54 protein-coding genes and 1 pseudogene (1 of these 55 running past the window's edge) are annotated in these 57,671 nt (G+C 40.7%); 35 read left to right on the top strand and 20 right to left on the bottom strand.

Annotation, left to right across the window (positions count from 1 at the left end):
• Nucleotides 1-155 precede the first annotated feature (155 nt).
• The 3 genes from N5J47_RS03845 to N5J47_RS03855 all read left to right on the top strand — a co-directional run bounded on the left by N5J47_RS03845 (nucleotide 156) and on the right by N5J47_RS03855 (nucleotide 2,240).
• Entirely contained in the window at nucleotides 156-752 is a 597-nt protein-coding gene (locus tag N5J47_RS03845) for a nitroreductase family protein (RefSeq protein ID WP_279959160.1), read from the top strand.
• Between the two features lie 221 nt (nucleotides 753-973).
• Complete coding sequence (locus tag N5J47_RS03850) at nucleotides 974-1,651, top strand: DUF2057 family protein (protein ID WP_279959159.1); 678 nt, start codon at nucleotides 974-976, stop codon at nucleotides 1,649-1,651.
• A 64-nt stretch (nucleotides 1,652-1,715) separates the two neighbouring features.
• Entirely contained in the window at nucleotides 1,716-2,240 is a 525-nt protein-coding gene (locus N5J47_RS03855; RefSeq protein WP_279959158.1) for a GNAT family N-acetyltransferase, read from the top strand.
• Nucleotides 2,241-2,292: 52 nt separating this feature from the next.
• On the opposite strand, the gene N5J47_RS03860 is transcribed toward N5J47_RS03855, so the two are convergent.
• Genes N5J47_RS03860 through N5J47_RS03870 form a run of 3 tightly spaced genes read right to left on the bottom strand, consistent with a single transcriptional unit; the run spans nucleotide 2,293 to nucleotide 4,497 of the window.
• Nucleotides 2,293-3,948 carry a PepSY-associated TM helix domain-containing protein gene (locus tag N5J47_RS03860; RefSeq protein ID WP_279959157.1) on the bottom strand — a complete coding sequence of 552 codons (1,656 nt, stop codon included), beginning with the start codon at nucleotides 3,946-3,948 and terminating at the stop codon, nucleotides 2,293-2,295.
• A 1-nt stretch (nucleotide 3,949) separates the two neighbouring features.
• Complete coding sequence (locus N5J47_RS03865) at nucleotides 3,950-4,237, bottom strand: hypothetical protein (protein ID WP_279959155.1); 288 nt, start codon at nucleotides 4,235-4,237, stop codon at nucleotides 3,950-3,952.
• Nucleotides 4,234-4,497: a hypothetical protein gene (locus tag N5J47_RS03870; RefSeq protein WP_279959154.1), complete on the bottom strand. Its 264-nt coding sequence runs from the start codon at nucleotides 4,495-4,497 to the stop codon at nucleotides 4,234-4,236. Before N5J47_RS03870 ends, N5J47_RS03865 begins: the two co-directional genes overlap by 4 nt.
• Nucleotides 4,498-4,706: 209 nt before the next feature.
• Between N5J47_RS03870 and N5J47_RS03875 the strand changes: the two genes are divergently transcribed.
• A complete protein-coding gene (locus N5J47_RS03875; RefSeq protein WP_279959153.1) occupies nucleotides 4,707-6,854 on the top strand; it encodes a TonB-dependent siderophore receptor in 2,148 nt (715 codons plus the stop codon).
• Nucleotides 6,855-6,917: 63 nt separating this feature from the next.
• Here the strand turns inward: N5J47_RS03875 and N5J47_RS03880 are convergent, their stop codons facing one another.
• From N5J47_RS03880 to N5J47_RS03915, 8 genes are all read right to left on the bottom strand, one after another.
• Nucleotides 6,918-7,214, bottom strand: coding sequence for a cyd operon YbgE family protein (locus N5J47_RS03880; RefSeq protein ID WP_279959152.1), 297 nt, complete (start codon nucleotides 7,212-7,214; stop codon nucleotides 6,918-6,920).
• Between the two features lie 4 nt (nucleotides 7,215-7,218).
• Nucleotides 7,219-7,320: a cytochrome bd-I oxidase subunit CydX gene (cydX, locus tag N5J47_RS03885; RefSeq protein ID WP_002120988.1), complete on the bottom strand. Its 102-nt coding sequence runs from the start codon at nucleotides 7,318-7,320 to the stop codon at nucleotides 7,219-7,221.
• A gap of 14 nt (nucleotides 7,321-7,334) precedes the next feature.
• Nucleotides 7,335-8,480, bottom strand: coding sequence for a cytochrome d ubiquinol oxidase subunit II (cydB, locus tag N5J47_RS03890; RefSeq protein ID WP_279959150.1), 1,146 nt, complete (start codon nucleotides 8,478-8,480; stop codon nucleotides 7,335-7,337).
• Nucleotides 8,477-10,054: a cytochrome ubiquinol oxidase subunit I gene (locus N5J47_RS03895; protein WP_267979298.1), complete on the bottom strand. Its 1,578-nt coding sequence runs from the start codon at nucleotides 10,052-10,054 to the stop codon at nucleotides 8,477-8,479. The genes cydB and N5J47_RS03895 overlap by 4 nt, the downstream gene beginning before the upstream one ends.
• A complete protein-coding gene (gene cydP / locus N5J47_RS03900) occupies nucleotides 10,054-10,245 on the bottom strand; it encodes a cytochrome oxidase putative small subunit CydP (RefSeq protein ID WP_004799125.1) in 192 nt (63 codons plus the stop codon). The genes N5J47_RS03895 and cydP overlap by 1 nt, the downstream gene beginning before the upstream one ends.
• 573 nt (nucleotides 10,246-10,818) lie before the next feature.
• Complete coding sequence (locus tag N5J47_RS03905; protein WP_279959149.1) at nucleotides 10,819-11,430, bottom strand: OB-fold-containig protein; 612 nt, start codon at nucleotides 11,428-11,430, stop codon at nucleotides 10,819-10,821.
• A gap of 22 nt (nucleotides 11,431-11,452) precedes the next feature.
• Entirely contained in the window at nucleotides 11,453-11,758 is a 306-nt protein-coding gene (locus N5J47_RS03910) for a Rieske (2Fe-2S) protein (protein ID WP_267979300.1), read from the bottom strand.
• A gap of 16 nt (nucleotides 11,759-11,774) precedes the next feature.
• The gene (locus N5J47_RS03915; RefSeq protein ID WP_279959148.1) at nucleotides 11,775-12,788 is read right to left on the bottom strand and encodes an adenosine kinase; all 1,014 of its coding nucleotides are present in this window, start codon (nucleotides 12,786-12,788) and stop codon (nucleotides 11,775-11,777) included.
• Between the two features lie 115 nt (nucleotides 12,789-12,903).
• On the opposite strand from N5J47_RS03915, the gene N5J47_RS03920 reads away from it, so the two are divergent.
• From N5J47_RS03920 to N5J47_RS03935, 4 genes are all read left to right on the top strand, one after another.
• Nucleotides 12,904-13,356 (top strand): GNAT family N-acetyltransferase, encoded by a 453-nt coding sequence (locus tag N5J47_RS03920; protein ID WP_279959147.1) that lies wholly within the window; start codon nucleotides 12,904-12,906, stop codon nucleotides 13,354-13,356.
• 129 nt (nucleotides 13,357-13,485) lie between these two features.
• Nucleotides 13,486-16,425 (top strand): insulinase family protein, encoded by a 2,940-nt coding sequence (locus tag N5J47_RS03925; protein WP_279959146.1) that lies wholly within the window; start codon nucleotides 13,486-13,488, stop codon nucleotides 16,423-16,425.
• Between the two features lie 20 nt (nucleotides 16,426-16,445).
• Nucleotides 16,446-17,615 carry a phospholipase A gene (locus N5J47_RS03930; RefSeq protein ID WP_279959145.1) on the top strand — a complete coding sequence of 390 codons (1,170 nt, stop codon included), beginning with the start codon at nucleotides 16,446-16,448 and terminating at the stop codon, nucleotides 17,613-17,615.
• Nucleotides 17,616-18,140, top strand: coding sequence for a cysteine peptidase family C39 domain-containing protein (locus tag N5J47_RS03935; protein ID WP_279959144.1), 525 nt, complete (start codon nucleotides 17,616-17,618; stop codon nucleotides 18,138-18,140).
• A 22-nt stretch (nucleotides 18,141-18,162) separates the two neighbouring features.
• Here N5J47_RS03935 and N5J47_RS03940 read toward each other — a convergent pair whose 3' ends face one another.
• The 3 genes from N5J47_RS03940 to ilvA all read right to left on the bottom strand — a co-directional run bounded on the left by N5J47_RS03940 (nucleotide 18,163) and on the right by ilvA (nucleotide 21,923).
• Nucleotides 18,163-19,500 (bottom strand): TrkH family potassium uptake protein, encoded by a 1,338-nt coding sequence (locus N5J47_RS03940; RefSeq protein ID WP_279959142.1) that lies wholly within the window; start codon nucleotides 19,498-19,500, stop codon nucleotides 18,163-18,165.
• A complete protein-coding gene (locus tag N5J47_RS03945) occupies nucleotides 19,501-20,151 on the bottom strand; it encodes a TrkA family potassium uptake protein (protein WP_267979308.1) in 651 nt (216 codons plus the stop codon).
• A 227-nt stretch (nucleotides 20,152-20,378) separates the two neighbouring features.
• Nucleotides 20,379-21,923: a threonine ammonia-lyase, biosynthetic gene (gene ilvA, locus N5J47_RS03950; RefSeq protein WP_279959140.1), complete on the bottom strand. Its 1,545-nt coding sequence runs from the start codon at nucleotides 21,921-21,923 to the stop codon at nucleotides 20,379-20,381.
• A 98-nt stretch (nucleotides 21,924-22,021) separates the two neighbouring features.
• On the opposite strand from ilvA, the gene rpiA reads away from it, so the two are divergent.
• Together rpiA and N5J47_RS03960 are read left to right on the top strand one after the other, a co-directional pair.
• Nucleotides 22,022-22,693, top strand: coding sequence for a ribose-5-phosphate isomerase RpiA (rpiA, locus tag N5J47_RS03955; RefSeq protein ID WP_279959139.1), 672 nt, complete (start codon nucleotides 22,022-22,024; stop codon nucleotides 22,691-22,693).
• Nucleotides 22,693-23,382, top strand: a complete 690-nt coding sequence (locus N5J47_RS03960; protein WP_279959138.1) for a SprT family zinc-dependent metalloprotease — start codon at nucleotides 22,693-22,695, stop codon at nucleotides 23,380-23,382. The genes rpiA and N5J47_RS03960 overlap by 1 nt, the downstream gene beginning before the upstream one ends.
• Here the strand turns inward: N5J47_RS03960 and N5J47_RS03965 are convergent.
• Nucleotides 23,379-24,914 carry a hypothetical protein gene (locus tag N5J47_RS03965; RefSeq protein WP_279959137.1) on the bottom strand — a complete coding sequence of 512 codons (1,536 nt, stop codon included), beginning with the start codon at nucleotides 24,912-24,914 and terminating at the stop codon, nucleotides 23,379-23,381. The genes N5J47_RS03960 and N5J47_RS03965 overlap by 4 nt on opposite strands.
• 333 nt (nucleotides 24,915-25,247) lie before the next feature.
• Between N5J47_RS03965 and argC the strand changes: the two genes are divergently transcribed.
• The 5 genes from argC (at nucleotide 25,248) to N5J47_RS03990 (ending at nucleotide 30,816) form a co-directional block, all read left to right on the top strand.
• On the top strand, nucleotides 25,248-26,297 hold the full coding sequence (gene argC, locus N5J47_RS03970) for an N-acetyl-gamma-glutamyl-phosphate reductase (RefSeq protein WP_279959136.1): 1,050 nt from the start codon (nucleotides 25,248-25,250) through the stop codon (nucleotides 26,295-26,297).
• 75 nt (nucleotides 26,298-26,372) lie between these two features.
• Nucleotides 26,373-27,128, top strand: a complete 756-nt coding sequence (locus tag N5J47_RS03975) for a DUF6776 family protein (protein ID WP_267979314.1) — start codon at nucleotides 26,373-26,375, stop codon at nucleotides 27,126-27,128.
• Nucleotides 27,129-27,150: 22 nt separating this feature from the next.
• On the top strand, nucleotides 27,151-27,564 hold the full coding sequence (clpS, locus tag N5J47_RS03980) for an ATP-dependent Clp protease adapter ClpS (RefSeq protein ID WP_279959135.1): 414 nt from the start codon (nucleotides 27,151-27,153) through the stop codon (nucleotides 27,562-27,564).
• A gap of 512 nt (nucleotides 27,565-28,076) precedes the next feature.
• A complete protein-coding gene (gene clpA / locus N5J47_RS03985) occupies nucleotides 28,077-30,362 on the top strand; it encodes an ATP-dependent Clp protease ATP-binding subunit ClpA (RefSeq protein WP_267979317.1) in 2,286 nt (761 codons plus the stop codon).
• 91 nt (nucleotides 30,363-30,453) lie between these two features.
• Nucleotides 30,454-30,816: a YnfA family protein gene (locus N5J47_RS03990; protein ID WP_279959134.1), complete on the top strand. Its 363-nt coding sequence runs from the start codon at nucleotides 30,454-30,456 to the stop codon at nucleotides 30,814-30,816.
• A 56-nt stretch (nucleotides 30,817-30,872) separates the two neighbouring features.
• Here the strand turns inward: N5J47_RS03990 and N5J47_RS03995 are convergent, their stop codons facing one another.
• Nucleotides 30,873-32,447 carry an ATP-binding cassette domain-containing protein gene (locus tag N5J47_RS03995; RefSeq protein ID WP_279959133.1) on the bottom strand — a complete coding sequence of 525 codons (1,575 nt, stop codon included), beginning with the start codon at nucleotides 32,445-32,447 and terminating at the stop codon, nucleotides 30,873-30,875.
• Nucleotides 32,448-33,051: 604 nt separating this feature from the next.
• On the opposite strand from N5J47_RS03995, the gene N5J47_RS04000 reads away from it, so the two are divergent.
• Entirely contained in the window at nucleotides 33,052-34,092 is a 1,041-nt protein-coding gene (locus tag N5J47_RS04000; RefSeq protein WP_279959131.1) for a 3-deoxy-7-phosphoheptulonate synthase, read from the top strand.
• Between the two features lie 100 nt (nucleotides 34,093-34,192).
• Here N5J47_RS04000 and N5J47_RS04005 read toward each other — a convergent pair whose 3' ends face one another.
• Together N5J47_RS04005 and N5J47_RS04010 are read right to left on the bottom strand one after the other, a co-directional pair.
• Entirely contained in the window at nucleotides 34,193-35,095 is a 903-nt protein-coding gene (locus N5J47_RS04005; protein ID WP_279959129.1) for an alpha/beta hydrolase, read from the bottom strand.
• A gap of 2 nt (nucleotides 35,096-35,097) precedes the next feature.
• Nucleotides 35,098-35,655, bottom strand: coding sequence for a PadR family transcriptional regulator (locus tag N5J47_RS04010; RefSeq protein ID WP_279959128.1), 558 nt, complete (start codon nucleotides 35,653-35,655; stop codon nucleotides 35,098-35,100).
• A gap of 124 nt (nucleotides 35,656-35,779) precedes the next feature.
• On the opposite strand from N5J47_RS04010, the gene N5J47_RS04015 reads away from it, so the two are divergent.
• The 4 genes from N5J47_RS04015 to N5J47_RS04030 all read left to right on the top strand — a co-directional run bounded on the left by N5J47_RS04015 (nucleotide 35,780) and on the right by N5J47_RS04030 (nucleotide 40,467).
• Nucleotides 35,780-37,804, top strand: a complete 2,025-nt coding sequence (locus N5J47_RS04015) for an NADPH-dependent 2,4-dienoyl-CoA reductase (protein ID WP_279959127.1) — start codon at nucleotides 35,780-35,782, stop codon at nucleotides 37,802-37,804.
• Between the two features lie 72 nt (nucleotides 37,805-37,876).
• Nucleotides 37,877-38,284, top strand: coding sequence for a nuclear transport factor 2 family protein (locus N5J47_RS04020; protein ID WP_279959125.1), 408 nt, complete (start codon nucleotides 37,877-37,879; stop codon nucleotides 38,282-38,284).
• Between the two features lie 358 nt (nucleotides 38,285-38,642).
• The gene (locus N5J47_RS04025) at nucleotides 38,643-39,359 is read left to right on the top strand and encodes an SGNH/GDSL hydrolase family protein (RefSeq protein ID WP_279959124.1); all 717 of its coding nucleotides are present in this window, start codon (nucleotides 38,643-38,645) and stop codon (nucleotides 39,357-39,359) included.
• 19 nt (nucleotides 39,360-39,378) lie between these two features.
• On the top strand, nucleotides 39,379-40,467 hold the full coding sequence (locus tag N5J47_RS04030; protein ID WP_279959123.1) for an alpha/beta fold hydrolase: 1,089 nt from the start codon (nucleotides 39,379-39,381) through the stop codon (nucleotides 40,465-40,467).
• Nucleotides 40,468-40,520: 53 nt separating this feature from the next.
• Here N5J47_RS04030 and N5J47_RS04035 read toward each other — a convergent pair whose 3' ends face one another.
• On the bottom strand, nucleotides 40,521-40,997 hold the full coding sequence (locus tag N5J47_RS04035) for an internalin (RefSeq protein ID WP_279959122.1): 477 nt from the start codon (nucleotides 40,995-40,997) through the stop codon (nucleotides 40,521-40,523).
• Between the two features lie 368 nt (nucleotides 40,998-41,365).
• Here N5J47_RS04035 and N5J47_RS04040 point away from each other — a divergent pair, with 368 nt between their 5' ends.
• The 10 genes and pseudogenes from N5J47_RS04040 (at nucleotide 41,366) to N5J47_RS04085 (ending at nucleotide 49,524) form a co-directional block, all read left to right on the top strand.
• The gene (locus tag N5J47_RS04040; RefSeq protein ID WP_004682036.1) at nucleotides 41,366-43,003 is read left to right on the top strand and encodes a CTP synthase; all 1,638 of its coding nucleotides are present in this window, start codon (nucleotides 41,366-41,368) and stop codon (nucleotides 43,001-43,003) included.
• A 30-nt stretch (nucleotides 43,004-43,033) separates the two neighbouring features.
• Nucleotides 43,034-43,891: a 3-deoxy-8-phosphooctulonate synthase gene (gene kdsA / locus N5J47_RS04045; RefSeq protein ID WP_004677343.1), complete on the top strand. Its 858-nt coding sequence runs from the start codon at nucleotides 43,034-43,036 to the stop codon at nucleotides 43,889-43,891.
• A gap of 45 nt (nucleotides 43,892-43,936) precedes the next feature.
• Nucleotides 43,937-45,226: a phosphopyruvate hydratase gene (eno, locus tag N5J47_RS04050; protein ID WP_267979340.1), complete on the top strand. Its 1,290-nt coding sequence runs from the start codon at nucleotides 43,937-43,939 to the stop codon at nucleotides 45,224-45,226.
• A 128-nt stretch (nucleotides 45,227-45,354) separates the two neighbouring features.
• Nucleotides 45,355-45,726, top strand: a complete 372-nt coding sequence (gene ftsB, locus N5J47_RS04055; protein WP_267979341.1) for a cell division protein FtsB — start codon at nucleotides 45,355-45,357, stop codon at nucleotides 45,724-45,726.
• On the top strand, nucleotides 45,710-46,414 hold the full coding sequence (ispD, locus tag N5J47_RS04060; protein ID WP_279959175.1) for a 2-C-methyl-D-erythritol 4-phosphate cytidylyltransferase: 705 nt from the start codon (nucleotides 45,710-45,712) through the stop codon (nucleotides 46,412-46,414). The genes ftsB and ispD overlap by 17 nt, the downstream gene beginning before the upstream one ends.
• A gap of 144 nt (nucleotides 46,415-46,558) precedes the next feature.
• Nucleotides 46,559-47,035: a DUF6438 domain-containing protein gene (locus N5J47_RS04065; RefSeq protein ID WP_267979342.1), complete on the top strand. Its 477-nt coding sequence runs from the start codon at nucleotides 46,559-46,561 to the stop codon at nucleotides 47,033-47,035.
• A 77-nt stretch (nucleotides 47,036-47,112) separates the two neighbouring features.
• Nucleotides 47,113-47,349, top strand: a pseudogene (locus N5J47_RS04070) (hypothetical protein); the annotation flags it as partial.
• A 465-nt stretch (nucleotides 47,350-47,814) separates the two neighbouring features.
• Complete coding sequence (locus N5J47_RS04075) at nucleotides 47,815-48,234, top strand: YeeE/YedE family protein (protein WP_279959120.1); 420 nt, start codon at nucleotides 47,815-47,817, stop codon at nucleotides 48,232-48,234.
• Complete coding sequence (locus tag N5J47_RS04080; protein ID WP_279959119.1) at nucleotides 48,231-48,641, top strand: DUF6691 family protein; 411 nt, start codon at nucleotides 48,231-48,233, stop codon at nucleotides 48,639-48,641. The genes N5J47_RS04075 and N5J47_RS04080 overlap by 4 nt, the downstream gene beginning before the upstream one ends.
• A gap of 10 nt (nucleotides 48,642-48,651) precedes the next feature.
• Entirely contained in the window at nucleotides 48,652-49,524 is an 873-nt protein-coding gene (locus N5J47_RS04085; RefSeq protein ID WP_279959118.1) for an MBL fold metallo-hydrolase, read from the top strand.
• A 206-nt stretch (nucleotides 49,525-49,730) separates the two neighbouring features.
• On the opposite strand, the gene N5J47_RS04090 is transcribed toward N5J47_RS04085, so the two are convergent.
• Nucleotides 49,731-50,603 carry a bile acid:sodium symporter family protein gene (locus N5J47_RS04090; protein ID WP_279959117.1) on the bottom strand — a complete coding sequence of 291 codons (873 nt, stop codon included), beginning with the start codon at nucleotides 50,601-50,603 and terminating at the stop codon, nucleotides 49,731-49,733.
• Nucleotides 50,604-51,316: 713 nt separating this feature from the next.
• On the opposite strand from N5J47_RS04090, the gene N5J47_RS04095 reads away from it, so the two are divergent.
• The 5 genes from N5J47_RS04095 to N5J47_RS04115 all read left to right on the top strand — a co-directional run.
• Nucleotides 51,317-52,378, top strand: a complete 1,062-nt coding sequence (locus tag N5J47_RS04095) for an HlyD family secretion protein (RefSeq protein WP_279959116.1) — start codon at nucleotides 51,317-51,319, stop codon at nucleotides 52,376-52,378.
• Nucleotides 52,379-52,405: 27 nt separating this feature from the next.
• Nucleotides 52,406-53,953 carry a DHA2 family efflux MFS transporter permease subunit gene (locus N5J47_RS04100; protein WP_279959115.1) on the top strand — a complete coding sequence of 516 codons (1,548 nt, stop codon included), beginning with the start codon at nucleotides 52,406-52,408 and terminating at the stop codon, nucleotides 53,951-53,953.
• A 187-nt stretch (nucleotides 53,954-54,140) separates the two neighbouring features.
• The gene (locus tag N5J47_RS04105; protein WP_279959173.1) at nucleotides 54,141-54,929 is read left to right on the top strand and encodes a hypothetical protein; all 789 of its coding nucleotides are present in this window, start codon (nucleotides 54,141-54,143) and stop codon (nucleotides 54,927-54,929) included.
• Entirely contained in the window at nucleotides 54,926-56,515 is a 1,590-nt protein-coding gene (locus tag N5J47_RS04110; RefSeq protein WP_279959114.1) for a GH3 auxin-responsive promoter family protein, read from the top strand. The genes N5J47_RS04105 and N5J47_RS04110 overlap by 4 nt, the downstream gene beginning before the upstream one ends.
• Nucleotides 56,512-57,671, top strand: partial view of a TolC family protein gene (locus N5J47_RS04115; protein ID WP_279959113.1) — the 5' portion only. 181 nt of this gene lie beyond the right edge of the window; 1,160 of the gene's 1,341 nt are visible here — the first part of the coding sequence; its start codon is at nucleotides 56,512-56,514; its stop codon lies off the right edge, out of view. Before N5J47_RS04110 ends, N5J47_RS04115 begins: the two co-directional genes overlap by 4 nt.

The following is a 57,671-nucleotide window of genomic DNA, read 5'->3' on the forward strand; positions in this document are numbered from 1 at the left end:
AATGTGGAGTTTTTTTATTTCGAATAAAAAATAAGATTGTTTCAAAAATAAAACGATCTGTCATGTTTTTTAGACTATTCCTAAAAAATGCGTCGTTATACACTACATTCAATCCAAGATAACGCTCCAAAGGGCACAAAGGTAGGAATAACAACATGAGCAACTTCTTAAATAGTATTAAATCACGCCGTACCATTTATGCGATTGGTAAAAACCTTACAGTTGACCAGGCAGCAATTGAAGAAACCATTCGTGAAGCTGTAAAACACAGCCCATCATCATTTAACTCACAAACATCACGTGTTGTGACTTTATATGGTGAGTCTCATACAAAGTTCTGGGAAATCGTACGTGAAACTTTACGTAAAATGGTGCCAGCAGAAGCTTTTGCTAATACAAGTGCAAAAATTGATAGCTTTGCAGCAGGTTTTGGTACAGCACTATTCTATGAAGATCAGGATGTTGTAAAAGGCCTACAAGAGCAATTTGCATTGTATGCTGATAATTTTCCAGTGTGGTCAGAACATTCAAGTGCAATCGCTCAGTTTGCAACTTGGACTGCATTGTCTGAAATCGGTGTAGGAGCTTCATTACAACACTACAATCCAATCATTGATGCTGAAGTGGCTGAAACTTTTGATACTCCAGCAAACTGGAAATTACGTGCCCAGCTTGTATTTGGTTCCATTGAAGCGCCAGCAGGTGAAAAAACTTATATGGACGATGCAGCACGTTTTAAAACGTTTAATTAAGTTGATTGTGGAAAAGATTAGAGCACTTTGAAAGTGCTCTTTTTTTATTTGAATAAAATATTCGCCAAAAGAAGTATGGTTCTTAGCACAAGAAATGATGTATATATCTTAAAAAAGCCAAATTGATGGAATAGACAGTTTGGTTTTATGTCATAAAATGGTCACAATCGCATAGCATAGTGCATACGGTTTCATAAGTTATTTATATCGAGAAGAGTCTAATGTCTTTAAGAGTTGGTGTTGCTGCTTTTGGGTTATTGTTAAGTAGTTCAGTTTTTTCGGCAGTTACTATCACTGCACCTGAGGAAATTGTGATTCTTGCGGTGAATGGTCAGGAAGTCAATAATGGCTTGATTCCATCCAGCAAAAATAACTATCAGGTCGATCCAGGTAATTTGACACTGAATGTACGTTACCGTGAGTATTTTGAACATTTAAATGGCGAACATGACATTGTTAAATCAGGTGTTGTCACCATTCAGGCATCTGATCTACAAGACAACCAGTCTTATACTTTGGGACTGGTAAATGCGCCTAAAAACTTTGATGCCGCAAAAAAATATGCTGAACAGCCTACGGTAGCCATCTATGATCAAAACAAAAAGTTAATTGTTCAGCAAACAGGCGCAAACAATGAAGCACAGCCTTGGTTTTCAAGTAATAGCTTATTAGGGCGTACTTTAGACCTGACTCAAAAGAATAAAAACAATACGGTAAACCAACCCGCGCCTGTATATGCTGCAACCACAACCCCTGCGACTGTAGCAGCACCCGTAGCCATAACGACGACAACTGGAACAGCCAAAACCACAGACCAGCAGTTGGCTGAGTTATGGCAGAAAGCTTCCAAAGCTGAACGTCAAAAGTTTATGGCGTGGTTAGCAGGTCAAACTAACTGATTCAGTCATTGATTTGATAAAGACCGATGTTATCATCGGTTTTTTATTCACTTTATGAAATAGAATGTCTTTAAATATTAGAAAAGTAGAAAATGATGATCTGGAACAGCTTGTTGAATTAATCAATGCTGCTTACCGAACACAGTCGGGACGAAGTTGGACAACTGAACAGGCATTTGTGGCAGGCGATCGAATCAATAAAACCCAGTTAATCAACCAACTTGGTCAAATCAATTTTGAGTTATTCATTGGTGAAACAGAGTCAAAGCAACTGGTTGCCTGTATCGGGCTAAGTCATCAACACGATAGTGTTGAAATCGGTACGTTTGCCATTGATCCCTCTATTCAAAACTCAGGTTTTGGCAAAGAGATACTTGCCTATGCTGAACAGTTTGTTATGCAAAACCATCCATCAATTACGCATTTCCTCATGTATGTACTGGATGTGAGAACTGAACTGATGGCTTATTATCAACGTCGGGGCTACCAGCTTACAGGAAAAACAGAAGCTTATCCTGTTACGGCCAATGTAGGGCAGCCTTTAGTGCCTATTCAACTGGTTGAAATGAAGAAAGACATTTTAAGATAGCAATAAAAAATGTCACAACTAAATCAGTCATGGCATTTTCGTTCAAACTAAATTAAGCCTGATTTTCAGTCATTGAGACTGTTTCAACAGATTTTTGTATTGACCAGATTGAACCAATCGGTGCGGTTTGAGCACGATCATTGGCTTGTTGATAGAAACGCAGAAATACTAGAGCAAGACCAATCGCAATAATATCAATCCAGATCAGGTGACCCGTTGAGTACCAAAGTCCTTGAATCGGGAAGATATAAGCAACAATGGATGTGGCTGGAATTAATAACAGTACAATTGCAATCACAAGGAAGAACTGTGGTAATGCGCGGGCTGCACCAATGACAAAGCTATAAGTTAAACTTGAGATAAACACCAGATAATAGCTATACATGAATACATGGTTATGGCTTTGTAATTGTAGTGTAATGACATATCCCCAGCGTCCTACCAGCATACTGCTAAACACGGCCAACATGCAGCCTAAACATGCACCGATAGTTAAGTTTGCAATAAACATCACATCTTTACGTTGTTGCGGTGGTGGTAAATTGGGGTTCTTCTGTTTACGCAAACGCGTCTCGATCCAAAGAATATTGCCTGAATAGAACAAATAGGCTCCACCCAACCCAAAAAATACATAAATCCAGCGAATCGAGTCACCACCATAATTACCAAAATGCAAGGCAAACATGGAACGGATCAATGAAGATGCATTACTTTCTTCTGTCGACAATGTCTCTGTTGAATAAGGCTTGGTTTGGTAGGGGTTAAAGCTCATGTAATCAAAATTGTCTCCCCGCATCATACGGTCAGGATGATACAACGCCACAAAAGCCGAGGCCCGTTCAGGATTGTCCAGATTGCCAAAACGTATGGCATCAATACGATATTCAGGTGCTGCCTTTTGAACCTTGGCAAAAATCTGTTCTACATTCAGCTCGGGCCGAGGTTCGGCAATTTGTGTAGGTGCAGGACGTTCAAAAATCGGTTTTTGAATCACCTTAGCCAGTGTACCGTATAAAATATCGTGGAATGCAAATACCACCACAGTCACACTGATAATGATATGAAATGGCAAGCTGGTAATTCCAATCACATTATGAGTATCCAGCCAGAAACGCTTTTTATTTTTCCCTTTACGGACAGCAAAATAATCACTTACCAGTGTTGGCAGCAACACAATCAGACCTGACATGATTGCAAGAAAATACAGGACCGCAACGACACCCATCACCATCACACCCGCAGTATGATGACCAATCATGCCAGGGATGCCTGCTGTTTCATGCAGTTGCTCAATTAGCCAGCCAAGTTTGGAGACATTCTGTTCTTTCGCAATGAGTTGACCATTCTGATCCAGCGTTGCCATCATACTGGTCTGGGCAATATCCAGATGATGGTCATCTTCCTCTTCATTATGTGCCGCTTCCCAGTAGATCGGCGAATTGTGTGCTTCTGGTGAGTTAAAACTGAGCGTAAAGGCCTTTTGCGTTTCAGGATATTTTGCCTGTGCCTGTGTGACCAACTGGTTATATTGATTAAGTTGAATGGGTGCCAGTTTTTGTACGGGTGGTGATGCCCATTGACTTAAATGATGCTGAAACATGCTGAGGCCACCTGCAAAAAAGCAGATGAACAATAAGATGCCTGCACTGATTCCGACCCATGTATGTAGGTTTTTGCCATGTTTGATGATATCTGCGCGAACTTTCATTTTAACCTCTTAACCAGAACAGCAGTGCATAAGCAATGATATTGGCAATGCTAAAGATCACCAGACTTTGCCAACCTTTAGGAATAAAATAGGCAATAAAGAATACGAATAACCAAACCCATGGAATGCTCCACATGGCAAGCTGGCCTGGCAGGGAACGTTCCACATGAGGCAGTGTCAGTAAAAATACCAGTGCGCCAATTGCAACGGCAAAACTTAATCCTAGAAATAAACCCACCAGCGTTTTTGTCCACCAGTCTGGTTGAATTTTTTGTTTTGAGATATTCATTGGGCGTTGCTCCTTTTGAATAAATTCAGGAAAGGAATAAATGACCAGACCAGTGTGATCACAGCAAGCCAGATCAGGACAGCGACTAATTTTGGAATGGAAAAGAATAAAATCAGCAGACCTACAACCAACCCAGTTGTACCCAAATAAGTGAACGTTTTAGAAAGGCTGGATTTGAGTAAAATTTGATTGGGATGGCAGAGATAAAGGCTAATACAGCCCAGTAGGGTAAGTAGGATCCCCAATAGTTTAAAAAGCATAATTGCCCCAAATAGCATTAATGATAATAATTATTGTTTATATTCGTAAAAAATAAAAGCATTAAATATCTAGGCAAGATTGTATTTATTCTGGCTATCAATCAACTAAGGATATTTAATGGAGAATTTGTTCAATAATGATAATAATATTGATAAATATTCTCATTTGTGTAAAATGTAAGTAATTGTTAACTTACTGAGGGGTAAAGATGAAACACCATAATTTATATACAGCCATGATGCTTGTTATGGTTGGGGGAACATCTGGAACAATTCACGCAGCGGAATCAGCAGAAAACACAACATTACCAACCATTACCGTGCAAGCAGAACAGGAAACGCCAGTTTATACAGTTAAAAAGACCAAGGTGGCGACTAAACTGGATTTATCCCTTAAGGAAACACCACAGAGTGTTACTGTATTTACAGCACAGCAAATTGACGATCAGAATCTTACAAGTACCAATGACGTCTTGGCGCAAACGGCTGGTGTGACCATGGTGCAGTATGGCCAGGTGGGTGCGGGTTACAATACCTATTATTCACGCGGATTTGCAATTACCAATGTGCAGCGGGATGGAATGCCAACGACGACGGCCTCCTTTGGTGGTTCGGATATGTTTGGTCTTGAAGATTCAGCAATCTATGATCGTATCGAAGTCACCAAGGGTTCAACAGGTTTGACCAGTGGTTCAGGCAACCCAAGTGCGAGTATCAACTATGTGCGTAAACGCCCAACGGCTGATTTACAGGGGGCAGTCAAGGTACAGGGCGGAAGCTGGGGCAATTACCGCAGCCAGATTGATGTCAGTGGTGGATTAAATCAGGATAATTCAATCCGTGGTCGCACAGTGGCAGCTTATGAGCAGGGTGGTAGTCAACAGGATCGTTATCACCGTCAAAATGCTGTTATATACGGTGCGGTGGATTTTGATCTCACAGATAAGACTACATTGACCACAGCATTAACCGCACAGCAGATTAAAATTGATGGTGCAACGGCACATGGTTTCCCATTTATTACGCATGATGGGCAAGAGCAGACGACGTTTGGTCGTGATGATAATCCCGCCGCAAATTTTACTTTTAGTGATACTGAGAAACTCAACCTGTTTTTAGGTGTGGAACATCAGTTTAATGACAACTGGCAGGCGACTGCCAACTATGCATTTACCAAAGCCAGCAATAAACGCGAATATGGTGTGGCAGGTTCTGGTGGTATTACATATGGCAAGGAAATAACCGTATCTGCACCTGTCAACAAGCTCCAGCCTGGTCAGATGCTGGTAACCAGTGGGCGTTTTGAAAGTACACCAGATGTGCATTCATTGGATGTATATGCATCAGGTAAGTTTCAGGCACTGGGTCATGAGCATGATGTCAGCTTTGGTTTGAATGGATACACGATTAAGTCTGATGATCCATCTTATGGTCGCTATTATGTTGCAGCACCAATTGCAGGCTGGAATGGTAATAGTCCTCGACCAGATATGAAAGTTACAGGACGGACAATTGTAGATGAACAGCAAATTGGTGCATTTGCTGCTGCCAAGTTACAGCTTCTGGATCCATTGAAATTGGTCGTGGGTGGGCGTTTAAGTAATTGGGAACGTAGTGTTACCAAAAATGAGCAGAAGCAGAATGGCGTATTTACGCCTTATGCTGGATTAATCTTTGATATTACTGATAACTTGTCTGCTTATACAAGCTACACCACAATTTTCAATCCATCTTCCCGTCAGGATATTAAGGGAGATTATCTTGATCCTGAAGAGGGTAACAGCTTTGAGGCGGGTTTAAAGGCTGACTTTTATGATGGTCGTTTAAATACCAGTGCAGCCTATTTCTCAATGCAGCAGGATAATTATGCCATTGCCGATGGCAAGAATTTAACACCAAATGGTGGTCAGGCCTATATTGCTGTTGATGGTGCTGAAGTTAAGGGCTATGAGTTAAGTATTGGCGGAGAAATTTTACCTAACTGGAATGTGCAGGGTGGATATACGCATACCGATGCCAAAGACCAGACGGGCAATACTTTAAACAGTATCTTACCCGAAGATACATTTAAGCTTTTTACCACTTATAAATGGGATAAACTCACTGTAGGTGGCGGTGTGAATTGGCAAAGTGAAATCTATGATGCCGCTTCAGCGAAAACAGGTGGTTTGGCATCTAAACTTAATCGTCAGGAAAGCTATTATTTAGTAAATTTGATGGGACGCTATCAAGTTACAAATGATGTGGCACTTGGTCTTAACGTCAATAATTTGCTTGATAAAGAATATAAAGCCAATGCGATTAATACCTGGGGAACGGCACGTAATGTAACGGCATCATTAAACTTTAAATTCTAATTAACTTTAAAAAGTAAAAGAGGAAGCAAATCTGCTTCCTCTTTTTATTTAATAGTTTGGAAATCAATTACCAATCCAAATAAAGTAACCTAAAATCATCAAAGGCCAAGCAATAAAAGGGCTAAATAACCATTTCCATAACCAGAATCTTGGTATAAATCCCACGCCATGAATGAAGCCACCAGAAATTCCAATCATAACCAACATCAGTTGGCTATGGTTATAATGTCCATTGGCATCCAGCATCAGTGCAGGATGTACCAGTAAAATGGCAGCAAGGGGCAATGCCAACAAAAACGAAACGGTCATTGCAAGCACTTGTGCCTTACTATTCTTCGGTGTTGTCATTGCTTGAGCCATTAGCTTATTCCTCATCTAAATCTTGATGGTGTTCAATGTAGAGTGCACTCAGCACACCCGCAAAACATGCCATCAAAATGCCTAGAATCCATGCAAAATACCACATTTCACATCTCCTCATTAGTACAAACTATGTGAGTTTTCTTCAATTTGTTTGTTGGTGATGACACCCCACATTTTGTAGTAAGACCAAGAGGTATAGATCAAAATGAGAGGAACAAAAATACATGCAGCAACGGTCATGACACCAAGGGTTTTATGGCTGGATACCGCATCCCACATGGTCAGGCTTGAAGCTGGATTGATGCTTGATGGTAATAAGAATGGGAACAAAGCAAAACCAGCGGTTAGGATTGCGCCCACAATCATCAGGCTTGTACCTGTAAAGCTTGCGGCAGCTTTTTGCTTGCCCGCGCTGATAATCACCAGCAATGCACCAAGAATCGCTGCAATCGGTGCGGCCATCGTGATTGGATAAGTACCATAGTTATTCATCCAGCCATGATTGGTATTGGTCACCACATCTTTTGCCAGTGGATTTAGTGCGGCATTGGTATTAACCGCAGTAGCGTAGGCATAACCCTCGATATTGCCAAAGTATAACCATGCACCCGCTGCAAGGAAGCAGACCAGAAACACGATTGCCATGATCTGCGTTGCCTTGGCGGAACGGTTATGTAAGGCACCATCCGTGCGTAACATTAACCATGCACCGCCGTGAGCACATAACATTGATAAACTTACGATACCACAGACCAGTGCAAATGGATTTAATAAGGCAAAGAAGCTACCTGTATATTGTGAACGCAATGTATCATCCAGACTGAATGGAACGCCTAGGAATAAATTACCAAACGCGACACCAAACACTAATGCTGGAACTGCACCACCAATACATAGACCCCAATCCCAAGAGTTACGCCATTGGGTATTTTCCAGCTTGGAACGATAGTCAAATCCGACAGGTCGCAGGAACAGGGCAAATAGGACCAATAGTAATGCCCAGTACATACCTGAGAATGCAACGGCATAAACCATTGGCCAGGCGGCGAACAGGGCACCGCCCGCAGTAATGAACCACACCTGATTGCCATCCCAGTGCGGGGCAATGGTGTTGATGGCGGCACGGCGTTCCGAGTCGGTCTTGCCTACAAATGGCATCAGTGCCATTGAGCCCATGTCGAAACCATCTGTGAGGGCAAAGCCAATCAGTAAAACACCAACCAGTACCCACCAGATAATTTTGAGAAGTTCATATTCGATCATGATTGAGCCTCCCCAGTTTTTGCAGCCAGTTTCTCAAAGTGATATTTACCAGTATGCAAAGAACTTGGACCTAAACGAGCAAATTTGATCATTAAGTACATCTCAATGATAAGAAGTACGGTATAGAACGCTGCAAGTGCGATGATTGAACCCCACACATCACCCGTGCTTACGCTTGAAGCAGATAAATGTGTTGGCAGGATTTCACCGATTGACCAAGGTTGACGACCACCCTCAGCCACATACCAACCTGTTTGGGCCGCAATCCATGGGAGTGGGAGAGCAAACAAGGCATATTTAAGTAACCAGGGCTTGTTTTCTGCGTTGCGTTTTGCCACAGCCCAAGTTGCCAAAAGGAACAGCAATAGCATGAGGAAGCCAGAGGCAACCATGGCACGGAAAGAGAAGAACAATGCCGCTACATTAGGAATGGTGTCCTTTGTTGCTGCCTGAATGTGTTCTTCAGTTGCATCGACCACATTTGGAGAATATTTTTTCAATAAAAGGCCATAACCCAAGTCTTTCTGGTTTTTCTCAAATGAAGCAAGCAAGTCAGGAGATCGGTCTCCAGCACGAAGTTTTTCCAGCTCACTGTATGCAACCATACCATTACGGATACGGATTTCGTGTTCCTTCATCAAGTCATGGATACCAGTGACCTGTTTATCGGTAGAACGTGTGGCAATCAGTCCCATTACAAAAGGAATCTTGATCGCATAGTCGGTACGCATTTCTTTCTGGTTGGGAATACCAAACAGGGTAAATGCGGCTGGCGCAGGTTCTGTATGCCATTCAGCTTCAATTGCAGCAAGTTTGGTTTTTTGAACATCACCTAATTCATAGCCCGATTCATCACCCAGTAAAATGACGCATAGGGTTGAGGCTAAACCGAAAATTGCGGCGATTGCGAAAGAGCGGCGTGCAAATGGTAAATCACGTTTCTTTAACAGGTAATAACTTGAGATCGCAAGTACAAAGATTGAACCTGTGACATAACCCGCAGAAACTGTGTGTACGAATTTAACCTGGGCAACAGGGTTGAAGATCAACGCGCCGAAGTCCACAAGTTCCATACGCATGGTTTCATAGTTAAATGCTGCACCAACGGGGTTCTGCATCCAGCCGTTGGCAATCAAAATCCACAGGGCAGACATATTGGAGCCAATTGCAACCAGCCACGTTACCCCTAAATGCTGCACTTTGGAGAGGCGATCCCAACCAAAGAAGAACAGGCCAATAAAGGTGGATTCAAGGAAGAAAGCCATCAGGCCTTCAATTGCGAGTGGCGCACCGAAGATGTCACCAACATAATGCGAGTAATACGCCCAGTTGGTACCAAACTGGAATTCCATGGTTAAGCCAGTGGTCACACCAAGGGCAAAGTTAATTCCGAAGAGTTTTCCCCAGAACTTGGTCATGTCTTTATAAATTTCTTTACCTGAAATCACATACGTGGTTTCCATAATGGCAAGAATAAACGCCAGACCTAGAGTGAGAGGAACGAAAAGAAAGTGATACATTGCGGTCATTGCGAATTGGAACCGCGAAAGATCGACCACGCTTTCAGAAATCATCAACGTGTCTCCTGATTGTTGGGCAGGTCGCCAGCAATACGCTCGGCAACTTGATTGTTAAAATCTTTTGGAATGGTTGGGGCATCGAACCAGATATGTTTAATCAGCATAAGAATTGCAACTTTAATAATTAGAATAATTGCTATTTCCCAGATTAATCTTCGGTTTGGGTCTTGAGAACTTGTCTTCATTGAGCCAGCCTCATATTTTTAAAGATGTTACATATTATTAATTAAAATTCATTAAAAATAAACCTTTTGTATACTTTAAATAAATGTATATTGTTATTTTATAAAAAACAATAACTTATGGCTTTATTTTGGTTTTTAATAAATTGTTATCTGAATTTTTTATTTGGTAAATTAACCTGATTAAAATAGTTGTGTTTTGAAATTTAAATCCGATTAAAAAGATAGGATTTATAATGAATTAAATAAAAATAAAACCAAGTAAAATGGTATGAATATAAAAACCATAATATTAACAAATGCTTGTGATTTTATTTACATAAAGAAATATTAACTACAATGAAATATCCATAAAACCTAGTGTATTAGTAGAGTTTTTGTTGAAAATGTGATGCATTTCTCTTTTATGTTTTGGTGTAAACTTGGATCAGGAATATGAGAAAAATGAAAGACTAAAGTTTTAAAATTTCAGCTATTCTTTTTGTAACAATTTGTAATATTGGCGATTAAATCCTTTTGATCTCATTGAGACAGTGAGGAAATCAACTTTTTATATGATTTAAGACAAGTCTAAGCTCAGTCTGGTGTGAATAACTTGTTGGAAATTGATATTTTTTTTGCCAGATAGTATGAGTTGGATTTCTGGCTAATGAGCAACACCTGGGATTGTAATTCCAGTTCTCCATATTCAGGTTCAACCTGAACATAGTACAGTTGACCAAACTCATCACGTACACGTGCCTGGGCAGAGAATCCTGGTCTTGCGTTACCCGTGGAAATGGTTGCCAGACGCCCAACCAAATTGGTATGGGTGTGCGTCACTTTGGGCTTAATCACCTGATCCAGACAGTGAATCATAAATACGGTAAAGAAAATATCGATGATCAATGCTGGGATAAAAAGGTAATAGGGTGAAATAAAGTAATGCTGCAAGGCAAAGAATGACAATTCCAGAAAATAGCCAGCAAAACTGAAATTGATGAGTAAAAAAACAAAGATGAGATACTTGGAAAATTTAACATCAAGTAGCGGTGAATGAAGTAACCATTCAGGTGTTAGCTTCTTGACTAGATGACTTGGGCGCAACCCAATAAAGATACCGATGGTTTCTGCAATGCTGAGCAAGACCAGTGCCACCACACTCATGTGAAATGGCATCAGGTAATAATTGAGAAAAAACTCAGTCATCGCAGAATTCATGGTTTAGGCACTAATCAATATAAATACCACCATCGGAGTGGACTTCCAAATTTACTTTTTCAAGGAAGTCACCTAAGCATGGACCTGAAACACACTCGCCTGTTTCTACAGAGAACAAGGCACCATGTGTAGAACATTGAATATATTCACCGTCCTGGTCCAGAAATTGATTCTCCAGATATTCAAGCTCAGTTTGCAAATGCGGACAAAGATTATTGTAGGCATAAAATTGTCCGTCACGCTGGGTGATGAAGATAGTCTTTCCTTTCATGGTGTCATATGCACGTGCTTCACGTTCAGGGACTTCCTCAGTCATGCAAATCTTTTCCATATTATGCACATTCCTGTTGTGTGGATTTGAATTGTTCAAATAGCTTGGCGTAGTTTTCGACGGCCAAACGTGGGCCGAATTGAGCAACAACCTCACTGGAAATTAAAATGGCAAGCTGGGCAGCCGCTTCTAGGCTGAGGCCTGCATTGATGGCATATAAAAATGCACCCGCAAAGGCATCACCCGCACCATTGGTATCCACAGCATCAACATGACGTCCAGCCACATGGAACTGTTGGGCTGGATCAATAATCACCGCACCATTCGCGCCCTGTGTGATTACGATATGCTGATTGTTTAATTTTAATGCTGCAATGGCATCATCAAGATTCTTTGTATTGGTAAACATCAACGCTTCCTGTTCATTACAGAACAGTAAGTCAACGCCATCATCCAGTAATTCTTCCAAACCTTGACGCGCGTATTGAACCATTGCTGGATCAGAAAGGGAAAGGGCGATTTTCACCCCATGCGCTTTTGCAAGTTCACGGGCCTGTTTGACTGCGATACGCGCCGTATCACTGGTTGATAAGTAACCTTCGATATATAGCCATTTTGCTGTTTTTAATGGTTCAAGGTCGATTTGCTCAGCAGACAATTCAGCGGTAATACCCAGATAGGTATGCATGGTACGTTCTGAATCAGGGCTGATCAGTACCATACAGGTTCCTGTTACACCTTCACTGATTGATCGCGTAGTAGTCTGGATACCTGCATCATTTAAACCATTCAGATAAATTGAACCAAGTTCGTCGTTACCAACACGGCATCCATAAAAAGCGGTTCCACCCAATGCGCTGAATGCAACGGTGGTATTTGCCGCTGAACCACCACTGGCTTGACCTTTATAAGTTTGTGTATCCTGTAGTCGCTGGTATAAAGCGGCCTGGGTGTCGCCATCGGTCAACTGCATTGTGCCTTTTTGCAAAGCCTGCTGTGTTAAAAACTCATAAGAAACTTTAAATTCCTGGTCAATGAGTGCATTTCCAATTGCAAAAAGATCAACAGTTGCCATGTTTGTCATCACAGTAAAAATCAAAAGCTAAAGTTTACACCAATGCTCAGGATTACAGTAGTTTGTTGAAAAAAATTCAAGTGATGTAGGGTTAATTCAAAGATTAAAGGGGTGAATGATGATGTTGGACAGCTTTAAAATTGAACGAGTTTTGGAACTACCCTCACAACTTGATGTACTGATTGCATATTCACAAAGCGAAAATTTCCGCTTCCTAAATAGGCTACAGCAGGATTTTCAAACAGGTGAAAATTGCTTTGATCGGCATGGTGAGGCTTTATTTGCTGTTTATACGATGAAAGATCAATTGATTGCCGTAGCTGGACTAAATCAAGATTCTTTTCATCATTCAGGGCAAGTCGGGCGTTTACGGCGTTTTTATATTCATCCTGATTATCGTCGACAAGGTGTTGGAGCTTACTTGCTCCAATATATTGAACAGTATGCACAGACTTATTTTCATGAACTGCATTTATTTACTGACACTGCAAATGCAGCCAGTTTTTATCAGAAAATGGGCTATGAACCCGTAGATTTACCAAACAGTAATTTTAGGAAGATTTTTTGAACGGGTATGGATCACCACTCGCTGAATTTTTCTACAAAAACATACCAATTTACATGGATATCCGTGCATATTCTTCGGTAGACTCTCTATAATCAATAGCGTTAATTAAATAGATAAATTGGAGATCACATGACTGTCGATGTTTCTGAAAGCATTACTCAAACAATTCACCCTGCGTTTCAGCTATTACGTCAACACCATGTAGAAGCACTTGATATTCACGTTTCAGAATATAAACACAAAGTGACGGGTGCGGTTCACTATCATCTCGCGACCAACAATGATGAAAATGTGTTTCTGGTGGCGTTTAGAACGCAGCCGATGGATTCAAAGGGAACCGCACATATTTTAGAGCATACCGCTTTATGTGGTTCTGAGAAGTTTCCAGTCCGCGATCCATTCTTTTTAATGATCCGTCGTTCACTCAATACCTTTATGAATGCCTTTACTGCGGCAGACTGGACAGCATATCCATTTGCAACACAGAACAAGAAAGATTTTCAAAACCTGTTGTCGGTTTATTTAGATGCTGCCTTTGCCGCAAACCTGAATCCTCTGGACTTTGCCCAAGAGGGAATCCGTATTGAACTGGAAAATGATCAGGCGGTTTATAAAGGTGTCGTTTTTAATGAAATGAAAGGGGCAATGAGTTCACCGACAGATCAGCTTTATCATCAACTGGCCTATCATTTATTCCCTGAAACCACCTATCACTACAACTCTGGCGGTGATCCAAAAGACATTCCAGATTTGAGTTATGAACAGTTAGTTGAGTTCTACAAAACCCATTACCATCCAAGTAATGCGGTGTTTATGACCTTTGGTAATCAAAGTGCATATGATCTGCAAGAACAGTTTGAAAAATTGGCCTTGCATAAATTCTCCAAAGGAACAACTTTATATTCCACACCTGAGAAGCGTTTAACCGCACCCATTGAGGTGACTGAATCCTACGCGGTGGATAGTGAAGACCTGAAAGATAAAACCTATCATGTGATGTCATGGTTATTGCCTGAAACCAGTGATATTAAGCTGCGTTTAGGCATGCGTCTGGTTGAGGGGATTTTGCTGGAAAATTCAGCTTCGCCATTACGTCATTATCTGGAAACCTGTGGTTATGCACAATCCACAGGGCCATTAATGGGGGTGGATGACAGTAATTTTGAAATGACATTCTATTGTGGCGTACAGGGTTCAAATGCTGAATATGCTGAAAGCTTTAAGAATGGCGTATTAAACATTCTACAGGACGTTGCATCCAAGCCTGTAGATACCGATTTGGTCGATGCAATTCTGCATCAGATTGAACTGCATCAACGTGAAATCAATGGTGATGGCACACCGTATGGTTTAAGCCTGATCCTAAATGGTTTGGGCAGTGCGATTCACCATAATGACCCGATTCATGTCTGGGATGTGGATTCTGCGATTGAACAGGTTAAGGAAGAATTAAAAGACCCAATGTGGTTATCCAAACTGATTCAAACGCATCTGCTGGATAATCCGCACCGTGTACAAATGACTTTGGTTCCTGATGCAACTAAATCAGTAAAAGAGCAACAGGCTGAACAGGCTCGTTTGGCTGAGATTACGGCAAACCTGACTGAAGCCCAGAAAATCGCGATTCAGGAAAAAACTGAGGCACTAAAAAAACGTCAGGATACACCTGATGATCTTGAGCTATTGCCAAAAGTGGGACTGGAAGATGTTCCTGCTGATTTACATATTGTGCAAGGTCAGTTGCGTGAGATTATCTGTAATGGTCTGGATACACCATTAAATCTTTATCATGCAGGCACCAACGGTATTTATTACCAACAAGTGTTGATTCAGATTCCTGACGAAATTGTGCAGTCACCGTATTTCAACTTACTTTCGATTTTAATGGGAGAAGTCGGTGCGGGTGAATACGACTACCTTGAATTGCAGCAACTCCAGACCGCAGTCAGTGGTGGACTGGGTATGGGTGCATCGCTACGTAGCAAGGTAGATAATAAGGATCGGATCAGTGCGTGGCTGACTCTAACCACCAAGTCATTAACGCAGAAGCTTGATGCCATTCAGTTATTAAAACTGGCATTTGAACAGCTTCGCTTTGATGAGAAAGACCGTATCATCGAATTATTGCAGCAACGGAAAACCCGTTGGCAGTCACGTTTGTCTGGTTCTGGACATAGCTATGCCATGCAGGCGGCTTCACGTCAAATGAGTGCCTTGGCTCGCCGTGACTATCACAATACAGGTTTGGGTGCGCTGAACTGGCTGAGTGATTTAGTCACTAAGATTGATCAGGATGAAGATGCCTATCATGCATTAATTGCTGAATTACAGGCAATTCATCGTAAGCTATTGCAGGCTCCTAAACAGTTCCTATTGGTGTGTGAAGAGCATCAATCTGACCGTTTAGTGGAAGAAGTACAAAATGTCTGGGACAAGTTGCAAGTCAATAGAGAACCTGTCACTTTAACTCAAGTTGAACAAGTCAATACAAAAAATGATGAAGCATGGCTGATCCAGGCCAATGTGCAGTTCTGTGCTTCTGCCTATCAGGCGGTTGATGTTGCCCATGCTGATGCTGCACCGTTAATGGTATTGGCTGCCTACCTGCGTAATGGCTTTTTGCATAGTGCCATCCGTGAAAAAGGTGGAGCGTATGGTGGGGGGGCCAGTTATGATGGCAATGCCTGCTCATTCCGTTTTTATAGCTACCGTGATCCACGATTGGCGGAAACATTTAATGATTTTGAAGCCAGTGTGCAATGGTTGCTGAATACCGAACAGCAGTCGCATCAACTTGAAGAGGCGATTTTAGGTCTGGTTGCAGGTATGGATAAGCCTGGTTCACCTGCTGGTGAGGCAATTACAGCGTGTTATGCATTACTGCATGCCCGTACACCGAAATTCCGTAAAATGCTACGTGAACGCCTGTTAAATGTGACTCTGGATGATTTAAACCGTGTGGCAAAACAGTATTTGTTGCAACAGAAACCTGTGAAAGCAGTGGTTGCGCCATTTGCAAAACGGGAAGAACTACAGCAACTCGGATTTAGTATCCAACAGGTCAATTAAAATAAGAATCGGAGAAAATTATGGCGTTCAAATCTTTTGAGCGGGGTCATTTGGAGCTTAGTGTGGTGGCTATACTAGGCTCTCTAACCACGTCATTTACCCATGCACAGGCAACGGCGCCAGCCAGTCCTGCAACAGTTGAAGCCTGTGTGGCATTGGCTTCAAATGCTGAACGTCTGGCTTGTTATGATGGGCTTTTTAAGGTGCCAAGCATTATTCAGCCGCAGGTTCAGGTGGTTGAACCTGTGATTGCTGCCACATCTGTACCCGTTGCTGAAACCAATGAAAAAAACAAGCCTGAATCTTTAAAGGATAAGGTGGTTCAAAAAGTCAGTGACCTACATTTGTTGGGTGCTGCGCCTAAATTTGATCCGAATGTTTCCTTGCTGGATCGCCGTTGGGAGCTGTCAGAAGAAAGTAAGTTGGGCGTATGGAATATTCGTGCCTATCAACCTGTTTATTTACTGCCAGTGTTCTGGACCAGTGACAAGAATGAATTTCCAAGCAGTCCAAACCCACAAAATACCGTCAATGAGAAACAGGAATTAACCTCTAGTGAGGCAAAGTTCCAGATTTCCTTTAAGACCAAGGCGTGGGAAAACATTCTGGGTAATAATGGCGATTTATGGGTAGGTTATACTCAGTCTTCGCGTTGGCAGGTTTATAACTCTGAGGAATCACGTCCATTTCGTGAGACCAATTATGAACCTGAAGCAAGTTTAATGTTTAGAACCAATTATGAAATTTTAGGTCTAAACGCACGTTTGCTAGGTGTCACCTTAAATCATCAATCCAATGGACGTTCTGATCCACTGTCGCGTAGCTGGAATCGGGTGATTTTTAATCTGGGTTTTGAAAAAGACAACTTTGCTTTGATGCTTCGCCCTTGGTATCGCATTGAGGAAGAAGCAAAGGATGATAATAACCCTGATATTAAGGATTATATTGGTCGTGGTGATTTAACCGCATTTTATCGCAAGGGAGAAAATGACTTTTCTCTTATGCTGCGTCATTCCCTTAAAGGTGGTGATAAATCACATGGCGCGGTGCAGTTTGACTGGGCATTTCCAATCAAGGGCAAACTGCGTGGTCATTTACAACTCTTTGATGGATATGGTGAAAGCCTGATTGACTATAACCATCGTGCAACCTATGCAGGTTTAGGCGTATCATTAATGAACTGGTATTAAATGAGTTTAAATATTCCAGAGCCATTATTGCAGCTTGAGGCAAATTGTGGGGTGTTTGCGGTCTGGCTGATCATAAAGCAATATCAAACCCATATTGATATTGCTGACCTTATTCAGTTATGTCGCCATGATCAGGAAGAGGGAACATTTACCATTGCCTTGGCTGTAGCCCTGAAAAAATTGGGATTTGAAGTGTCGCTGTATACTGATCCTGACCCAAATATTGATGAGAAAGAACAGCAAAGCTATATTGATGCACAACGCCTACAGATTCCCATTCGGGCAGCCTTGACTTATGCAGAGATTCAACAGGCATTTGAAGCGGGTAAATTTGTGATTGTATTTTATGATAGCTTGCAAGGTATTGGAAATCAGTCCTTGATCTATTCAATTGATGATCAGGAAATCAGTTTTTGTGATCATTTTGAAGTCATGTCTAAAACTGAATTTGAACAACAGCGCCAAGCTGATGGAATTTGTCGGCAAGTCATTGTGGTTGAGCAGGGAAATATATCAGCTTTCTAGCTAGCCTCAATTTTTGGACAATTTACCCAATCTGAATGTTGGCAATGGCATGTTTTAAACGACTCTTTTTCGGTGTTGCAATTAAGTAGGCAAGGGTGAGTGGACCCAAGCGACCTGTATACATCAGTAAACTGAGAACAAATAAACTGCCATCATGCAGTTCACCTGTTGCACCACGAGATAGACCAACGGTACAGGCGGCAGAAACCACCTCAAACATCAGGTCAAGCGCATCCAGTTTAGGTTCTAGAAGCAACAGGATGAAGCAACCTGTAAATACCAGCATCCCTGTAATTGCGGTGACCGCGAGAGCTTTATAGGTGGTTTCCTGTGACACGGAATGGTTGAAAATACGGATTTCTTCATTGCGTCTTAAAAATGAAATCACACATAACACTAAAATAACGAAAGTGCCTACTTTAATGCCGCCTGCTGTACTCAGGGAACCACCACCAATAAACATGAGCAACATGGTCAGTAAGGCGGTACTATGTTCCATCGCACCTGTATCAATGGTATTGAAACCAGAAGAGCGGGGAACTGTAGCCTGAAACCAGGCATTCATGGCTTGTTCACCCAGACTCATAGAACCTAAAGTCAGTGGGTTATTGGATTCTAATAGCCAAATTAAAACAAAAGCCACCAGATTCAGGATGGCGATTGTACTGAGAATCAGTTTGCTGTTCGGTGTGAGTTTGCTCCAGCGTTTATTCTGCTTGATGTCAATCAGAACCAGAAAGCCAATCCCACCCAGGGTATACAGTAAACTGATGGTGAGACAAATAAGGTAATGGCTCTGGAAGCTCATTAAATTATTGTCAAATAATGAGAAACCCGCGTTGTTAAAAGCGGAAACACTGTAAAAAATCGCATAATATAGTCCACGTGCAAAGCCGTAGATGGGCGTGAATGAGGCAGTTAATATAATGACACCGATCAGTTCAAAAAATAGGGTATAAATCACCACACCTTTGGCGACAAAAGTCACTTTGGAGAGGCTGGTTTGTCCTAAACTGTCCTGTGCCATCATTTGCTGTTTCAGACCAAGTTTTGGGGCAAGGCTTAATGCCGCCAAAATTGCAAAGGTCATAAAACCCAAACCACCAGACTGGATCAGTAACAAGATAATAAACTGCCCAAAATGGTTGAACGATTCACTCAAGTTCACCACCGATAAACCTGTAATCGTTACCGCAGAAGTTGCGGTAAACAAGGCATCCATCCAACTGACATTACCATTATTGGCAAAAGGTAGTTTTAGTAATATTGTCCCGATCAGAATAAAACTAAGAAAACCAATTGCCAACAATGAGGGTGGGCTCAGGTTGAATATCTTTTGTGAATTTATTTTTATTGTCATTTATAGGAAACATCCTGAGAGTTTTTTAAGATGATGCAGTGAACCCTCTAAAATCAGGATGTCACCTGCCTGTAAAGTGAAATTGCTATCAGTTTCATAAATCACCTGTTGGTTCCGTTTCAATAACAATAATTTAATATGTGGTTCCTGTTGCAGAATGCCTGACAGGTTTACATTGTTGAGTTTATCCTGTACAGGCACCTTGACAATATAATGTTCGTCGCCTAAATCCATATAACGGCTGACCATAGGGTAATTTAATGCCTGTGCAACCCGAACCCCCATATCTTCTTCAGGATGAATAATTTTACTGACATGCAAATGCGACAAAATGGTGTGATGTGCCTTGGTCTTGGCCTTGACCAGAATTTTTTCCACACCCAGATTTTTTAAGTTTAAAACGCATAAAATACTGGCTTCAATATCTTCACCAATCGCGACCACCACGGCATCGCAATTTTGAATATTCAGTTCATCCAAGACGTGTTCATCGGTTGCATCCGCAATAACCGCATGGGTGATCTGATCCGATATATTTTCAACATTGCGCTTAATGGTATCAATACCGATGACATCATGTTTTAGTCGGGTAAGTTCCAATGCCACAGTTGCACCGAAACTTCCTAAACCAATCACTGCAAACTGTGCCATATCTGTCCTTAACTAAATGATAAAAATATCTTTTTATTTATTCTAAGTGTTCTAAATTGAATGATATGTAAGATTTTGTGAGTTAAGATGAGTGGATGAGATTATGAAATAAATTTGTATTATTCAGATTGATCGTTGTAGGGGCGAACTGCGTTCGCCCAAAAGGATAACAAGTGTAAAATTGATTTATATTTTACATAAGGCGAACACAGTTCGCCTCTACGTATTTATTTTAAGAAACGCTGATAACCAATATTGTTGCTGATTTCTGCATATGGATAGGTGATCTGTTCCAGTGTTTCAATCAGGCCATCTGGATTCTGTTTGGCATCAGTCGCCTGTAGTCCCACCAATACACGTCCTTCAGCGGCACCGTGGTTACGATAGTGGAATAGGGTAATATTATGTGTTGGCCCTAAACGTTCAAGGAAAGTCAGCAGGGCACCTGGACGCTCTGGAAACTCAACACGGAATAAACGTTCATTTTCAAGATTGGCATGACCACCAATCAAGTAACGAATATGCAGCTTTGCAACTTCATCATCCGATAAGTCATCAACATCATATTGTTGCTTGAGTAACTCATGGATTTCGTGACGTTCAGTTTCACCACCTTTCAGGCTAATCCCGACAAAAACCTGTGCCTGATTGCTGTCACTGGCCCGATAGTTAAACTCGGTGATATTACGGCCTTGCAGGGCGCGGCAGAATTGTAGGAAAGCCCCTTTTTGCTCAGGAATGGTGACTGCATAAATGGCTTCTTTACGCTCACCCAATTCAGTTCGTTCTGCAATATAACGCAGACGATCAAAATTCATGTTGGCACCACAAACAATTGACACCATGTTTTTGTTTGTTAATTGATGTTCTGCCACATATTTCTTGATTCCAGCCAATGCCATTGCGCCTGATGGCTCAACAATACAGCGGTTTTCATCATAGGTGTCTTTAATCGCCGCACAAATTTCATCCGTATCAACCGTGACAATAACAGGTTCAACAATCGGGCCTGAGCTGTCTGATTTCATTAAGCGAATCATTTCGAATGGTAATTCGCCAATCTGGGCCACCGCCGTACCATCCGCAAATAAACCCACATGCGGTAAAATCACACGTTCATTGCTTTCAAGTGCGGCTTTTAGGCAGGCGGATTCCTCATATTCAACGCCCACCACCTTGACATGAGGGGCAACCTCACCCAAATATGCAGCGACACCCGCAATCAGGCCACCACCGCCTACAGCAACAAAGACATATTCCACGTCACGCCATTGACGCAGTAATTCATTGGCAATCGTGCCCTGGCCAGCAATCACCAGTTCATCATCATAAGGAGGGATAAAGACCAAGCCCTCAGTTTCAGCACGTTGTTTGGCATATTTGTTGGCAATATCAAAGCTGTCACCATGCAGGACAACCTGACCGCCCAGATTTTTTACCGCTTGTACCTTAATGTCTGGCGTGGTGCTTGGCATAACAATAATGGCAGGGATGCCGAGTTTTTTTCCAGATAAAGCCACACCTTGCGCATGGTTACCCGCAGAGGCACAAATCACACCACGCTCTAATTGATCTTTGGGAAGTTGGCTGATACGGTTATAGGCACCGCGCAGTTTGAACGAAAATACAGGCTGTAAATCTTCACGTTTAAATCGAATGTTATTGTTAATTTTTTGGCTAATTCGTGGAGCTGCTTCAAGCGGTGTTTCAATCGCAACATCATAAACCGTTGCTTGTAAAATTTGTCGTACCACACGAGACAGCATGTTCATCTTCCCTATAACAGTTTAAAATAGGTGAACATTGTAGCAAACCCCTGTGCATTTGCGCTGTTTTCTTGCAGCAAATGTCAAAATAGTTGAGTGAAGTCATGAGTCTATATGCAACCCAAGATGAAAAGAAACAGGCTGCGGCAAAAGCGGCATTGAAACATTTGCCCAAAGGCGGCATCTTGGGCGTAGGAACAGGAAGTACCGTCAATTTTTTAATTGATTTATTGCCTGAATTGCAGTTAGAGGCAGCAGTGGCAAGTTCCAATGCAACGGCTGAGCGCCTGAAAAAACTTGGGATTGAAGTGGTTGACATGAACTCGGTGGGTGGGCTAGATGCCTATGTAGATGGCGCAGACGAAATTGACCGTCATATGCACATGATCAAGGGCGGTGGCGCAGCCTTGACCCGTGAAAAAATTGTGGCTTCAATTGCCAAGAAATTTGTATGTATTGTGGATGACTCAAAATGGGTGGGGCAATTGGGGCGTGATTTTCCATTGCCTGTGGAAGTTATTCCAATGGCACGTTCTGCGGTTGCCCGCAAGATTGTTGCCTTGGGCGGTGATCCTGTTTACCGTGAGGGTGTTGTCACGGACAATGGTAATGTGATTCTGGATGTTTTTAATCTGAATATCTTAAATGCCATCGAACTGGAAAAAACACTCAACAATATCCCAGGTGTGGTGACTAATGGTATTTTTGCCTTAAATGCAGCAAGTATTGCGGTTGTTGCGACTGATCACGGTATTGAAGAACGTATAGCGCAATAATGGCTCTGCTTGCATTAAAAGCTCAATTACCTGAAATTAAAATAGTTCGACATGCCAGCGCGCGAAGTTTGCGCCTGCGTGTTGAACCGACAGGTATTCGTTTAACAGTTCCTTTATTTTGTACTAAGAAACAGATTCAGCAGTTTTTAAATCAATCAGAGCAATGGCTGATTGAAACCTGGGATAAACAGCAAAAACAATTAAATTTAACAGCTGTTTTTCCAGAACAGATTAAATTATTTTATCATGTACAGCCATTTCAAATTATTCATCAGCAACAACGCAATATTTTTAAGTTCGACTGGGCACAACATGCTTTGTTCATTCGAAATGAACAACCTGAAAAGGCTTTACAGGCTGCAACACTTGGCTATGCAAAACAATTTTTGCCTGAATATTTAACCCAAATCAGTCAAGAAATAAGTTTGCCCTATCAAAGTTGTACAATTCGAAAGCCTAAAACACGGTGGGGAAGCTGTAGTTCAAGGCAAGATATTATGCTTCATGCGGCATTGGTGCTTATGCCTGAGGAGAATGTTCGCGCAGTATGTGTGCATGAACTGGTGCATACACAGCATTTTGATCATAGTCCTGCATTTTGGCATCGAGTCAGTGAGCATGATCCAGAATATTTACATCATCGCAGGCAATTGAAAAGTATCCAGTTGCCTGCATGGTGGTATGTTTAGCTAAAACTACATTGTGCTATTGGTTCTTCTAACTGCTCATCAGGTGCTTTGCGGCTGTCCAAACCTGCCTGTGCGCTCAATACCTGATTGGCCTTAATGCGAACCTGTACAAATGCATATTTTAACGAATCATTATTTGGCTCAGGAGAACTGCTATTAAGTAAATATTCAGATTTTGTTGGATCTGGAAGCTGTAATAAATTATCAGTACTATCCGCATCTAAAACTGAGCGGTACATTTTTGAATCCTTAATCAGTTCCAGTGCGCCATTGGCGCGAATATTTAACTGACATCCATTCACTTTATCTTCATAATGACCAACTAAATATTCAATAGAGGGTAAACCAGCATTCACTAGGTTAATACCTGTTATACCTTGTTTGCATGGATATTTTGAAGCATTACAACTCTCTATTGTATCGACAAAACCAATAGCACGACGATAGTCACCAGCACCTGCAACACGGAACGAAGAAGTAGAATCTATGGTTGGTTCATCGCCTACATATTTTTTCTGCTGCAATAAAGCATAACCAGTTGGATTCAAGTTTTGCTGTTCGTAATTATTTGCTAGTTCTAATACAGCCTCTTTTAAAGAAACAGCATATTGGTTTCGGACATTCTTCTGATTAGCTGCGATATTGATTAGTGTATTTTTACTAGGATCGGTATTTTCAGGCGAGACAGCAACGATGGATGTTAAAGTGTCTTGGTCTCCACGTATTTTTTTTGCGTCAAGATAGCCATCGCGTAAATCTACTGCTAAATTCTTGGTAAATTCTATAAAGGCATTATTTGGAAATTGATTTGCCCATTGCTTTAAGTAGCCAAAACTAAAATATGTAGTTGTATATATAGAGACAGTAGTTTGTTGGTTCATGTCTATATTTTGTGGGATAAAGGCGCTTAATAAATAAGATGGTTCAAGGTTTTTAATATTCATTCCACTAAAGGCATTTAATAGAGCTGTATTTACATCATTAGATGCCATTTTTAGATGTAATGAACTAATACGTGTTGGATCTTCAGGTTCATTTGGTAATTGCCCAGAGCGGATGAGTGCACGTTGATAAATTGCTTCTGAGCTTGGGTTGATAAAAATATTTTGGGTTAAGTTACTCGTGTCAACATCCACAAGCGCATGTATAGTCATGGAAAAGTCTTGATACTGACCACTAATAAAATCATAGATCAGTGAATTCGGAAGAGTTGATATCTCAACTCTATATAAATGACTGCGGTTAAGCACTATTGGTAATGTAAGGCTTAAGTTTGTTGTTGTGGTTAATGTCTGTTCAAGAACGATGGAGTTATCAGTATTGTCGAGAACTTTAACAACGACATTCCGCATTTCCACAGGAACTTTAATGTCAAAATTCTTTGGTTTTGGAACTGAAACAACAGGGGTATTCTCAATACGTGCCTTGCTTTCCCCACTACCACAACTAATGAGTACCGAACTTAATATAAGTGTGCCTAAGCCTAGACCAATATGACGATATGTTCTTTGTTTTACACTCAAAGAAGGCATTCCCGCTCTCCAAAATTTGCATCCATGAAATTTATTATTACCGCATGGTTTTTATTCTATGCGAATACTTCAATGATTCAATAGTATTTCTTGACCAGTGGTAAAATCGGCATCAGTAAAACGATTTAAAAATATCTTTTACACTGTTTTTTGCTGAATAGCGAATCTTTTACAGTGATTAAATCCCGTATGTGCTGATTCCATGAGTTTCTGGATTTGTTACATATAAAGCCATAAACATAAGAAACACTATATAAGTTATAGGGTTGTGGATTGTGAAAATTCCATCAAACTGCCATACTAGCGGCACATATATCATTTGAGGTAGAGCACGTGATTTCTGTTGGAATTGTTGGGGGAACTGGATATACAGGCGTTGAATTATTGCGTCTATTATTAAGACATCCACAAGCTCAAGTGTGTGTTCTAACTTCCCGAACTGAAGCAGGAAAGCGCGTAGCGGATATGTTCCCAAGTTTACGTGGACATACTGATCTTGAGTTCTCCGATCTTAGTCTGGATCTGCTCAAGCAATGTGATGTTGTGTTTTTTGCAACACCTCATGGAGTTGCAATGCAACATGCTGAAGAACTAATTGCTGCTGGTACAAAAGTCATTGATCTTGCCGCTGATTTCCGTTTACAGGATTTAGCTCAATTCGAGAAATGGTATGGTATGCAACATAGCTGTCCGACGGTATTGAAAGATTCAGTATATGGCTTGAGTGAACTTAATCGTGAAAAAATTAAAAACGCCAAGGTGATTGGTAATCCAGGTTGTTATCCAACCACAGTACAATTGGGTTTGGCGCCTTTATTAAAAGCGCAAAATCAACTCATAAATACACAAAGCATTATTGTTGATGCAAAATCAGGCGTATCTGGTGCAGGTCGCAAAGCCAGCCTAGACATGATCTATAGTGAAAATGCGGATAATTTCAAGGCTTATGGTGTTGCGGGCCATCGTCATCACCCTGAGATTGTTGAGGCCCTAGAGAATATTTCAGGTCAACAAGGCCAATTTGATCAGCTTATTTTTGTACCTCATTTAGTGCCCATGATTCGTGGTATGCTCAGTACTATTTATGTAGACCTGACAGAGCAAGGCCAGCAAATCGATTTGCAGGAACTTTACCAAAACTTCTATCAAAATGAACGCTTTGTGGATGTGATGCCAGCCAATAGTTCGCCTGAGACCCGTAGTGTCCGTGGTGCCAATGAATTACGAATCGCTTTATATCGTCCTCAGCCAAATAAGTTGATTATCTTGGTTGCACAGGACAATTTGGTGAAAGGTGCCGCTGGCCAGGCAGTTCAAAATATGAACCTCATGTTTGGTTTTGACGAGGCTGCTGGTTTGAATGGTATCGGTTTATTACCATAAAAAACGCTTTTTTACTTCACACACATTTAAATATGGATTTAAATGTGTGCTTTGATGTAGTCCATAACGATAGAGATGATGATGGAAAACGCTGAACCGACCACTTTACCAGAGAGTTCCGTTAACAAAAATAAATTCCTCAAAACGAATTTACCTTTAGTCATTGCTGCAACTTTACTTATTGGCAGCAGTTTTATGCTTGGTTACACTGTCGGGCATCGTCAGGGATTAACCGTTGTTGGTTATGATGCGGATGCGGAACAGCTTGTTGATGTTGTGCAGAAGCAAAAAGCCGCGCTGGATTCTGTAAGCAAAAGCCTGAATGCCGCTGTGCAAGAACGAGATATGGCTGTTGGCAATGCAGACGAGTTATTCAAGGGAATTAATCAGGCCAATGCAGATAAAGCACAATTTGCAAGCATGAATACCATTTATCGTGACATTCTTAGGCAGCGTGGTGGTGTAAGCTTAACGGTTCAGGATTTTGCGATTAAATCACTTCCTGAAAATGCTTTTGAATATCAGTTGGATCTGGTTCAGGTTAGTCCAAATAAACGCCGTGCAATGGGTACAGTTGAATTACGTTTGATTAAGGACACTGAAATACTGGATATACCGTTAGAGGATAAAAACTTTAATTTTGATGACTTTGAGCGCTTGACTGGGCGATGGACCATGCCAAAGGGCTTTACACCTCAATTTATCGAAGTGCGTTTATCAGGTTCAGGCACACCTGTAATTAAACGTTTTAGCTGGCAACGTGGTAAACCTGTTGATGTAAGTTCTGCTTTCGTGTCGGAAATCCCTCAAGCTGAGGCAAATGCCCAGTAAATTTTTAGATTAAGAACTTAATATGCGAAGATACAAACGTCAAATGAATTTAAGTGAAGTGAAAAATTCCTTTCATCAATCGGGTTATGTTGACTGGCACTTGAATCCACGTTTAGGTGATTCGCAAGAGGATCATGAGGGTGAGGTGGTTGTGCAAACAGCCCCGCCAGAATTGAAGCGACCACCCCTCTATGCCGTTGTTTTAATGAATGATGATTACACACCAATGGACTTCGTGATTGAGGTGTTGCAAAGCTACTTTGCAATGAGCTTTGAACAGGCAAATCAGGTGATGTTAACCGTTCATTACGAAGGTAAGGGCACTGCTGGTGTTTATCCAAGGGATATTGCCGAGACCAAAGCCAATCAGGTGAATAATTATGCACGTTCCCAAGGACATCCTTTGTTGTGCCAGATTGAACCTGAGCGAGGATAAAACAAAGCGAAGCTTTGTTCCGAGCGCAAGACGAACAGCTATGCTGTGAGTGAAAGCGTTAAAAAAAGCAACGCTTTTTAGCTGCGCAAGACCTTGCGCCATATATGGATCATATGATCGAGTGGCAGCGTTGGGAAAGTGACCTAAGGCGGGGCTATGCTCGAGTGGCGAGTTAAGGAAAGCGAAGTAATTGCGGAATATATTCCTTTTAGAGTAAGTTTATCAAAAGTTAACATTAATCAGTGATTCTTTAAATAAGTAATAAATCTGCTGTCTTTTTGAACGATTAGATAAGTCTTATTCTTTTTGTAATTGAATTTTTACAACAATACGATGTTTTGAATCTTGACCAAGATACTCAACTAATGCTAACAGTAGATTATGAAGTCAAGAGCTTTGTAGGCATAGATGAAATGGCAATTACAGAAGCTCTGGCGGATCAAGTTAATAATTCGCTTTTTCATTAAAAGAGAGGTCTTTTTTTGATGGAGCCCAAGATATAAGGGGGTTACATGCTCAGTCGTCAATTGGAAGTATCTTTACGTTTGGCTGTTAGCATGGCTCGTCAAAAGAGACATGAGTTTCTGACAGTTGAACATTTGTTGCTTGCCTTACTTGATAATGACTCGGCCGTAAATGCGTTAAAGGCATGTGGTGCTGATATCGTTACCTTGCGTAAGGAGTTAGAGGAATATGTAGAGCAACATACCCCGAAACTTGGTGACAACAGTGAACAGGCGCCTCATCCGACAGAAAGTTTTGATCGAATTCTGCAACGGGCTATTTTCCATGTTCAATCCAGTGGTGGAGACCGTACTGTAGAGGGCGCGGATGTTTTGGTTGCGATGTACTCAGAGCGAGACTCTTTTGCAGTTTATTTGCTTAAACGCCATCAAATCAATCGTTTGACCTTAACTCAGTATCTTTCTCATGGTACGCGTAAAGATGAGATTCAGGTTGAAGAAGAAGTTGAGGATATTGAGGGTGAAAATGCAGCTTCTGCCAATGCGGGTCCATTAGAGCAGTATACGCTTAATTTAAATATCGAAGCACAAAAGGGTAAAACTGATCCTCTGATTGGACGTGAAAAAGAAATTGAGCGTGCAGCACAAATCCTATGTCGCCGCCGTAAAAATAATCCACTGTTGGTGGGTGATCCTGGTGTAGGTAAAACCTCAATTGCGGAAGGTCTGGCATGGTTAATTGTCAATGGTAAGGCACCGAAACCACTTGCCAATGCCGAAGTTTATAGTCTGGATATTGGCGCTTTGGTTGCAGGTACAAAATATCGTGGTGACTTTGAAAAGCGTTTAAAACAGTTGCTCAATGCATTAAAAAAGAATCCAAATGCGATTCTATTCATTGACGAGATTCATATGATCATTGGTGCTGGTTCGAGTATGGGCAGTACCATGGATGCATCAAACTTGATTAAACCTGCATTGGCAAATGGAACTTTACGTTGCATTGGATCAACTACATTTCAGGAATATCGTCAGGTTTTTGAGAAAGACCATGCCTTATCCCGTCGTTTCCAAAAGATTGATGTCAATGAACCAAGTGTGAATGAAACGATTGATATTTTGCGTGGATTAAAGTCTAAATTTGAAGATTTCCACCATGTTGAATATGACGATAAAGCTTTGGTTGCGGCCGTTGAGCTCTCTTCTAAATTTATTCATGACCGTTTCTTGCCAGACAAAGCAATTGATGTGATTGATGAAGCGGGTGCTCAACGTCGTCTCAAAGCCGAAATGGATGGTTCAATGATTTCTGTAGAAAACATTGAAGATATCGTTTCCAAGATTGCCCGTATTCCACCGAAAACTGTGTCGAAAGATGACAAGACTGTACTTGAAAATTTGGAGCGTGATCTAAAACGTGTCGTGTTTGGTCAGGATGAGGCGATTACAGCACTTGCATCAGCGATTAAACTGTCTCGTGCAGGCTTAAAAGCACCTGACAAGCCAGTGGGAAGTTTTGTGTTTGCTGGTCCAACAGGCGTGGGTAAAACTGAAGTCACCAAGCAGCTTGCAAAATTGCTCGGTGTGGAATTGGTTCGTTTTGATATGTCTGAATATATGGAACGTCATGCGGTTTCTCGTCTGATCGGTGCGCCTCCAGGTTATGTTGGATATGATCAAGGTGGTTTATTGACTGATGCCATCCATAAAAATCCGCACTGTGTTTTATTGCTGGATGAAATTGAAAAAGCACATCCAGATGTATTTAATTTGCTCTTGCAAGTGATGGATCATGGGGCCTTAACTGACAATAACGGTCGTAAGTCTGATTTTAGAAATGTGATTATTGTTTTAACCACCAATATTGGTGCAGAAAGTATCGTACGTTCAAGTATTGGTTTCACTGAGCAAGACCATAGTACGGATAATCAGGATGCCATGAAACGTGCATTCTCACCAGAGTTCCGTAACCGTCTGGATGGCGTGATTCAATTTAAGGCGCTTCCAACCACAGTCATTGATTCAGTGGTAGATAAGTTCTTGACTGAGCTTCAAGCGCAATTGGATGACAAACAGGTGGTGCTTGAGGTTGATCAAAGCGCACGTGACTGGTTATCTACCAATGGTTATGACCGTCTGATGGGTGCTCGCCCAATGCAGCGCCTGATTCAGGAGCATTTGAAAAAGCCGCTTGCTGAGATGATTTTATTTGGTGAGTTGGCAGAGCATGGCGGTAACGTTGCTGTTTCAGTGAAAACAGAAGATGGCAAAGAGGTAGGTTTAAAACTGGAAGTATTTGAAGATCATATCAATCCAAGTGCTGAACCTGCTTAAGTTTTAAATGATGTACTGAATAACCCAAATGCTTGAAGTGTTTGGGTTATTTTTATTTATAATACTGATAAAATTTGGAATTGTTTTACTCATGTTTGAACTGTCTTTTTCAATTGGGCACGTTTTTAAAGTCTTTGGCTTGTTCTTTATCACTGCAATTGCAGAAATTCTAGGATGTTATTTTCCTTACCTGATTTTAAATCAGGGCAAATCCCATTGGTTATGGATTCCGACAGCATTTAGCCTAGCGGTCTTTGTATGGCTGCTGACCTTGCATCCTGCGGCTTCGGGTCGTATTTATGCAGCTTATGGCGGGATTTATATTTTCACGGCGTTAATGTGGTTGCGTTATGTAGATCAAGTGGCATTAACTCGCTGGGATTTATTTGGTGGCATGGTGGTTTTATGTGGTGCAGCATTGATTGTTTTACAGCCACAGGGCTTGGTGCGTTAATTTATAAAGCATGAGAACTTAAGCTAAATTTTCATGCTTCATCATACAATTTAAAACTACGCTAAAATATAAAACTGTTTGATTCCACATTCTTCAACAAATTGATCATCGTGCGAAACAAGAATCACAGCACCATTAAAAGAATGAATGGCATGTGCCAAAAGTTCACGAGACTCAATATCAAGATGATTTTCAGGTTCATCCAAAAGTAATAGTTCTAACGATTGCAACTTCACTGCAAGCAATGCCACCTTTAAGCGTTCACCGCCACTGAGTGATGATAAAGACATAAGTGCCTTGTCCCGACGAATTTGTAAACTACCTAACAGTGTTCGACATTGTTGCTCAGAGAGTTCTGGATCAATACTCAATAAATAATCAACAGCAGAAAGATTTTCTTCCACTAATGACAGGTTTTGATCAAGGTAGGCAGTATTTACTTTGCAATGAATTTCTCCAGAAAGTGGTTCGATGAAACCTTGAATGGTTTTAAATAAGGTTGATTTACCAACACCATTTTTACCTCTTAAATGTAACTTTTCTCCAGCAGTAATGGCAAGGTCAATTGGCTTTGTCTTTGTATACGCTAGTTGTAATTGCTGGCAACGTAAAATTTCTCCCGATTTACCTGTGAGTTGGGTAAATTCAAAAGATTGTGATTTGAAATACTCAAGTTGCACTTGCTTTTGCTGTAACTCATTTTTGGTATCAGCAAGTTGCTTAACTTGCTGTTTGCGCAGATGAGAAAGCGATTGTTCGGATTGCTCTTTTTTGGCATCCAGTAAGATAGAGGCTTGTGAACCTGAAGCCTTTAATTTTTCACCTGTTTTCTTGCGTTTTTGCGCTTTCATCTGGCTAAGATGTTGCTGCTCTTTAAGCTGTTTTAACTCACGTTTTTCTTGTTGAACGGCTTGTGATAAAGCGTCAACCTGTGATTGATGTTGTTGATAGTAGAGTGCATAATTTCCACCGTAATAATGCAAACCAAACTGATTTAACGCAAAAATACCCTGTGCATGCGTCAACAATTCTCGATCATGGCTAATGATCAGCCCGCCCGTTGGATGTTGAGCTATCTGTTTAATTAGCCATTTTCGTCCTTGAGCATCTAAATGGTTACTTGGTTCATCCAGCAGCAGATAATGATCTTTACGTAAAAACAAACGACACAGGGCAAGCTTAGTTTTTTGCCCCTCACTTAAATATTGAATGGGTGTGTTTAAATCACTAGGTAGCTTGGCACTTTCCAGTAGCTGTTGCCATTCCGTTGGTAAATGCCACAGATTCTCGACTTGATCATAATCTCTAAATGAGGCAATCCCTTGTTGAATGCGCTCAAAACATAAATATAAATCTTCAATCTCTAAGGCTTGAGCAATGATATCTGCCTCAATACGCTGGAGTTGGGCTAAATATTGATGTGGACATTGCCATAAAATTTGACCTGAATAGGGCAGTTGACTGTCTTGTTGAAGATGCAAAATGGACATTAATAATGATTTACCTTGACCATTTCGTCCAATCAATCCTGAAAACTGTTGCAAAGGCAGTTGAAAGGAAAGGTGGTTAAATAGCTTATGCTGTGGTAATTCAAGAGATAAGTTTGAAACAATACATGCCTGTTGAGTCATAAAAACCTCATAAACAGGATATGCAAAATAGAGATGATTGAGTTTTAGAATATGAATCGCTAACGATACATAAGTCTATTTTGCACATCAAAAAGAAAAATGGAATTTGATGATAAAAATAGAACTTACTTCATTGGCGTGATCTCAGATTGGTATATTTTTCCACTATTCTATGCAGGAAAGTTATCAAGGTCAAACTTTAAACTTTTGAAGCTAGCCTTAAAAAAGATAAAAAATACTTGTCAAACGCTGAAATAGTGCGTAATTTAGAACTTAGGAACAGTTTTTAGATATTTTGAAGAAACATGTTAAAGCATACTGTAAATACAAACGCATATTTTTATTTCTGGCACTATTGATAGTTGCCTGATGCGTTTCGGGCAGCAAAAAGGTTGCCCAACCAGTTAATACCTGATCGGCAACCCCGATCAGGTTTTTTTATGCTTTAACATTTATCATTTTTGGAGCAATGCCATGTATACACTCAACGTTTCATATTTTAGCAAGACTTCTTGGTTTTACTTTGCAAAGAAATCACTATCGCTTCGTTCGCACTTGCTCAAATAAATGATGGGACTGAACAACAGTCCAAAGGAAATCAATAATGAATGCTTTAAATACTGCTTTGACAAAATCACAAACAGAAATCAGAGAATCCTTACTTAGCTTGCCAGCACAACTCAAAGCGCAGTATCCCTTGTCTGCAACTTTAGCGCAGCAAATTTCAAAACATCGTCAAACCATTCAAAATATCTTATCAGGTCAAGATCATCGTCTTATGGTGATTACGGGGCCTTGTTCAATTCATGATCCAGTTGCAGTGCTGGAATATGCTGACCGTTTACAAAAATTACAAGAACAGGTCAAAGATCAGATTTTCCTAGTGATGCGTGCCTACATCGAAAAGCCACGTACAACGGTGGGGTGGAAAGGTTTTTTATATGATCCAAATCTGGATGATACTTCAGATTTGCAGTTAGGTTTAGAAAAGTCTCGTGCGCTTTATTTACAACTGATCGAAAAAGGTTTGCCAATCGCCAGTGAAATTTTAAGCCCGATGGCAACAGGCTATTTCGATGATTTATTAGCTTGGGGTGCGATTGGTGCACGTACCAGCGAATCACAGATTCATCGTGAAATTTCCAGCCATATGCCATATAGCATCGGTTTCAAGAACGGGACAGATGGTTCAATTCAAATTGCACTGGATGCGATTCAATCGGCATTGAATCCTCATCAATTCTTGGGAATGACGCAACAGGGTTTGCCTGCCATTTTGCATAGTACAGGTAATCCTTTACCACACTTAATTTTGCGTGGTTCAAATCAGGGCACAAACTATGATTTAGCCTCAATTCAGGCGATGTATTTCAAACATAAGCATTTACCTGCGTTAGTGATTGATTGTAGTCATGGCAATAGTGGTAAAGATCCATTACAGCAACCTCATGTTTTAAAGCAGATCATTGCAGAGCGTGCTGAATCTAAAGTTCGTGGGGTTATGCTTGAAAGTCATTTGGTCGATGGTAATCAAAAGATTTCCTGTGAAATGACTTATGGTCAATCTGTGACAGATGGGTGTTTAGGTTGGGATAAAACTGAACAGTTATTGCTGGATGTCGCTGAGCAGATGAGAAGACATTAAATTGATTTAACAGCCAGTTTATGAATAAGCTGGCTATTTTTTGCGTAAAAATAGCCTAAGTAACTAGGCTATTTAAAACCAATAGAACAATCTACTGGCTTTAACTTTCCAAAAACTTGCCAATCTCCTGACTAAATTTTCTAGGTTCTGTAATGAGTGGCGTATGTCCAGAACGTTCAAAATAAACGGCTTTGGCATTCGCCAGACTTTGAGCAATGATGGTTTGTCCAGTTTCAGGATAAAGTGTTGAGCTACGCCCAATAAAGAAAGTCGTCGGGCAATTTACTTGGCTAATCGCTTCTCTATAGTCTTCATCATGATTTAGATAATTTTCCACATACCAAAGCAGGTAATCTAAACGTTGGATGGGCATTAAATATTTTTGTAGAAAAGGGCGGTTGAGTGCTGCTTTAAATAGTTTAGGGCTATAAGAATTACTACTTTGTAGCTCAAGAAAACCTCCCCAAGCCTTGACCAATTGATCACGGGCGGATGCAGCTAAATCTTCAAGTTTAATCGCCCGTCTGTTTTCTGAAAGGACATTTTGAATATCCAGTAGGAGAGACTTAAATTGGGAATGTTTTTGCCCAAATAAACCATATTGCCAGGAATCATCGACAGGAATTTTTGGTGTTTGGTCAATATGCAGATAGGCTTTGAGTTTTTGTGCCAGACCGCCATGTTTAAAGCCATGCATGGCTGTGGTTGCGCCCATTGAATAGCCAATCAGGATAAATTGGTCTAATTTGAGTTGCTTAATCAGTGTATCGACATCATTCCAGTGACTTGAAATCGCATCGGTTTCAGGAATGGCACAATCTTTTGAACCGCCAAAACCACGCCAGTCAGGAATGATAAATTCATATTTTTTACGGCTTGCAAATAAAAAGGGAAGCCATTGCCAGCTTTGCATGCCCAATCCTGAAAGGACAAGTACAGGTTTGCCCTCACCAACACGTCTGACAAACAATTTTTCCTGATCAGGCATGGTATAAAACGGCATGATTATTCTCCAGTTCCGTTGGCTTCTTCAAACTTTTTAAGTTGTGGAATCATTTGTTCCAACCATTTTATCCATTCATTTTCCTTAATGATACCAAGTTCAAGAATCATTTTATGGATAAACAAAACACGGTTGGTTGGTTCATTATTTTTAAAATCCTTATCATGAATGGCTTGATAAAGACCTAATTTTTCCTTGTGTAAGACCAAGTGGCGTTCCAGTTCAGGCAAGATATTGTTACCACCAAGTTGTGCTTCGGCCCTTAATCTGACCATCAGGTCATCACGCAACTGGGCAGGTTCACTTTGTTGTTCAATCCATGTGGCAAGCTGTATTCTGCCAAGTTGCTCCACCTGATAGGTTTTTTTTCGGCTATTTGCAGCCTGTTCTTCTAATGTGGAAATCCAGCCTTTTTTAAGCATCCCATTGAGTTCACGATAGATTTGTTGATGCGTTGCATTCCAGAAGAAGCCCATTGAACGATCAAAGCGACGAGCCAATTCAAAGCCTGTGCTAGGCTTTTCCAGTAAGCTGGTTAATAAAACATGGGCAAGTGACATAACCATCCAGAAATAAAAAATGACTGAGAAGATTATGCAATATGTTGCATAAAAATCAAATCTTGTTTATAACTTTATGCAACAAGTTGCATTAGCAAGCAGATTGCTAGCCAAAGGAGAAACAATGTCAGCTTATCCACATTTATTAGCACCACTTGATTTAGGTTTTACCACATTAAAGAACCGTGTATTGATGGGGTCGATGCATATTGGCCTAGAAGAAGCCCCTCAAGGCTATGAACGTATGGCTGCGTTTTATGCGGAACGTGCTCAAGGTGGGGTTGGCCTAATTGTAACAGGTGGCGTTTCTCCAAATGATGATGGCGTGGTTTTTTCGCATGGCACCAAGCTGGATACAGTAGAAGAAGCTGAAAAACATAAAGTGATTACCCAAGCGGTACATGACGCTGGCGGTAAGATTGCCATGCAGATTTTACATACAGGGCGTTATTCTTATCAGGCGAATAATGTTGCGCCGTCAGCAATTCAGGCACCGATTAATCCAATTAAGCCTAAAGCACTCAGTTCAGCCGAAGTTCAGCAAACCATTGATGACTTTGCTAACTGTGCCAAGCTTGCCCAATATGCAGGCTATGATGGCGTTGAAATCATGGGATCAGAGGGTTATCTGATCAATGAATTTATTGCGGCTCGTACCAACCATCGTGATGATGAATGGGGCGGTAGCTATGAAAATCGTATTCGTTTTCCAATTGAGATTGTAAAACGTACTCGTGCCAATGTTGGTGAAAACTTTATTATTATTTATCGTTTATCCATGCTGGATTTGGTTGAGGGCGGTTCAAGCCTTGAAGAAGTGATTCAGCTTGCCAAAGAAATCGAAAAAGCAGGCGCAACCATTATCAATACAGGCATTGGCTGGCATGAAGCCCGTATCCCGACTATTGCTACAAAAGTGCCTCGTGCAGCCTTTACTTGGGTCACAGAGAAGCTAAAAGGCAGTGTTTCAGTTCCATTAATTACCTCAAACCGTATTAATACGCCTGAAATGGCAGAGCATGTATTGGCATCTGGTCATGCCGATATGATTTCGATGGCTCGTCCAATGCTGGCGGATTCAGAGTTCGTACTCAAGGCAAGCGAGGGACGTAGTGATGAAATCAATACCTGTATTGGCTGTAACCAAGCCTGTTTAGATCATATTTTCTCAATGAAAATAGCGACTTGTTTGGTCAATCCACGTGCCTGTTATGAAACTGAGCTGATCTTTAAAGAAACCAATACGGTTAAAAATATTGCGGTGATTGGTGCAGGCCCAGCAGGTTTAAGCTTTGCCACTTATGCTGCAAATCGTGGTCATAAAGTTAAGATTTTTGATGCAGGCAATCAGATTGGCGGTCAGTTTAATATTGCCAAAACCATTCCAGGTAAAGAAGAATTCTACGAAACCTTGCGTTACTTTAAGCGTCAGATTGAGTTGCAACCCAATATTGAATTGGTTCTTAATCATACCGTGACTTATGAAGAACTCAGCCAAGCGGACTATGATGACATTGTGGTTGCAACAGGTGTAACACCACGTCAGTTGCAGTTTGATGGTTTTAACCATCCAAAAGTGCTGAGCTATATCCAGGTACTCAAAGAACGTATACCTGTGGGTAAACGTGTTGCGATTATTGGTGCAGGTGGGATTGGTTTTGATACGGCTGAATATTTAAGCCATGAGGGTGAAAGCGGTAGTTTAAATCCACAGAAATTCTATGATGAATGGGGTATTGATACCACTTATGCGTATGTGGGAGGCTTAAAACAGCCAGAACTGGAACAGTCTGAACGTGAAATTTACCTGTTACAACGTAAGACCGCAGCGGTTGGTGCAGGTTTAGGTAAAACCACAGGCTGGATTCATCGTACAGGCTTAAAAAACCGCAATGTAAAAATGATTGCAGGCGCAAGCTATGACAAGGTGGATGATCAAGGTCTACATATCACCGTTGATGGACAAACCACTGTGCTTGAGGTTGACAATGTGGTGATCTGTGCAGGTCAGGAATCCTACACCGCTATGTATGATCAACTTAAGGCTGATGGCAAAAATGTTCATCTCATTGGTGGTGCGAAAGAAGCAGGTGAGCTGGATGCAAAACGTGCCATTCGTCAAGGCGCTGAACTGGCAGCTGTTGTATAAATAAAATCAATCGGACATTTTCTCTAGGAGGAAATGTCCCTTATTTCAAATTTAAGGATAAAGGAAAATAAAATGACACTCGAAACAACAAAACAATCGCTGGAAAAATGGCATCAAATGATTCAAACAGGTGATATGTCCTCTTTAAATGAATTATTGGCAGATGATGTGGTCTTCCGTTCGCCTGTGGCATACAAACCTTATGAGGGCAAGCACGTGGTGTTTTTTATCCTGACCAATGTAATTCAGGTTTTTCAGGATTTTACCTATCACCGTGAATTTTATACCGAAGAAGGTGAAAACGTGGTACTGGAATTTAGTGCCAATGTCAGCGGAAAATCATTAAAGGGCATTGATATGATTCGTTTTAATGAGCAAGGTAAAATCATTGATTTTGAAGTGATGATTCGTCCAATGAGTGGCTTGGCGGCATTGGCTGAACAGATGGGTGCAAGATTTGCCAAATATCAACCAAATTAATTAATACAAAATAGCCTAAGTAATAAATTGAGTTTGACAAGAAATATGATACTCGGAAACGTCATCCGCAATTGTTTGAGGTAGGATTTCGTTAATAGAGGGCTGTTTCTGCGATTTATTAAATTAGCTGATGGTAGTCAACGAGTTTTGCGGTGAGCAGCGATAGCTGCGCAAGATGGTTGCCCTTGCGGAGCTTTGCTCCTCATCCCAAAACAAAAATAAGTCCAGCTGAAAGCTTATCCAAAAATTAGGTGAGAACTCGGCACGATTGCATCAAGATAATTATTATCCAATAAGCTCATCGTACTTTCTTTGAAATCTAACTCAAGCGAACAATTCAATAGATTGAGATGATTAAATGTGGTTAAAACTTGCAACTTTCGGACTATTACCTGTCTTGCTTATACAAGGCACAAAAGTTCGTAGGCATACACCACGTCTGCCAGAAGCAAGTGGTGATCGTGAGGGCAGGATTGGACAGGGAAAACCTCTGTCACTTTTGATTCTAGGTGATTCGGCAGCAGCAGGCGTAGGCGTGGAAACACAACAGGATGCCTTATCTGGTGCCATTACTGCTGAGTTACGAAGTGAATTCATGTTGCAGTGGAAGCTACATGCCAAAACAGGCGATACCACAAAACAGGTTTTGCAGGCGATCCATGATCTAGAACCGCAAAGCTATGACGTGGTGGTGACTTCCATAGGTGTGAATGATGTCACCAAACTGACTTCTGCCAAAACATGGATAAAACAACAAAAACAATTATTTACTCAAATACAAACCCGTTTCCAGCCAAAACTGATTATTGTGTCAGGTGTGCCACCGATGCAACATTTTCCAGCACTACCTCAGCCATTGGCTTGGCTGTTTGGAAAATATGCTGAACAAATGAATGACACATTACAACAATGGGTTGCAGCACAAACTCAATTTAGATTTATTCAATATGACATTGAAAGCTTTCAGGCAATGAATTTGCCGATGGCCAGTGATGGTTTTCATCCGAGTAAAGAAATTTATGCAATTTGGGGGCAACAGGTCGCAGCATTGGTGCGACAAACATTTAACGCATAGTCAGAGACGGTAATTGAAGATGGACAGATCTGCTTTAAACAAGCTTAAAGTTTTAGCTTTGGACGTACTGGATTCAGTATCAGGTGCTGAACAACCCAAAATGTATTATGACCCACAAGGGAAAATTAAAGATGTTTTGGAAAGATTGCCGCAGTTAAAACAGAAATATCGCCCAACTTTTTGGCTCAGCAATAGCCATGTTCATCTTTTATATTTTGATTTAATCAAGAAGAAAACCATCAAGCTTGAGTATGACCGTATTGAACAGTTGACCATGCAGGATGGTGGGGTGACTGCAATTGCATGGTATGGCTATGATTTACCCGCAGATACGCCAACTGTTGTGATCATGCACACCATTACAGGTACACCTGAAAGTATGCGGGAATTGGTTAAAGATTTACATGAATATACTGGATGGCGCATTGCCCTGTGTCTGCGTCGTGGACACGCAGGACTGCCGATGCCTGTACCACAAATTTCCCTGTTTGGTTCAACCAGTGACTTAAAAGAACAGCTTGGTCATATTCAAAAATTATTCCCAAACTCAGATTTATATGGGGTGGGTTCATCGGCAGGAACTGGCTTATTGGTACGTTATCTAGGCGAACAAGGGGAAAGTACGCCGTTTAAAGCTGCTTTTGCCATGTGTCCAGGCTATAACACTGAACTCGGCTTTAAAAATGTGCATCCTTTTTATAGCAAAATGATGACTAAAAAATTATTTAAGTATTTTATTCATCCTTACCAAAATACATGGAGCAATGTTTCTTCTCTTAAAAGAGTGCTCACCACGACAAGTTTAGAAGAGTTTGAAAAAGAATATTTTGAAATGGCGGGCTTTCAGGATTATCAAAGTTATTGCCAAGCCATCAACCCGATTTATGTGTTTGAAAATGTCAAGATTCCACTGATGATTTTGAATGCTGAAGATGATCCTGTCTGTTCCATTAAAAATCTGGAACCTTATAAAGACGCAATCCAGCAGATGGAAAATGTTGTGGTAGTGACCACCAAAAAGGGCAGTCATTGTGGTTTTTATGAGGGAGTAGCAGTGAAATCATGGGCATCACGCTTGATGTCGGACTTTTTTAAGAGTTATTCATAAAGTTTAGCTGTAAAAAAGCCAGTTGAATTCAACTGGCTTTTGACTGCAATCAATTAATTGTTCAGTGCAGGGGTTGCAGCGGCAATTGCGGCAGCAACAGCATCATCTTCACTTTGAGCTGGTGTTGATGGCTTTGGAGCTTTTACAGGTTCAGTTTTTGGTTGTTCTATTTTAGCAGGCTTTTGCTCAGCCTGAACTGCTGGTTTAGGCTGTTCAGTACGTGGCGTTTCAGGTTGAGTGCTTGTATCTGTAGAAGTCTGTGCCTGAGTAGGGCGTGTTTCACGACGAATTTCAGTGGTCGTATTTGGTGTTTCCTCACGGCTTGTTTCAATCACTGGCTCAGGTGCTGGTTCCGCACTTTCTAGAGACTCAAATTCCTGAATTTTTTCAGGTTCAGGTTGTGGCTGAGTCATTTGTGTCTCAGTTGCCTGTTCTTGCTGCTCTTCTTTCGGTTCTTCTTTTTTCACACAAGCAGTTAATAAAAGACCAGTCGCAAGTGCTGCACAAATTAAAAGTTTTTTATTTGCCATTGCTAAAACAACATATTGAATAAGGACAGCACGGATTATAGCAATAAAACGAGATGAAGAAATCCCTACGGTTTATCAGCTTTGTTGATATTTTATAAATGCTTGCTGGGAAAGCGCTATTTTAAAATAAAATGACAGTAAATCTGGGGGGAATTGCGGTATTTGTTCCATGCTATTGATCAGCCAAATATCATGTATGGATGAAAAATCCACAAATCCCATAAATTTTTATCGAAAATGCTGATAGAATAGTCGATTGTTTATAGTTCTTTGAATTGGTGCGGTTTGACTTTGCTTTCTTGGTGCAGAGTACAGTAAAATTGCCCAACATTGTAGGCCGATTTCGGCTCGATTGTACGAGAAACTCAATGACCCATTTTATTTTTGTCACTGGTGGTGTGGTTTCATCACTAGGTAAAGGTATTTCTGCTGCTTCTGTTGCCGCACTTTTGGAAGCTCGTGGCTTAAAAGTTACGATGGTAAAGATGGATCCATATATTAATGTCGATCCAGGTACCATGAGCCCATTCCAGCACGGTGAAGTTTTCGTCACAGAGGATGGTGCTGAAACTGACTTAGATTTGGGCTATTACGAACGTTTCCTGCGTCGTGCCAAAATGACCAAACTGAACAACTTCACCAGTGGTCGTGTTTATCAGGACGTACTCAATAAAGAACGCCGTGGTGACTACTTGGGTGGTACAGTTCAGGTGATTCCGCACATTACCGATAATATTAAGGAACGTGTACTTCGCGCAGGCGAGGGTTATGACGTTGCAATCGTTGAGATTGGCGGTACAGTAGGTGATATTGAATCACTTCCATTTATGGAATCGGTACGTCAGCTTATGGTTGAGCTGGGTCATAAACGTACCATGCTGATGCACTTAACCTTATTGCCATATATTAAGTCTGCGGCTGAACTAAAAACCAAGCCAACCCAGCACTCTGTTAAGGAGCTGCTTTCAATTGGTATCCAGCCAGATATCCTGATCTGCCGTACTGAACATGAAGTTGATGCGGATACTATCCGTAAAATTGCACTATTTACCAATGTAGAGGCGCGTGCAGTCATTGCATGTCCAGATGCAAAAACCATTTATCAAATTCCACGCAATTTCTATGAACAAAATGTCGATGATTTAATCTGTGAACGTTTTGGCTTTAACGATCTGCCAGAAGCCAATCTTGAAGACTGGGATAATGTGGTTGAAGCATTACTCAATCCAGAATACACCGTTCGCGTGGCAATGGTCGGTAAATATGTTGAGTTACCCGATGCCTATAAATCTGTAAATGAAGCGCTTTTACATGCAGGTATTAAAAACCGCGTTAAAGTACAGATTGACTATGTCGATGCTGAATCTCTAGAGGGACAGGATATTTCGGTACTTGAAACGGCTGACGCAATCCTTGTTCCAGGTGGTTTTGGTGAGCGTGGTACTGAGGGTAAAATGCGTGCCATTCAATATGCACGTGAAAACAAGGTTCCTTTCTTGGGTATTTGTTTAGGGATGCAATTGGCGGTGATTGAATATGCCCGTCATGTTGCAGGATTGTCTGAAGCAACTTCAACTGAATTTAACCGTTCCACCAAATATCCACTCATTGGCTTAATTACTGAATGGTTGGATGAGCGTGGCGAATTACAACACCGTAGTCTTGAGTCAGACTTGGGTGGCACCATGCGTTTGGGTGCGCAAAAGTCTGAATTGGTTGATGGTGCAAAAATTCGTACAATTTATGGTCAATCAGAAATTATTGAACGTCATCGTCATCGTTATGAAATGAATGATCGGTTTATTGAGACCATAGAACAGGCAGGTATGAAGATTTCAGGCTATTCTTCAGTACAACATTTGGTTGAAACTGTAGAAATTCCTGAACATCCTTGGTTTATTGCGGTACAATTCCATCCAGAATTTACAAGCTCACCACGTGATGGTCATCCATTATTTGCCAGTTTTATTGACGCTGCAAAAAAACAGCATCAAAAGAGTAAATAATATAGACTTAGATAAACTGGGAAAGTTTAAATGTCACAATTAAAACCACAAGAAGTTGTACGTTTAGGCGATATACAAATGGCAAATCATTTGCCATTTGTATTATTTGGCGGAATGAATGTACTTGAGTCAAAAGATTTAGCTTTCGAGATTGCTGAAACTTATATTGATATCTGTAAACGATTAAACATTCCTTATGTGTTTAAAGCGAGCTTTGACAAGGCCAACCGTTCCAGCCTCAATTCATTTCGTGGACCTGGCCTGGAAAAAGGCATTGAATGGCTGGGTGAGATTAAAAAACAGTTTAATGTCCCAATCATTACTGATGTGCATGAACCGTATCAGGCAGCACCTGTTGCCGAAGTTGCCGACATTATTCAGCTTCCCGCATTCCTCAGTCGCCAGACTGACCTTGTTGAGGCAATGGCAAAAACCCAAGCCATTATCAACATCAAAAAAGCACAGTTCCTCGCACCACATGAAATGCGCCATATCCTGCATAAGTGTCTGGAAGCGGGAAATGACAAACTTATTCTTTGTGAACGTGGTTCAGCATTTGGCTATAACAACCTTGTGGTTGATATGCTGGGCTTTGACATCATGAAAGAAATGAATGTACCCGTATTTTTTGATGTGACCCACGCTTTACAAACACCAGGTGGACGTGCTGATTCCGCTGGTGGTCGTCGTGCCCAAATCACGACTTTAGCGCGTTCAGGCATGGCAACGGGCTTGGCAGGATTATTTCTTGAAGCACATCCAGACCCTGAACATGCAAAATGCGATGGACCGTGTGCCTTGCGTTTATCACAGCTTGAGCCATTCTTGGCGCAATTAAAAGAATTGGATACTTTAGTTAAAGGATTCAAAAAGTTAGATACCCATTGATGCATTCATTTGCATCTTTTTATTCATTCAACAGAGGAATTGTTCATGAGCCAAATCGTTGACATCCGTGCACGTGAAATTTTGGACTCTCGTGGTAACCCAACCATCGAAGCAGACGTAATTTTGGAATCTGGGGTTGTTGGTCGTGCATGTGCACCATCTGGTGCTTCAACTGGTTCTCGTGAAGCTTTGGAACTGCGTGATGGTGACAAGTCACGTTACTTGGGTAAAGGTGTTCGTACCGCTGTTCAAAATGTAAATAGCTCAATTCATGAGTTATTGGTTGGTCAAAATGTGTTTGAGCAAAAATTGCTTGATGACAAGATGATCGCATTGGATGGTACTGAAAATAAAGAAAAATTAGGTGCGAATGCAACTTTGGCGGTATCTTTGGCTGCGGCCCGTGCTGCGGCTACTGAACAAAAACTTCCATTGTTCCAATACATTGCCAATCTGCGTGGTCAAACAACATTGACTATGCCTGTACCAATGATGAATATCCTGAACGGTGGTGAGCATGCTGACAACACTGTTGATATTCAGGAATTCATGATTGAGCCAGTCGGCTTTACTTCATTTGCTGAAGCATTGCGTTCAGGTGCGGAAGTATTCCATGCGTTGAAATCTGTATTGAAGAAACAGGGTTTAAATACTGCTGTGGGTGATGAGGGTGGTTTTGCACCAAACTTACGCTCTAATGAAGAAGCTATTCAAGTGATCTTACAGGCGATTGAATTGACTGGCTATAAAGCAGGTTCAGATATGATGCTTGCATTGGATTGTGCATCTTCAGAATTCTACAAAAATGGTCAGTATGTTTTAGAGGGTGAAGGTAACCGTGCATTCACCAGCCACCAGTTTGCTGATTACCTTGCTGGTCTTGCGAATCAATATCCAATCATCTCGATTGAAGATGGTCTGGATGAGTCTGACTGGGAAGGCTGGAGCTACCTGACTTCAATTCTTGGCGATAAAATCCAGTTGGTGGGTGACGATTTATTCGTAACTAATCCTAAGATTTTACAACGTGGTATTGATGAGAAAGTCGGTAACTCTATTCTGATCAAGTACAACCAGATTGGTACATTAAGTGAAACTCTGGATGCGATCTACCTGGCGAAAGCAAATGGTTACAGCACTGTAATCTCGCACCGTTCAGGTGAAACTGAAGATTCAACCATTGCTGACTTGGCAGTCGGTACAGCAGCGGGTCAAATCAAGACAGGTTCACTTTGTCGTTCGGACCGTGTTGCGAAATACAACCAATTGCTTCGTATTGAAGAATTAACCCATGCCGCTTATCGTGGTAAGGCTGAGTTCAAAGGTCTAAAATAAGGTCAAGCTTTAGTCATGTTAAAACTTCTCAAGAGCCTTTCTTTACAAAAGAGAAAAACTTCACGAATTCAGAATCCTATAGAATTTGTGACAGGTTTTCCTTTCAAGAGGGATATGGGGAGTTTTTCATGCTAGATGTGTTTCGATCGACTTCGAGTAAATTGATTCTGTTGCTTGTGATTGCTTTGGTTGCAAGTTTACAGTATCAATTTTGGCTGGGTGAGGGAGGCTATTTCCCTCATCAGGCTTTAACCCAGCAAATTAAGCAGCAAGCAGAAATCAATACTGAGCTAAAGGAACGTAACCGTATTTTAGCGGCAGAGGTTTTTGACCTGAAAAATGGTTCTGAAGCCATTGAAGAACATGCACGTCTTGACTTGGGTTTAATTAAACCACATGAAACTTTTGTGCAAATGAGTACCATCAGTACCCATTACAAACCAATTTATATTGATCCAAATGCAAAAGTAGATGTCGCAACCAATGAAAACCCAGACTAGGCTATGGGCGGTTGTGCCAGCAGCAGGTTCGGGCAGTCGTTTTTCTAAAACTGAATTAAAACAATATCAATATATTCAAAATCATACTGTACTTGAGCACACCGTAAATCGGCTCAATACCCTGAATTTAGCTGGATGTATCCTTGCAATTGGCGAGCAGGATCATTTTGCTAAAACACTTTCTTTTCAGCATAAAGATAAATTGCATTTTTGCTTGGGTGGTGCAGAGCGTGTTCATTCTGTACTGAATGCACTCATTTATTTATCTGAAATTGCTCATGAAGATGATTGGGTATTGGTGCATGATGCGGCACGTCCATGTGTGACGCAGGAAAATTTACAGCTATTGGTTAATACTGCAATAGCGCACAATCAAAGTGCGATTTTAGCAATCCCAGTTCGTGATACCTTAAAACAGGTGCACACTGGAAATCAGATTGAGAAAACAGTCAGCCGTGAATTGTTGTGGCAGGCACAAACCCCGCAGATGGCAAAATTAAAGATATTAAAAAATGCGCTTGAAACAGCATTAGCTAATGACATCTTAATTACTGATGAGGCAAGTGCTTTGGAATATATCAATCAGCCTGTACAAGTGGTGCAAGGTCGTTCAGACAACATCAAAATTACCTATGCCGATGATCTGGAACTTGCCCGATTAATTCTGCAATCACAAAATTCTCACTAGTTTTAATCCGTTTTGCTTTACATCAATTATAGTTAAATAGCCTAAGTAAAATTAGTGGAATATTAATATTTTAACATCAATATAAATGACAACAATTTCACTATTTGTTAAATTTGAACCACATACTTTATAACGGATCAACAAATGAAAAAATTATTAATCGCGGGTCTTTTTACGTTTACATTAGTGGGTTGTGCATCTACACCACAGCAAACTCAAGATACGGCGCAGGAAACCATTCGTTATTCATCTAGCCCATGTTTTGGTGCCTGTCCAATTTACTCAGTGGAAATTTCTCCATCTGGAGCGGTGCATTTTGATGGGAAACAATATACAAAAGTAACGGGTACCCAAGATTTAACAGTAAGCCCATCTGTTTATAAGAAGCTTCAACAAGAATTACAAACTTATCGTCCTGAAACAGGAGCGAATGTAAAGACTACAGGATGCCAGCAAACCGCAACAGATCAGCCAAGTGCATATTTCTGGTGGAAACGTCCCGATGGTACGGTAACACGTTTAAGTCACTATACAGGCTGTATTTCACCAGCAAATACGGAGTTAAATAAGCTAATTGAAAAATTACCTAAATTAATTGGTATTGAGGATTTAGTTGGTTAACTGGTGCTGCAAAATTAGACAAAATCCGCATTTATGTTAATAAAACAATAGAATGCAATCATGCTGAGGATTCGCAGATGACCGCCTTTACAAACATGCAAATGACGATGCAAGAAGAAGATAATCTTCTAAATCTTGCTGTTCAGGCATTTTATAATGCTTTTAAGCAGGTGAGTGAATCTTCAGCTGTTGTTTTTGCAAAAGATCATCAACTGATTGAAAGGTTACCCTCAGGTAAAATCAATGTGATCAAAGATATTTCTGCGGCCTATATTTCTATTGCAGCCACTCCCAAAGTACTGAAACCTAAGAAATACAGGCTGTCTAGCCGATGCGATAGCCTCGCATTCGTATGTTTGCTGGACCTAATGGTTCTGCTAAAAGTACCATAAAAGATTATCTTTTGCCCCGACATATCAGGGCATATTTAAATGCGGATGAGCTTGAAAAGGCCTTAAATCAAACACAAATTCTAGATTTGGATAGCTATCATCCTCAACTCGATTCATTAAACTCATTGAGTTTTTAAAGCATAAAAAGAAGAAGATAAATCAAGAAAACCGTGCGTTGCTTATAATGGGCAGAAAGTGGCTTTCTTGGCTGAAATTGAATAGACAGAGATATTGAAACTTAATTAAGTTGTTACAGAATTTCCGATTTGGTTTGTAGATAAAGTGCTTGCAAAATCTGAGTGATTTATATCAAGGTGAATAAAAAGGGCTTTAATTATTATTTATTTTAATATATTATAAAAATATATAATGTTATTTGGTGGGATGATGTCTAGCATTCTCTTAGCATTGATCGGTGGTGGAGTTTTGGGCATTGCCGTCGTGGGCTATTTATACATCAATGGTCGCATTGCAGGTATGAGTGGTTTGCTTGCCCAGTTATTACAACCAAAGTCTCTAAGTGGGAATCCAGCACTTTGGTTTTTACTGGGGTTATTCCTCACACCATTCGTTTACCAATTATTTGTAAAACCTGAAATTATCATTGAATCCTCACCACTCACTTTAATTGTGGCAGGGCTTTTGGTTGGCTTTGGAACACGTTTAGGTTCAGGCTGTACCAGTGGGCATGGTATTTGTGGTATCAGCCGATTGTCTCTACGCTCAATGATTGCAACGGTGACATTCATGCTTGCAGGAATGATCACCGTCTATATTGTGCGTCATGTCATAGGAGTCCATTCATGAAAAACTTGTTTGCTTTCCTGTTTGGTGGTTTATTTGCTTTAGGTTTAATGATCTCAGGCATGTCAAATCCTGTGAAAGTATTGGGTTTTCTGGATGTGTTCGGCGATTGGGATATTAGCCTGATGTTTGTGATGGTTGGCGCAATTGCGGTGGCAATCATTCCATTTCAGAAAGCCATTCGACATCCTAAGACCTTACTAGGTGAAACGATGCTATTACCCACCAATACCCAAATTGACCAAAAACTGATGATCGGGGCTGTACTGTTCGGTATTGGTTGGGGAATTGCAGGTATTTGTCCAGCACCTGCAATTACCTTAATTGGACTGGGCTATTCACAAGCGTGGTATTTTATTGCTGCAATGCTGTTTGGAATGTTTATACATCGCTTATGGGCTGAACGATAGGAGACACATTATGCAACATTCTCAAGTCAAGGCTTTTTTTGATCAGGAGACTAATACGTTCAGTTATGTGGTCACTGATCCAGGTACACGGGTTTGCGCAATTATTGACAGTGTATTGAATTATGATGCGGCATCTGCCTCAACATCGACTCAGGGTGCAGATGAAATTATTCAATACATTGAAGAAAATCAGCTCAAGGTGGAGTGGATTTTAGAGACTCATGTTCATGCGGACCATTTAACCGCTTCGCAATATTTAAAAAGCAGGTTGGGTGGAAAAATTGCCATGAGTGAAAAGATTGCAATTGTGCAGGAAACTTTTAGTGCAATCTATCATATTGATCTTAAATATTTTAATACCCATCAAACCTTTGATTACCTATTTAAGGATCATGAACATTTTAAGATTGGTGAGTTGGATGCCTACAATATTCCAACACCAGGTCATACACCAGCCTGTCTAAGCTATATGATTGGTGATGCAGTTTTTGTCGGTGATACATTGTTTATGCCTGATTATGGGACAGCGCGCTGTGACTTTCCAAAGGGGAGTGCAGAAATCTTATATGATTCTGTTCAAAAACTTTATGATTTGCCTGAACAGACCCGCGTTTTTCTTTGCCATGATTATAAGCCTGATAGGAGAACTGAGTTTGTGTGTGAAACCAGTATTCAAGCACAAAAGCAGGGAAATATTCATTTAAATGCCAAAACAGCTAAACAGGATTTTGTGCATATGCGTCAGGCGCGTGATGCGACATTAACAATGCCCAAATTGATTCTACCTTCCATACAAATCAATATGGATGCAGGACGTTTTCCTGAACCAGAATCCAATGGCGTTCGTTACCTGAAATTACCATTAAATTATTTCAGGTCCTAAGCTGATTCGCAAAGAAACCTTATTTTTGCAATAAGGTTTCTTTTTTAGCCCGATTGTAAATAGCCTAAGTGAAATTTAGAAATTCAAATCAAAAAACATTTTAAAATTTATATTAATTTATAAAATTCAATTGGTTATTAATAAAAATAAGGAAATAAAAAACAGCGTATAAATCTATACACTGTTTTTAAAAGCGAAATCAAAAATTAGCTGGCTAAACTTTCTTTAGATCCAAATTTGGTAATCATCATTCCAAAAATGGTCGCAAAGATATACATAAAAATAGAGTACACAGCAGCAGGAATGGCGATGGTTGTACTTGCCATAATGGTAAGTGCAATGGTCATGGCCAATGTACTGTTATGAATTCCAATTTCAAAAGCACATGCACGTGCCTGATAGGAATTAATTCCCATAATTCGTGGTACAAAATAGCCAATTAACAGGCTGATTGCACAAAATAATGCTGTCGCCAAGCCAATTTGCCCAATATATTCAACCAGATTACTTCTTTCCTTAAAGATGGCACCAAGGATAATAATGAGTAAGAAAACCACTGCAAAAATTCGTACAGGACGATTCAGCTTTTCTGCAAGATGGGGCGCATAGTGTCGAATTAGCATACCGATCGCCACAGGCACCAGAATAATCAGAAAGACCTGTAAAACTTTCGAAAATTGTAATCCGACATGCTGACCCTCATTCATAAAATGCAGAATTGCAAAATTTACAATAAAGGGTAGGAACACGGCGGCAATAATTGCGTTAATAGCTGTCAATGTAATATTAAGGGCAATATCACCTTTGTATAAATAGCTAAACAGGTTTGCTGTGGTTCCTCCTGGTGAGGCCGCTAACAGCATCAGGCCAACCGCTAAAAGAGGAGGTAAGGCTAGTATTTTACAAATTAAAAATGCGATTCCCACCAATAGAATCAATTGGCAAAATAGAGCGATTAACACTGCTTTAGGATGCTTACTTACCCGTGCAAAATCCTTTAAAGTTAACTCCAGTCCCATTCCAACCATAACAATTGCCAAGGCAATCGGTAAAAAAAGTGTGATCAATCCAGAATCCATAACCATTTTTTCCTTTGATATGTTTTTGTCAAATTTTTAGAAAGCGTTCTACTGTAACAATTCATCCCAGAAAAGTTATCATAATTTTCTCTAGTAAAAATAGCACTACTTAAACAATGACTTAAAAAACAAGCTTTAATGTTTAGACAATAGTGGAAAGGTATGCTAATAGCCACGTCTCTTGTAGATTTAATGATCTTATTTATTTTTCCAAGTTCAATTTGTCTGCTAGAAGACAATTTGGATTATTTAAAAGTGTTAATTTAGAAAATAAAGGCCGAATTATGTGAATAGTTACATTTCTATAAACATTTCTTATAATGAATTAAGATTTTAATAAATGTAATAAATAATCATTTATCTACTATTTTAAATGCTCAAACAAGACTTTTTTAGTCATTATTTAAATTTAATAATTTTAATATTAACAATAATATAGCTACAAATAGATGCTGTGTCCTTACTAAAACATTACGATACTATGTATAGTTATTAAAAATTAGAAAAAATTTCCATTTTATATAAAGCATTGGCATGAATTGGAAAATAAGATGTAAAAATAGTCAATGACACTTTGTGACAGTGAGAATGATAATTTGCGTCACTTTGGAATATGTAACTATTTATTTAGGCAGCTAAATAAAAGTTATATATTTACCCAAATTAATTGGGGTCAAAATAAAAAATTTTATATTAGAAATAACGGAAAAAATATGGAAGCCTTGGTTCAGACGGAAACGGATATTAATTTCCACAGTCGTAAGAAAATAACCTGGACTGTTTTTACAGTGCTTATGTTATGCCTGATTCTCGGTATTATATATTATATTTTTGTATTTCGATTTTATCAGTCTACAGATAATGCCTATGTGCAGGCTGATGTGACCTGGGTCATGCCTAAAATCTCAGGTGAGGTTATGGAGCTGATCATTAATGATAATCAAGTGGTCAAAAAAGGGGAAACTCTGGCGGTATTGGACCATCGGGATTATCAGGCCCGTTATGATCAGGCACGCTCGATGGTTACATTAAAACAGGCAGCGTTGGCAGTACAACAGCAAAATGAAAAATCAGCAAAATCGAGTATTAGTGAGGCAAATAGTGGTGTATTGGCTGCACAGGCTGATTTGAACCGTTTAAAAAAGGATTATTCCCGCTATCAGGATTTATTAAAAGATGGAGTGATTACCCGACAAAATTTTGATAATGTCCAGTCTCAATATCTGGCGGCTCAAGCCCAGCTCAATAAGGCACAGGCGACAGTCAATTCTGCCGAAGCCCAATTAGGCAGTTTACAGGCAAGTCGGGCACAACTTCTGGCAGATGTTCAAAATGCCAATGCAACTTTGGACCTTTATCGTATTGACCTGAATTCCTCAAAAATTATCAGTCCAGTGGATGGTAAGGTGGGAAGCCTTGCAATACAAAAAGGGTCGCGTGTTTCTCCACAAACTCGTTTGATGGCGATTATTCCTGAGAATAGTTTGTATGTTCAGGCAAACTTTAAAGAAACACAAATTGAAAAAATGCATATTGGTCAGAAAGTTGTCCTAAAAATGGATGCTTATCCAAGTCTGAGCTATACAGGGAAAATTGAGAGTTTTTCTCCAGCATCTGGCGCAACGTTCTCATTGATGCCACCAGACAACGCCACAGGCAACTTTAATAAAGTGGTGCAGCGTATACCTGTTCGGATTGCCCTTGATTCAAGTCCACATATCGACCTGATTAAACCTGGAATGTCCGTCAATGCCACAGTTGACCTAAGAACCTAATAATAAAAATATTTTAGGAATAACAATATGAATCACCATTTGAATAATGAGTGGGTTTTTGCGCCAAAAATTGCATGGGTGATGTTCATTGCCATGATTTTTGGCAACTTTATGGCAATTCTTGATATTCAAATTGTGGCGAGTTCATTAAATGAAGTTCAGGCGGGCATGAGTGCAAGCCGATATGAAGTGACTTGGGTTCAGACGGTTTATTTAATTGCAGAAATCATTGCCATCCCGATGTCCAGCATTGTGTCCAGGGTTTTATCGACCCGTATTTATTACACAATTTGTGCGGTTGGATTCACGATCAGTTCATTGCTGTGTGCCTTGGCCTGGAATCTGGAAAGCTTACTGGTTTTTCGGGGCATACAGGGTTTTATGGGTGGTGGAATGATCCCAACCTCCATGACAGCATTGTACCTACTTTTTCCTGAAGCGAAGCGTTCATTACCATTGGTGCTTTTTGGGATGGTCAGCACTTTGGGGCCTGCCATTGGTCCAACCATTGGTGGCTGGCTAACCAATAACTTTTCATGGCACTGGATGTTCCTGATCAATATTATTCCAGGAATTATTATTGCCACAATTATTTTCTCAGGGCCAAATATTGATCGTGCCAATTACGCCTTAATCAAAACAATGGACTGGTTCAGCCTGATTGGCATGGCGATGTTTCTGGGTGGATTGGAGTACTTTCTGGATGAGGGCGCCCGCCATGACTGGTTTGTGGATACAGGTGTCCGTATCGCATTTATCATCTGTGTTATTGGCGGACTGATTTTCTTTTCCCGCAGTTTTACCCAACCAAAACCATTGCTGGATTTGAGTGTTTTTAAAAATAAAAACTTCATCCTAAGCTCAATCACCACCTTTGTAATTGGAATGGCACTGTATGGTTTGGGCTATATGATTCCCGTCTTTCTAGGTCAGGTTCGGGAAATGAACAGTAGCCAAATCGGTCATGTCATGATGGTGACAGGCATTGTCATGTTCTGTTTCGCACCACTGCTGGCATGGTTAATTCCCAGTTTTGATACCAGAAAAACAGTTTTTGTCGGCATGATCCTGGCTGGATTTGGTGTCTGGCTAAACTCACATTTAAGTATCCATAGTGACTACGACTTTATGTTCTGGCCACAAATTTATCGTGGTATTGGTTTGATGATTTGCCTGATTGTGGTGTCGCATTTAGCCATGAGCACTTTACCCATCAGCAAGGTGGCGGATGCAAGTGGCATTTATAACCTGATGCGAAATATTGGGGGGGCCGTGGGGTTGGCGCTCATCAATTCCTCACTCGACTGGCTGACCGCGTTACACGTCACCCAATTGAACCAATACATGACACCGCAAAACTGGGTGTTTATAGAACGGCTTGATCAGCTTACGGCGCAGTACCAGGAGCTTGGGGCAAACGCACAGCAAATCGCGCTCAGTGTTATTTATCGTGATATTCATTATCAGGCTTTAACCTCAAGTTTTAATGATTTATTGCGTATGCTCTCGATCATTATGTTTATTACCGCATTTCTTACAATTTTTATGGATAGGGCAAAAAAAATGGATATTTAGATGTGTAATCCCAGAGGGTAATTTTTCAGATCATGGAAAATTAGAATAGCGCATATTTATATATGCCTAAATAAAACAAAAATACTGATATGGGTTTTTATTTCCATTTTAGGGAAATAAGTGAACTCATGTCCAAATTTTAAAGGATGAAGTTATGATTAATAAGACTTATAAACTCATTTCAAAGTTGAACGGTAAAGAAACCACCTATGGTCAGTATATTGAAAAAGAGAAAATTGATATTGACCGATTAAAAGCAATGTATTCGATTTATGAACAGTATTATGAAAATACCAAGTTCTCAATTTTCGTTGAGGATTTTAAAAAGAAAAGTGGCGCCATATTAATTTTTCATTCAGAAACCCATGAGGTTGTTGGATTCTCCACCGTTGCGGTTCAGCATTTTTACTTAAATGGTAAAGATTATACGGTGCTGTTTAGTGGAGATACTGTGATTTTGAAAGCATTTTGGGGAACACGAACACTGCAAAGCACCATGTTTAAGTTAATGGTCAAGCTAAGGATCAGATATCCTTTTAATGAGTTGTATTGGTTACTGATCTCAAAAGGTTATAAAACCTATTTATTGCTTGCGAATAATTACTATGTGTACTACCCAAATATACAAGATGAAAACCAGCATTTAGCGACTGTAGTCGAACATTATTGCGAAAACTTTTTTAGCGAGTATTACGACAGGGAAGTTGGTTTGTTAAATTTTGGTGATGACTATCAACCATTAAAAGGTGAGGTGGCACCCATCACCGAGGAAATGAGGGAAAAGAATCCTAAAATCCATTTCTTTGAGCAGAAAAATCCTACCTGGACAACAGGGACAGAACTGCCATGTCTTGGACGTTTGGGATGGAAAGATCTTGCACGTTTTCCTGTAAAGTTAATGACCAAACCTGTGAGTAAGGGAAAATACGAAGCACTTGTGGTTAAGCAGGAAAATCGCCACGGGGTAATGCAATGAAATATAAATCATGGCTGACTTCAGGTTCGCATCTCATCTTAAAGCATTGGTGTGAAAATGCTGACCAAAAATTTAGAAATGGTTTCAACCACCAGTTGGAACAGGTTCAGCGTCAAGTACTGGATTCAATTTTACAGTCATCGACCTTAGCCAATGACAAAAAGGTGAAGAACTATGAGCAGTTTATCACAGCTTTTTCACCATCCCGTTATGGCACATGGCGAGAGCAGATACAGCAATATCGGCAACAAAAGCTTGCTCTTTCAAGCAGCAGGCTGGTCCGTTTTCAGCCAACCAGTGGTTCCAGTGAACAAATTAAATTTATTCCTTATACCCAACTGTTTCTGGATGAGTTGGATCATGCCATTGCACCGTGGTTGGCAAGCCTGTATCGAAAATGCCCTCAATTGCAGCAGGGCACACATTACTGGTCGGTATCATGGTTGCCTGAAAGCCAGCGTGAGGTGCTGAAAGATAAAAACCTGAATGATGACAGTGCTTTATTGGGGATTGGTAAACGTATTCTATCCAAGTTTACCCAGGCGGTGCCAAGCAATGTGGCGTTTGCCGCCAATGCCGATGATGCCTTGTTTGCCACCATTTGTTATTTGGTTGAAAACCATAATTTAGCCATGATTTCTGTGTGGAGCCCGACCTTTGCATTGCAATTGCTGGAACGACTGGAATCTATGCGTGATGAAGTGGTTGAGGTGCTGGCAAGTGGTTCGTGGGGAAATCGTCAAACCTCGCTAAAAGAGGTCAAAACACCTTATAGCCCACAAAGTGCTGAGCGTTTGACTGCAAGTTATGCGGGTAATAGTATTGATTTTAAAATCTTATGGCCAAAGCTGAGTTTGGTCTCCAGTTGGGATACCGCGGGTTCAAAAGACTGGGCTAGAAAATTAAAAGAAAGACTTCCTTGGGTGCAGTTTGAGGGTAAGGGGCTATGGGCAACAGAGGGAGTGGTCACTATTCCTTATGATGATCATTATCCTCTAGCCTATCAAAGCCATTTTTATGAGTTTGAATATTTACAGGGAGATCAGCAGGGACAAATCATTCCATCATGGCAACTCAAGCAGGGCGATGTGGTCAGTCCGATCATCAGTTCTGGTAATGGTTTACTGCGTTATTGTCTGGATGATTGTCTACGGGTAACAGGCTTTATGGGACAAATCCCGTGTTTTGAGTTTCAGGGACGGCGTTTTGGGGTTGATCTGGTGGGAGAAAAGCTGGCACCTGAAACAGCGCAGCAGTTGCTTTCACATTTAAATCAGGCAGATAGCAAGGCAGTTTCCTTGTTGGCAGTGGATACACAGCAACAGGCCAAGCCTTTTTATTGTGTGCTGTTTGAGGGCGAGATTCACCATGGCGTTGACCATACCTATATCGACAACTTATTGCGTGAAAATTTCCACTATGAATTGGCACGTAATCTGGGGCAGCTTGACCAACCGCAGATTCGACAGGCAGATAATGGCTGGGATGCCTATAAAAAACTGGTGATGTTTGATGGCATTATTGAGGGGAATATCAAACCTGAACCCTTAAAGAAAATTACCCTGAATAGTCTGGAACAGCTATGAAAATCAGGGATAACTATTTCCGAAAACAGGTTTCAAAATACCAATTCGCCATCTGCTTCGGTATTTTGCTGCTTTCAAGTTCAGTCAATGCCATGACTCTGGATGAGGCATTATCCGCAAGTTTAAAACATGAAAGTCAGTTGGAAATGAGCCGTTTAAGTGTAAATCAGTCAACCGCCATGCTTGAGCAGGCGCGACAGAGAGATGGGCTTAAGCTGAATCTGGTTGGGCAACTGGATTATGAACGGGTTGAAACACCCACAGGCGTGATGTTCCCGACTGAGGGCAACCGAAAAGGTCGAAGCCTGCAATTACAACTGGATTATCCTGTGTATACCTCGGGTCGGCATCGATTAGGGATTGAGGTTGCCAAGAATCAGCTTTCTGCACAGTCTCAGGGTCTTTCAGACCGAAGATCAGAAACCATTTTAAACACGGTGATGGTGTATACGGATGTACTGAAAAAACAGGCGATTCTGGAACTGAGAAAGAAAACACTGGCGAATTTACAACGTTCTTTATATGAATCACAACGGCGTTTTGATGTGGGCATGATTACCCGTGCAGATTTGGCGCAGGTTTTGGCTCAGGTGGCTCAGGGGCAGGCAGATGTGACACAGGCACAATCGAATCTTAGTGTGAGTGAGGCGCAGTTTTATCAAATTACAGGTGAACAGCCAGACCGTCTTGTGGCAATTACCAACTTACCTAAGATTTCCAGTCATTTAGATGACATTTTGACAAAAACTAAAAATCATCCTGCCTTGATACAGGCCAAATATGAAAAACAGGCTGTCGAAAAGCAATATGCCTTGGTAAAACGGGAACTGTGGCCAACAGTGATGTTGACCAGTCGTGCAGGCTCGCAGCATGAAGCGAGCTATATTGGTTCTGAAAGCAATAACTATATGGTCGGCGTGCAGTTGAATGTGCCACTGTATGACGATGGGCTGAACCGTGCCAACATTAAAAAAGCCCAGGCCGATGTAGAGTTGGCGAAGCAGAAAATTAAAAGCCTGGAACTGGATTTAAATCAGCGTGCCCAAACCACTTACGCACAACTTCGCACCATTCAACAAAACAAGGATGCGCTGAAAAATGCAATTGATGCGGCATCAATTGCACTGGTTTATACCCGTAAAGAATTTGAGCTGGG

It is taken from the genome of Acinetobacter sp. GD03645, assembly GCF_029845285.1.
GTDB classification, from domain to species: Bacteria; Pseudomonadota; Gammaproteobacteria; order Pseudomonadales; family Moraxellaceae; genus Acinetobacter; species Acinetobacter corruptisaponis.

What these genes read in the sequence shown, in the direction of transcription:
- N5J47_RS03845 (WP_279959160.1), top strand. Translation starts at nt 156, where the DNA reads ATGAGCAACTTCTTAAATAGTATTAAATCACGCCGTACCATTTATGCG.
- N5J47_RS03850 (WP_279959159.1), top strand. Translation starts at nt 974, where the DNA reads ATGTCTTTAAGAGTTGGTGTTGCTGCTTTTGGGTTATTGTTAAGTAGT.
- N5J47_RS03855 (WP_279959158.1), top strand. Translation starts at nt 1,716, where the DNA reads ATGTCTTTAAATATTAGAAAAGTAGAAAATGATGATCTGGAACAGCTT.
- N5J47_RS03860 (WP_279959157.1), bottom strand. Translation starts at nt 3,948, where the DNA reads ATGAAAGTTCGCGCAGATATCATCAAACATGGCAAAAACCTACATACA.
- N5J47_RS03865 (WP_279959155.1), bottom strand. Translation starts at nt 4,237, where the DNA reads ATGAATATCTCAAAACAAAAAATTCAACCAGACTGGTGGACAAAAACG.
- N5J47_RS03870 (WP_279959154.1), bottom strand. Translation starts at nt 4,497, where the DNA reads ATGCTTTTTAAACTATTGGGGATCCTACTTACCCTACTGGGCTGTATT.
- N5J47_RS03875 (WP_279959153.1), top strand. Translation starts at nt 4,707, where the DNA reads ATGAAACACCATAATTTATATACAGCCATGATGCTTGTTATGGTTGGG.
- N5J47_RS03880 (WP_279959152.1), bottom strand. Translation starts at nt 7,214, where the DNA reads ATGGCTCAAGCAATGACAACACCGAAGAATAGTAAGGCACAAGTGCTT.
- cydX (WP_002120988.1), bottom strand. Translation starts at nt 7,320, where the DNA reads ATGTGGTATTTTGCATGGATTCTAGGCATTTTGATGGCATGTTTTGCG.
- cydB (WP_279959150.1), bottom strand. Translation starts at nt 8,480, where the DNA reads ATGATCGAATATGAACTTCTCAAAATTATCTGGTGGGTACTGGTTGGT.
- N5J47_RS03895 (WP_267979298.1), bottom strand. Translation starts at nt 10,054, where the DNA reads ATGATTTCTGAAAGCGTGGTCGATCTTTCGCGGTTCCAATTCGCAATG.
- cydP (WP_004799125.1), bottom strand. Translation starts at nt 10,245, where the DNA reads ATGAAGACAAGTTCTCAAGACCCAAACCGAAGATTAATCTGGGAAATA.
- N5J47_RS03905 (WP_279959149.1), bottom strand. Translation starts at nt 11,430, where the DNA reads ATGACTGAGTTTTTTCTCAATTATTACCTGATGCCATTTCACATGAGT.
- N5J47_RS03910 (WP_267979300.1), bottom strand. Translation starts at nt 11,758, where the DNA reads ATGACTGAGGAAGTCCCTGAACGTGAAGCACGTGCATATGACACCATG.
- N5J47_RS03915 (WP_279959148.1), bottom strand. Translation starts at nt 12,788, where the DNA reads ATGGCAACTGTTGATCTTTTTGCAATTGGAAATGCACTCATTGACCAG.
- N5J47_RS03920 (WP_279959147.1), top strand. Translation starts at nt 12,904, where the DNA reads ATGATGATGTTGGACAGCTTTAAAATTGAACGAGTTTTGGAACTACCC.
- N5J47_RS03925 (WP_279959146.1), top strand. Translation starts at nt 13,486, where the DNA reads ATGACTGTCGATGTTTCTGAAAGCATTACTCAAACAATTCACCCTGCG.
- N5J47_RS03930 (WP_279959145.1), top strand. Translation starts at nt 16,446, where the DNA reads ATGGCGTTCAAATCTTTTGAGCGGGGTCATTTGGAGCTTAGTGTGGTG.
- N5J47_RS03935 (WP_279959144.1), top strand. Translation starts at nt 17,616, where the DNA reads ATGAGTTTAAATATTCCAGAGCCATTATTGCAGCTTGAGGCAAATTGT.
- N5J47_RS03940 (WP_279959142.1), bottom strand. Translation starts at nt 19,500, where the DNA reads ATGACAATAAAAATAAATTCACAAAAGATATTCAACCTGAGCCCACCC.
- N5J47_RS03945 (WP_267979308.1), bottom strand. Translation starts at nt 20,151, where the DNA reads ATGGCACAGTTTGCAGTGATTGGTTTAGGAAGTTTCGGTGCAACTGTG.
- ilvA (WP_279959140.1), bottom strand. Translation starts at nt 21,923, where the DNA reads ATGAACATGCTGTCTCGTGTGGTACGACAAATTTTACAAGCAACGGTT.
- rpiA (WP_279959139.1), top strand. Translation starts at nt 22,022, where the DNA reads ATGAGTCTATATGCAACCCAAGATGAAAAGAAACAGGCTGCGGCAAAA.
- N5J47_RS03960 (WP_279959138.1), top strand. Translation starts at nt 22,693, where the DNA reads ATGGCTCTGCTTGCATTAAAAGCTCAATTACCTGAAATTAAAATAGTT.
- N5J47_RS03965 (WP_279959137.1), bottom strand. Translation starts at nt 24,914, where the DNA reads ATGCCTTCTTTGAGTGTAAAACAAAGAACATATCGTCATATTGGTCTA.
- N5J47_RS03975 (WP_267979314.1), top strand. Translation starts at nt 26,373, where the DNA reads ATGATGATGGAAAACGCTGAACCGACCACTTTACCAGAGAGTTCCGTT.
- clpS (WP_279959135.1), top strand. Translation starts at nt 27,151, where the DNA reads ATGCGAAGATACAAACGTCAAATGAATTTAAGTGAAGTGAAAAATTCC.
- clpA (WP_267979317.1), top strand. Translation starts at nt 28,077, where the DNA reads ATGCTCAGTCGTCAATTGGAAGTATCTTTACGTTTGGCTGTTAGCATG.
- N5J47_RS03990 (WP_279959134.1), top strand. Translation starts at nt 30,454, where the DNA reads ATGTTTGAACTGTCTTTTTCAATTGGGCACGTTTTTAAAGTCTTTGGC.
- N5J47_RS03995 (WP_279959133.1), bottom strand. Translation starts at nt 32,447, where the DNA reads ATGACTCAACAGGCATGTATTGTTTCAAACTTATCTCTTGAATTACCA.
- N5J47_RS04000 (WP_279959131.1), top strand. Translation starts at nt 33,052, where the DNA reads ATGAATGCTTTAAATACTGCTTTGACAAAATCACAAACAGAAATCAGA.
- N5J47_RS04005 (WP_279959129.1), bottom strand. Translation starts at nt 35,095, where the DNA reads ATGCCGTTTTATACCATGCCTGATCAGGAAAAATTGTTTGTCAGACGT.
- N5J47_RS04010 (WP_279959128.1), bottom strand. Translation starts at nt 35,655, where the DNA reads ATGTCACTTGCCCATGTTTTATTAACCAGCTTACTGGAAAAGCCTAGC.
- N5J47_RS04015 (WP_279959127.1), top strand. Translation starts at nt 35,780, where the DNA reads ATGTCAGCTTATCCACATTTATTAGCACCACTTGATTTAGGTTTTACC.
- N5J47_RS04020 (WP_279959125.1), top strand. Translation starts at nt 37,877, where the DNA reads ATGACACTCGAAACAACAAAACAATCGCTGGAAAAATGGCATCAAATG.
- N5J47_RS04025 (WP_279959124.1), top strand. Translation starts at nt 38,643, where the DNA reads ATGTGGTTAAAACTTGCAACTTTCGGACTATTACCTGTCTTGCTTATA.
- N5J47_RS04030 (WP_279959123.1), top strand. Translation starts at nt 39,379, where the DNA reads ATGGACAGATCTGCTTTAAACAAGCTTAAAGTTTTAGCTTTGGACGTA.
- N5J47_RS04035 (WP_279959122.1), bottom strand. Translation starts at nt 40,997, where the DNA reads ATGGCAAATAAAAAACTTTTAATTTGTGCAGCACTTGCGACTGGTCTT.
- N5J47_RS04040 (WP_004682036.1), top strand. Translation starts at nt 41,366, where the DNA reads ATGACCCATTTTATTTTTGTCACTGGTGGTGTGGTTTCATCACTAGGT.
- kdsA (WP_004677343.1), top strand. Translation starts at nt 43,034, where the DNA reads ATGTCACAATTAAAACCACAAGAAGTTGTACGTTTAGGCGATATACAA.
- eno (WP_267979340.1), top strand. Translation starts at nt 43,937, where the DNA reads ATGAGCCAAATCGTTGACATCCGTGCACGTGAAATTTTGGACTCTCGT.
- ftsB (WP_267979341.1), top strand. Translation starts at nt 45,355, where the DNA reads ATGCTAGATGTGTTTCGATCGACTTCGAGTAAATTGATTCTGTTGCTT.
- ispD (WP_279959175.1), top strand. Translation starts at nt 45,710, where the DNA reads ATGAAAACCCAGACTAGGCTATGGGCGGTTGTGCCAGCAGCAGGTTCG.
- N5J47_RS04065 (WP_267979342.1), top strand. Translation starts at nt 46,559, where the DNA reads ATGAAAAAATTATTAATCGCGGGTCTTTTTACGTTTACATTAGTGGGT.
- N5J47_RS04075 (WP_279959120.1), top strand. Translation starts at nt 47,815, where the DNA reads ATGTCTAGCATTCTCTTAGCATTGATCGGTGGTGGAGTTTTGGGCATT.
- N5J47_RS04080 (WP_279959119.1), top strand. Translation starts at nt 48,231, where the DNA reads ATGAAAAACTTGTTTGCTTTCCTGTTTGGTGGTTTATTTGCTTTAGGT.
- N5J47_RS04085 (WP_279959118.1), top strand. Translation starts at nt 48,652, where the DNA reads ATGCAACATTCTCAAGTCAAGGCTTTTTTTGATCAGGAGACTAATACG.
- N5J47_RS04090 (WP_279959117.1), bottom strand. Translation starts at nt 50,603, where the DNA reads ATGGATTCTGGATTGATCACACTTTTTTTACCGATTGCCTTGGCAATT.
- N5J47_RS04095 (WP_279959116.1), top strand. Translation starts at nt 51,317, where the DNA reads ATGGAAGCCTTGGTTCAGACGGAAACGGATATTAATTTCCACAGTCGT.
- N5J47_RS04100 (WP_279959115.1), top strand. Translation starts at nt 52,406, where the DNA reads ATGAATCACCATTTGAATAATGAGTGGGTTTTTGCGCCAAAAATTGCA.
- N5J47_RS04110 (WP_279959114.1), top strand. Translation starts at nt 54,926, where the DNA reads ATGAAATATAAATCATGGCTGACTTCAGGTTCGCATCTCATCTTAAAG.